General features: G+C 73.1%; 49 protein-coding genes, 1 tRNA gene and 1 pseudogene (1 of these 51 cut by a window edge). 16 read left to right on the top strand and 35 right to left on the bottom strand.

Annotated features, from left to right (window positions below; all coding sequences use genetic code 11):
• The 4 genes from ABD223_RS37765 to ABD223_RS37750 form a co-directional block, all read right to left on the bottom strand.
• A partial coding sequence (locus ABD223_RS37765) for a MerR family transcriptional regulator (RefSeq protein WP_344042046.1) occupies nucleotides 1–328 on the bottom strand: 328 nt, incomplete at its 3' end.
• An 81-nt stretch (nucleotides 329–409) separates the two neighbouring features.
• Nucleotides 410–697, bottom strand: coding sequence for a WhiB family transcriptional regulator (locus ABD223_RS37760; RefSeq protein ID WP_344042044.1), 288 nt, complete (start codon nucleotides 695–697; stop codon nucleotides 410–412).
• Between the two features lie 138 nt (nucleotides 698–835).
• Nucleotides 836–1,729 carry a pyridoxamine 5'-phosphate oxidase family protein gene (locus ABD223_RS37755; RefSeq protein WP_344042042.1) on the bottom strand — a complete coding sequence of 298 codons (894 nt, stop codon included), beginning with the start codon at nucleotides 1,727–1,729 and terminating at the stop codon, nucleotides 836–838.
• Between the two features lie 12 nt (nucleotides 1,730–1,741).
• Nucleotides 1,742–2,191, bottom strand: coding sequence for a VOC family protein (locus ABD223_RS37750; protein WP_344042040.1), 450 nt, complete (start codon nucleotides 2,189–2,191; stop codon nucleotides 1,742–1,744).
• 133 nt (nucleotides 2,192–2,324) lie between these two features.
• On the opposite strand from ABD223_RS37750, the gene ABD223_RS37745 reads away from it, so the two are divergent.
• Nucleotides 2,325–2,885 (top strand): CGNR zinc finger domain-containing protein, encoded by a 561-nt coding sequence (locus ABD223_RS37745; RefSeq protein WP_344042038.1) that lies wholly within the window; start codon nucleotides 2,325–2,327, stop codon nucleotides 2,883–2,885.
• Between the two features lie 173 nt (nucleotides 2,886–3,058).
• Here ABD223_RS37745 and ABD223_RS37740 read toward each other — a convergent pair whose 3' ends face one another.
• Together ABD223_RS37740 and ABD223_RS37735 are read right to left on the bottom strand one after the other, a co-directional pair.
• The gene (locus ABD223_RS37740; RefSeq protein ID WP_344042036.1) at nucleotides 3,059–4,237 is read right to left on the bottom strand and encodes a PucR family transcriptional regulator; all 1,179 of its coding nucleotides are present in this window, start codon (nucleotides 4,235–4,237) and stop codon (nucleotides 3,059–3,061) included.
• A gap of 9 nt (nucleotides 4,238–4,246) precedes the next feature.
• The gene (locus tag ABD223_RS37735) at nucleotides 4,247–5,479 is read right to left on the bottom strand and encodes a helix-turn-helix domain-containing protein (RefSeq protein WP_344042034.1); all 1,233 of its coding nucleotides are present in this window, start codon (nucleotides 5,477–5,479) and stop codon (nucleotides 4,247–4,249) included.
• Between the two features lie 411 nt (nucleotides 5,480–5,890).
• On the opposite strand from ABD223_RS37735, the gene ABD223_RS37730 reads away from it, so the two are divergent.
• The 3 genes from ABD223_RS37730 (at nucleotide 5,891) to ABD223_RS37720 (ending at nucleotide 8,167) form a co-directional block, all read left to right on the top strand.
• Nucleotides 5,891–6,679, top strand: a complete 789-nt coding sequence (locus tag ABD223_RS37730; RefSeq protein WP_344042032.1) for an MOSC domain-containing protein — start codon at nucleotides 5,891–5,893, stop codon at nucleotides 6,677–6,679.
• 239 nt (nucleotides 6,680–6,918) lie between these two features.
• Nucleotides 6,919–7,632 (top strand): DUF6801 domain-containing protein, encoded by a 714-nt coding sequence (locus ABD223_RS37725; RefSeq protein ID WP_344042030.1) that lies wholly within the window; start codon nucleotides 6,919–6,921, stop codon nucleotides 7,630–7,632.
• Nucleotides 7,633–7,708: 76 nt separating this feature from the next.
• Nucleotides 7,709–8,167 carry a PaaI family thioesterase gene (locus ABD223_RS37720; protein WP_344042028.1) on the top strand — a complete coding sequence of 153 codons (459 nt, stop codon included), beginning with the start codon at nucleotides 7,709–7,711 and terminating at the stop codon, nucleotides 8,165–8,167.
• A gap of 26 nt (nucleotides 8,168–8,193) precedes the next feature.
• Here ABD223_RS37720 and ABD223_RS37715 read toward each other — a convergent pair.
• A tRNA-Arg gene (locus ABD223_RS37715) sits at nucleotides 8,194–8,277 on the bottom strand.
• A 97-nt stretch (nucleotides 8,278–8,374) separates the two neighbouring features.
• Nucleotides 8,375–9,913, bottom strand: coding sequence for a MocR-like pyridoxine biosynthesis transcription factor PdxR (gene pdxR / locus ABD223_RS37710; protein ID WP_344042026.1), 1,539 nt, complete (start codon nucleotides 9,911–9,913; stop codon nucleotides 8,375–8,377).
• A 28-nt stretch (nucleotides 9,914–9,941) separates the two neighbouring features.
• On the opposite strand from pdxR, the gene ABD223_RS37705 reads away from it, so the two are divergent.
• Together ABD223_RS37705 and ABD223_RS37700 are read left to right on the top strand one after the other, a co-directional pair.
• The gene (locus ABD223_RS37705; protein ID WP_344042024.1) at nucleotides 9,942–10,916 is read left to right on the top strand and encodes a DMT family transporter; all 975 of its coding nucleotides are present in this window, start codon (nucleotides 9,942–9,944) and stop codon (nucleotides 10,914–10,916) included.
• A complete protein-coding gene (locus ABD223_RS37700; protein ID WP_344042022.1) occupies nucleotides 10,913–11,083 on the top strand; it encodes a hypothetical protein in 171 nt (56 codons plus the stop codon). Before ABD223_RS37705 ends, ABD223_RS37700 begins: the two co-directional genes overlap by 4 nt.
• Here the strand turns inward: ABD223_RS37700 and ABD223_RS37695 are convergent, their stop codons facing one another.
• Together ABD223_RS37695 and ABD223_RS37690 are read right to left on the bottom strand one after the other, a co-directional pair.
• The gene (locus ABD223_RS37695; protein ID WP_344042020.1) at nucleotides 11,084–11,515 is read right to left on the bottom strand and encodes a hypothetical protein; all 432 of its coding nucleotides are present in this window, start codon (nucleotides 11,513–11,515) and stop codon (nucleotides 11,084–11,086) included.
• A 43-nt stretch (nucleotides 11,516–11,558) separates the two neighbouring features.
• On the bottom strand, nucleotides 11,559–14,369 hold the full coding sequence (locus ABD223_RS37690; RefSeq protein ID WP_344042018.1) for an AfsR/SARP family transcriptional regulator: 2,811 nt from the start codon (nucleotides 14,367–14,369) through the stop codon (nucleotides 11,559–11,561).
• Nucleotides 14,370–15,174: 805 nt separating this feature from the next.
• Between ABD223_RS37690 and ABD223_RS37685 the strand changes: the two genes are divergently transcribed.
• Genes ABD223_RS37685 through ABD223_RS37675 form a run of 3 tightly spaced genes read left to right on the top strand, consistent with a single transcriptional unit; the run spans nucleotide 15,175 to nucleotide 17,092 of the window.
• Entirely contained in the window at nucleotides 15,175–16,137 is a 963-nt protein-coding gene (locus ABD223_RS37685) for a phosphotransferase (protein WP_344042016.1), read from the top strand.
• 56 nt (nucleotides 16,138–16,193) lie between these two features.
• Nucleotides 16,194–16,457, top strand: coding sequence for a LysE family translocator (locus tag ABD223_RS37680; RefSeq protein WP_344042014.1), 264 nt, complete (start codon nucleotides 16,194–16,196; stop codon nucleotides 16,455–16,457).
• A 44-nt stretch (nucleotides 16,458–16,501) separates the two neighbouring features.
• The gene (locus ABD223_RS37675; protein ID WP_425564078.1) at nucleotides 16,502–17,092 is read left to right on the top strand and encodes a nitroreductase family protein; all 591 of its coding nucleotides are present in this window, start codon (nucleotides 16,502–16,504) and stop codon (nucleotides 17,090–17,092) included.
• Nucleotides 17,093–17,170: 78 nt separating this feature from the next.
• Here the strand turns inward: ABD223_RS37675 and ABD223_RS37670 are convergent, their stop codons facing one another.
• The 10 genes and pseudogenes from ABD223_RS37670 to ABD223_RS37625 form a co-directional block, all read right to left on the bottom strand.
• A complete protein-coding gene (locus tag ABD223_RS37670; protein WP_344042050.1) occupies nucleotides 17,171–18,259 on the bottom strand; it encodes a M20 family metallopeptidase in 1,089 nt (362 codons plus the stop codon).
• Between the two features lie 31 nt (nucleotides 18,260–18,290).
• Entirely contained in the window at nucleotides 18,291–18,443 is a 153-nt protein-coding gene (locus ABD223_RS37665) for a hypothetical protein (RefSeq protein ID WP_344042012.1), read from the bottom strand.
• Nucleotides 18,444–18,691: 248 nt separating this feature from the next.
• A pseudogene (locus tag ABD223_RS43755) lies at nucleotides 18,692–18,955 on the bottom strand (Dph6-related ATP pyrophosphatase); the annotation flags it as partial.
• A gap of 55 nt (nucleotides 18,956–19,010) precedes the next feature.
• Nucleotides 19,011–20,294, bottom strand: coding sequence for a hypothetical protein (locus ABD223_RS37655; protein ID WP_344042008.1), 1,284 nt, complete (start codon nucleotides 20,292–20,294; stop codon nucleotides 19,011–19,013).
• Nucleotides 20,295–21,295: 1,001 nt separating this feature from the next.
• Nucleotides 21,296–22,513 carry a cytochrome P450 gene (locus tag ABD223_RS37650; protein ID WP_344042006.1) on the bottom strand — a complete coding sequence of 406 codons (1,218 nt, stop codon included), beginning with the start codon at nucleotides 22,511–22,513 and terminating at the stop codon, nucleotides 21,296–21,298.
• Nucleotides 22,510–23,706 (bottom strand): NAD(P)/FAD-dependent oxidoreductase, encoded by a 1,197-nt coding sequence (locus ABD223_RS37645; protein WP_344042004.1) that lies wholly within the window; start codon nucleotides 23,704–23,706, stop codon nucleotides 22,510–22,512. The genes ABD223_RS37650 and ABD223_RS37645 overlap by 4 nt, the downstream gene beginning before the upstream one ends.
• Nucleotides 23,703–23,903, bottom strand: a complete 201-nt coding sequence (locus tag ABD223_RS37640) for a ferredoxin (RefSeq protein WP_344042002.1) — start codon at nucleotides 23,901–23,903, stop codon at nucleotides 23,703–23,705. Before ABD223_RS37640 ends, ABD223_RS37645 begins: the two co-directional genes overlap by 4 nt.
• Nucleotides 23,904–23,922: 19 nt before the next feature.
• Nucleotides 23,923–24,576 (bottom strand): TetR/AcrR family transcriptional regulator, encoded by a 654-nt coding sequence (locus ABD223_RS37635; RefSeq protein WP_344042000.1) that lies wholly within the window; start codon nucleotides 24,574–24,576, stop codon nucleotides 23,923–23,925.
• A 126-nt stretch (nucleotides 24,577–24,702) separates the two neighbouring features.
• On the bottom strand, nucleotides 24,703–25,371 hold the full coding sequence (locus ABD223_RS37630; protein ID WP_380648937.1) for a TetR/AcrR family transcriptional regulator: 669 nt from the start codon (nucleotides 25,369–25,371) through the stop codon (nucleotides 24,703–24,705).
• Nucleotides 25,365–26,561, bottom strand: coding sequence for a cytochrome P450 (locus tag ABD223_RS37625; protein ID WP_344041996.1), 1,197 nt, complete (start codon nucleotides 26,559–26,561; stop codon nucleotides 25,365–25,367). Before ABD223_RS37625 ends, ABD223_RS37630 begins: the two co-directional genes overlap by 7 nt.
• A 139-nt stretch (nucleotides 26,562–26,700) precedes the next feature.
• Here ABD223_RS37625 and ABD223_RS37620 point away from each other — a divergent pair, with 139 nt between their 5' ends.
• A complete protein-coding gene (locus ABD223_RS37620) occupies nucleotides 26,701–28,122 on the top strand; it encodes an MFS transporter (protein ID WP_344041994.1) in 1,422 nt (473 codons plus the stop codon).
• Nucleotides 28,123–28,187: 65 nt separating this feature from the next.
• Here the strand turns inward: ABD223_RS37620 and ABD223_RS37615 are convergent, their stop codons facing one another.
• A complete protein-coding gene (locus ABD223_RS37615) occupies nucleotides 28,188–28,952 on the bottom strand; it encodes an SDR family NAD(P)-dependent oxidoreductase (protein WP_344041992.1) in 765 nt (254 codons plus the stop codon).
• Between the two features lie 89 nt (nucleotides 28,953–29,041).
• On the opposite strand from ABD223_RS37615, the gene ABD223_RS37610 reads away from it, so the two are divergent.
• Nucleotides 29,042–29,704 (top strand): TetR/AcrR family transcriptional regulator, encoded by a 663-nt coding sequence (locus ABD223_RS37610; protein WP_344041990.1) that lies wholly within the window; start codon nucleotides 29,042–29,044, stop codon nucleotides 29,702–29,704.
• A gap of 48 nt (nucleotides 29,705–29,752) precedes the next feature.
• Here ABD223_RS37610 and ABD223_RS37605 read toward each other — a convergent pair whose 3' ends face one another.
• Entirely contained in the window at nucleotides 29,753–30,406 is a 654-nt protein-coding gene (locus ABD223_RS37605; protein ID WP_344041988.1) for a TetR/AcrR family transcriptional regulator, read from the bottom strand.
• Nucleotides 30,407–30,538: 132 nt separating this feature from the next.
• Here ABD223_RS37605 and ABD223_RS37600 point away from each other — a divergent pair, with 132 nt between their 5' ends.
• Nucleotides 30,539–31,309: an SGNH/GDSL hydrolase family protein gene (locus ABD223_RS37600; RefSeq protein ID WP_344041986.1), complete on the top strand. Its 771-nt coding sequence runs from the start codon at nucleotides 30,539–30,541 to the stop codon at nucleotides 31,307–31,309.
• A gap of 44 nt (nucleotides 31,310–31,353) precedes the next feature.
• On the opposite strand, the gene ABD223_RS37595 is transcribed toward ABD223_RS37600, so the two are convergent.
• On the bottom strand, nucleotides 31,354–31,773 hold the full coding sequence (locus ABD223_RS37595; protein ID WP_344041984.1) for a TIGR03618 family F420-dependent PPOX class oxidoreductase: 420 nt from the start codon (nucleotides 31,771–31,773) through the stop codon (nucleotides 31,354–31,356).
• Between the two features lie 82 nt (nucleotides 31,774–31,855).
• Between ABD223_RS37595 and ABD223_RS37590 the strand changes: the two genes are divergently transcribed.
• Nucleotides 31,856–32,326, top strand: a complete 471-nt coding sequence (locus ABD223_RS37590; RefSeq protein WP_344041982.1) for a winged helix-turn-helix transcriptional regulator — start codon at nucleotides 31,856–31,858, stop codon at nucleotides 32,324–32,326.
• An 86-nt stretch (nucleotides 32,327–32,412) separates the two neighbouring features.
• Entirely contained in the window at nucleotides 32,413–33,048 is a 636-nt protein-coding gene (locus tag ABD223_RS37585) for an HD domain-containing protein (protein ID WP_344041980.1), read from the top strand.
• 201 nt (nucleotides 33,049–33,249) lie between these two features.
• Here ABD223_RS37585 and ABD223_RS37580 read toward each other — a convergent pair whose 3' ends face one another.
• The 11 genes from ABD223_RS37580 to ABD223_RS37530 all read right to left on the bottom strand — a co-directional run bounded on the left by ABD223_RS37580 (nucleotide 33,250) and on the right by ABD223_RS37530 (nucleotide 44,602).
• A complete protein-coding gene (locus tag ABD223_RS37580; RefSeq protein ID WP_344041978.1) occupies nucleotides 33,250–33,459 on the bottom strand; it encodes a hypothetical protein in 210 nt (69 codons plus the stop codon).
• 3 nt (nucleotides 33,460–33,462) lie between these two features.
• Entirely contained in the window at nucleotides 33,463–34,239 is a 777-nt protein-coding gene (locus tag ABD223_RS37575) for a 2OG-Fe(II)-dependent halogenase WelO5 family protein (RefSeq protein ID WP_344041976.1), read from the bottom strand.
• A gap of 170 nt (nucleotides 34,240–34,409) precedes the next feature.
• Complete coding sequence (gene metK, locus ABD223_RS37570; RefSeq protein WP_344041974.1) at nucleotides 34,410–35,615, bottom strand: methionine adenosyltransferase; 1,206 nt, start codon at nucleotides 35,613–35,615, stop codon at nucleotides 34,410–34,412.
• A 25-nt stretch (nucleotides 35,616–35,640) separates the two neighbouring features.
• Entirely contained in the window at nucleotides 35,641–36,636 is a 996-nt protein-coding gene (locus ABD223_RS37565; RefSeq protein ID WP_344041972.1) for a methyltransferase, read from the bottom strand.
• A complete protein-coding gene (locus tag ABD223_RS37560) occupies nucleotides 36,624–37,913 on the bottom strand; it encodes a tryptophan 2,3-dioxygenase (RefSeq protein WP_344041970.1) in 1,290 nt (429 codons plus the stop codon). Before ABD223_RS37560 ends, ABD223_RS37565 begins: the two co-directional genes overlap by 13 nt.
• Nucleotides 37,910–38,299, bottom strand: a complete 390-nt coding sequence (gene speD, locus ABD223_RS37555) for an adenosylmethionine decarboxylase (RefSeq protein ID WP_344041968.1) — start codon at nucleotides 38,297–38,299, stop codon at nucleotides 37,910–37,912. The genes ABD223_RS37560 and speD overlap by 4 nt, the downstream gene beginning before the upstream one ends.
• On the bottom strand, nucleotides 38,296–39,507 hold the full coding sequence (locus ABD223_RS37550) for an ATP-grasp domain-containing protein (RefSeq protein ID WP_344041966.1): 1,212 nt from the start codon (nucleotides 39,505–39,507) through the stop codon (nucleotides 38,296–38,298). The genes speD and ABD223_RS37550 overlap by 4 nt, the downstream gene beginning before the upstream one ends.
• Nucleotides 39,497–40,696: an MFS transporter gene (locus tag ABD223_RS37545; protein ID WP_344041964.1), complete on the bottom strand. Its 1,200-nt coding sequence runs from the start codon at nucleotides 40,694–40,696 to the stop codon at nucleotides 39,497–39,499. Before ABD223_RS37545 ends, ABD223_RS37550 begins: the two co-directional genes overlap by 11 nt.
• Before the next feature lie 20 nt (nucleotides 40,697–40,716).
• The gene (locus ABD223_RS37540; protein ID WP_344041962.1) at nucleotides 40,717–42,135 is read right to left on the bottom strand and encodes a coproporphyrinogen-III oxidase family protein; all 1,419 of its coding nucleotides are present in this window, start codon (nucleotides 42,133–42,135) and stop codon (nucleotides 40,717–40,719) included.
• Nucleotides 42,136–42,143: 8 nt separating this feature from the next.
• Complete coding sequence (locus ABD223_RS37535; RefSeq protein WP_344041960.1) at nucleotides 42,144–43,316, bottom strand: ATP-grasp domain-containing protein; 1,173 nt, start codon at nucleotides 43,314–43,316, stop codon at nucleotides 42,144–42,146.
• A 59-nt stretch (nucleotides 43,317–43,375) separates the two neighbouring features.
• Nucleotides 43,376–44,602, bottom strand: coding sequence for an ATP-grasp domain-containing protein (locus ABD223_RS37530; RefSeq protein ID WP_344041958.1), 1,227 nt, complete (start codon nucleotides 44,600–44,602; stop codon nucleotides 43,376–43,378).
• 432 nt (nucleotides 44,603–45,034) lie between these two features.
• Between ABD223_RS37530 and ABD223_RS37525 the strand changes: the two genes are divergently transcribed.
• Nucleotides 45,035–45,400 (top strand): PadR family transcriptional regulator, encoded by a 366-nt coding sequence (locus tag ABD223_RS37525; protein WP_344041956.1) that lies wholly within the window; start codon nucleotides 45,035–45,037, stop codon nucleotides 45,398–45,400.
• The gene (locus ABD223_RS37520; RefSeq protein ID WP_344041954.1) at nucleotides 45,397–46,764 is read left to right on the top strand and encodes a permease prefix domain 1-containing protein; all 1,368 of its coding nucleotides are present in this window, start codon (nucleotides 45,397–45,399) and stop codon (nucleotides 46,762–46,764) included. Before ABD223_RS37525 ends, ABD223_RS37520 begins: the two co-directional genes overlap by 4 nt.
• 24 nt (nucleotides 46,765–46,788) lie before the next feature.
• Here ABD223_RS37520 and ABD223_RS37515 read toward each other — a convergent pair whose 3' ends face one another.
• Nucleotides 46,789–47,472, bottom strand: partial view of an RICIN domain-containing protein gene (locus tag ABD223_RS37515; RefSeq protein ID WP_344041951.1) — the 3' portion only. 789 nt of this gene lie beyond the right edge of the window; the window shows 684 of its 1,473 coding nt (coding positions 790–1,473); its start codon lies beyond the right edge, outside the window; its stop codon occupies nucleotides 46,789–46,791.

Below are 47,472 nucleotides of genomic sequence, written 5' to 3'. Positions count from 1 at the left end.
CGAGCGGGGCGCCCGCCGCCAGGAGGCCGCGGCGCGCGGCGCGGGCCGCTCGGGCGTCGAGCGCCGGGCGGTCGTCCGCGGCGGGGCTCGGCGGCGGTCCGCCCAGCGCGGCCCGCGCCGCGGCGGCCGGCGCCAGGCCCTGGGCGGTGAGGGCGACCATGCGGCGCAGCCGCTCGACGTCCCGCGGTCCGTAGCGGCGGTGGTTGCCGCTGGTGCGGGCGGTGGGCCCGAGGCCGTACCGGCGGTGCCACGTGCGCAGCGTCGTGGGCGAGATGCCGAGCATCCCGGCCAGCGCCCCGGGCGTCAGCCCGCTGCCCTGCTCGACCATCACCCTCCGACCGCGGCGCCACCGGGCGCCGTCTGGACGCGAATACCCGGGACCGTCCTCAGTGGACCACCGGCCGGCCGGTCACGCCCGCTTGTGCTGCCGCGCGATGAGCGTGCGCAGCTCGCTCTCGCCGAGGCCGCCCCAGATGCCGTAGGTCTCCTCCACGGTCAGCGCGTGGTCGCGGCACTGCCGCATCACCGGGCAGCGGTGGCAGACCTCCTTGGCGCGGGCCTCCCGGCTCCGCCGCGCCGACCCGCGCTCGTTGGGCGTGTGGAAGAACAGAGTGCTGTCCATGCCGCGGCACAGACCTCTGAGCTGCCAGTCCCAGGACTCGGCGACCGGTTCGGGCAGTCGTGACAGTTCGGGCATGCGACCACGTCCTCATCCAGGCGACTACGCGACCAGCCCACTCTAAATTCGATTCAAAAGCGTTGCAACTCTATGTCCTGTGACGTGGACTCGACCGGCGGGGTCCGGGGAGGGCGCCCGCCGGCCGAGGGGAACCGGTCACGCCACCGGCGGGTTGGACCGGGAGTACCCGGGCGCGCTCCAGCGCAAGGGGCTCGGCCCCGCGATCTCCACCACGTCGGTGACGGTGAACAGGACCACGCGCTCGGCTCCCGGGTGCTCCGCGACCCGCTCGGGGGACGTCTCGACCCGGGCCCGGCCCGAGACGTGCAGCGCCGTGCCCGTCCCCCAGTCGGGGAACAGCAGGCCCGCGACGGGGCGCAGGGCGAGGTTGCCGAGGGTCAGGAACATCGCGTTGCCCGCGTAGTCGGGCCACTCCAGTTCCGTCGGCGACGTCACCCGCGCGAAACCGGGGTTGCCGCCGCGGTGGGAGGTCTCGACGCCGCCCTCGTCCGAGGCGGTGGTGACGAAGAACGTGTCCGCCGCGCGGACCCGCTCCCGCTGCCCGGGGGTGAGCGCCGCGCCGCGGTCGGCGACCCGGGGCGCGCCGGCGGGCCCCGGTTCGGGCAGGCGCCGCTGGATGTGCCTGGGGCAGTTGGCGAAGACCCGGTCGACGTGGACCACCAGGCCGCCGCCCTCGGGGCGCGCGACGCCGTTGACCCGCACCCGGCGGCGCGTGACCGGGTCGACGGCGATCATGCCGACCGGGGTCGGACCCGCCAGCGCCGCCGCGAGCGGGTCGACGGCGGCGGGCCCCGCCCCGACCACGACGGTGCGGGGGTCGACGACCCGGAGGAACCCCGGCTCGCCCGTGAGGGAGGTCGCCCACAGCCGCCCGCCGCCGTCGTCCGCGCCGAGGAACAGGACCGGCCGCTCGGCGAGGAAGCGCGCCGCCACGTCGGGGATCGACGTGCGGATCGCCCGGCCCGCGTGGTCGGCGCGGTCCAGCACGCCCGCCTCGCGCTGCACCGCGCGGTGCCCGCGGTGGTACACGGCGCCCACCCCCTAGAAGAAGCCGCAGGTGGGCGCGCCCGCGATCGGCGCGACGCCACCCGCACCGGTCGGCGCGAAGATCTCCAGCCGGATGCCGTCCGGGTCGGTGAAGAAGATGCCGCCGGAGTCGGCGCCCTCGCCGTGCGGCACCACGCCGTCGTGGGCGAAGTCGACCGCCAGCCCGCGCAGGACCGCCTCGGCCTCGCGGACCTCGTCGATCGAGTCGACCTGGAACGACAGGTGGTGCAGGCCGGGTCGCCCGGTGTCGAACGCGCCCTCGCTCTGCTGCCACAGGGTCAGCCGCAGCTCGCCCCGACTGCCGAGGAAGACGAAGCGGCGGTCGTCCCCTTGACCCTCGCCGAGCACCTCGAAACCGAAGACCTGCTGGTAGAAGCCGCGTGAGCGGTCGATGTCCGTGACGTTCAGGCCGATGTGCCCGGTGCGCGGGTCGGCGATCGCCATGCCACTCCTCCGTCGAGTTGATCTAACTACTCAACGAACGTTAGAAGGTTAGAAGAGCGGCGTCAACCCGGCTAAGCTTTTTTGACCGGTTAGAAGTAGGTTGATCAGGGCCATCGCTGCGCAGGAGGTGCGGGTGCCCGCCGAGCAAGACCGACCCACGTCCGCCGACCCCAGGCCCCTGACCGGCGAGCCGCTCTCGCTGGACCTGCTGAACACCCGCTGGGTCGTCGACGGGCCCCACGACCTGCTCGACGGGCTCGACGGCCTGACCACCTGGCTGCGCGGCGCGGGCCTGGCCGACCGCTGCCCCGCCGACGAGGCGACCCTCGCGGCCGTCCTGCGCGCCCGCGAGGCGCTGGCCGCCGCGGTCACCCCGCCCGCCGACGCCACGGCGCTCAACGACGTGCTCGACCGCGGCCGGGTCCACCTCGCGCTGGTCGACGGCGCGCCGGTCGAGCGGGTCGAGGTGGACGAGCCAGCCTGGCTGCCCGCCTGGCTCGCCGCCCGCGACTACCTCGACCTGCTGCGACGCGCCCCCGACCGCGTCCGGCCGTGCGCCAACCCGGCGTGCGTCCTGCACTTCTTCGACGTGTCCAAGAACGGCAGCCGCCGGTGGTGCTCGATGGCGGGGTGCGGCAACCGGTCCAAGGCCGGCCGCCACTACGCGCGCGTCCGGGAGAACCGGGCGGGCTGATCCCGGTCGCCACCACCCGGGTCGACCCCCAGGACGTCGGCCCGACTGGCGGCCCGGTCACCCCCTCCGCCGGTGCTCCGGCCCCACGTCCGGTGACACGTCCAGCCTGGCGGGATCCCGGCGGTCCGCGCCTCGTGCCGGTGCGAGAACGCGGCGGCGCGGTTCACCCCTCCTCACGAGTCCCTCACCCGGCCGGCGGGGCGGTCGGCCAGGAACCGGGACACCGCCGTGCCGAGGACGCGGATGCCCGCGGTCGAGTGCGGGTCGACGCCCACCAGCTCGTGGACCCGCCGCAGCCGGTAGTCCAGCGTGCGCGGGTGGACGTTGAGCGAGGCGGCCGTGCGCGAGCGGCTCATGTCGTTGCGGTAGTAGCACTCCAGCGTCTCGACCAGCTCCGGCCCGCCGGCCAGGCGCGCCGCGATCCCGCGCAGCCAGTGGTCCAATTCGGGCAGTTCGGCCACCCCGACCTCGATCGCCACGTCGGCCAGCGTGGGCACGTGGTCGGGCGCGGCCAGGGGGCGCGCCACCCGGCTGATCCGGCGCGCCAGCCCCACCGCCTCGCCGATCCCGCTCGCCGGGCCGACCGCGGCGCCCGCCGCGCACGCCCGCCCGGTGATCTCCGCGACCGCCCGGGACAGCGCGGTGGCCTGCTCGTCGCGGCCCGCGGCCGGGAAGGCGACCAGCTCGGTCTCCCCCGACCAGGTCGCGGGCACGCGGTGGTGCCGCCACAGGGCGTCGAGGACCTCGTCGCGCCGCTCGGCGGCCCGCCGGCCGTCCGGGTCGGGCAGCACCCGCACGACGACCACCAGGTACCGCTCGGGCACCGCGAGGTCGATCGCCCGCGCGTGGTCGAGGGCGACCGGGTCGCCGGCCACCAGCAGGTCGGCGAACCGCCGCACCCGGCCGACCGCCGAGATCCGGTCCTGCTGCCCGGCGAGCAGCCCCGAGGTGTACGCGCGCTGGGCGGCCGGGGAGTGCGCGGCGAGCCACGACAGCATGCGCATGGCGTCGTCGAGGTCGCGCGGGCCGCACGCCTCGTGGATCTCCCGCAACGTCGCCGTGGCGTGCATCGCCAGCACCTTGTCGTGGACGGCGCGGGACAGGCCGCGGCGACCGCGTTCCTCGCCCATGTCGGTCACGACCGCGAGGTCGCCCGCGGTCAGCGGCTCGTCGGCGGTGACGCAGTCGAGCGTGCGGCGCCGGAGGTGGACGGCGAACTCCACCATGCGGTCGCGGTCGGCCGGCGTGGTCGAGGTGGCCCGGTACTCGGGCAGCGCGTCGGCGCACAGGGCGACGACGAGCTCGCCGTTCTCGCCGGCGCGCCTGCGCAGGGCGTCGAACAGGTCTCCCATGGCGCTCCGTCAGCTGTAGGCGCCGGAGAGGGCGCGGGTCACTGTCGTGCTGAGGACCAGGACGCCGCGCGCCGAGGCGGGGTCGAGGCCGGTGAGGTGGCGCACCCGGTCGAGGCGGTAGTCCAGGGTCCGCGGGTGCACGGACAGCGCCGCCGCGGACCGGGTGCGGTGCATGTCGTTGCGGTAGAACGCGTCGAGGGTGGCGATCAGGTCGGGACCCTCCGCCAGCCGGCGCGCCGTCTCGCCCAGCCACGCGTCGACCGACGGCACCGCCACCGCGCCCAGTTCGGCGAACAGGTCGTCGCGGTAGCGCACCTCGCCGGCGCGCCTGCCGAGCGGCGCGACCCGGCACACCTGCCGCGCCTCGTCCAGCGCACCGCCCAACGCGCCGGCAGACCCACCCGCCAACGCCCCTGCCGACCCCCGCGCCGCGCCGGTCGACCCACCCGCCGACCCACCCGCGGGCCCCCGCGCCGCACCGACCGCGCACGGCACGTCGACCCGGTCGACGAAGTCCCGCACCACCTCCCGGGTCCGCTCCTCGGCCGCCGCCGGGTCGTCCGCGCCGACCAGGGCGACGAACTCGCCCGGCTCCTCCCAGCGCACCGGGAGCCAGTGGTGCGCCAGCAGGTCGGTCAGCAGGTCGGCGCGCTCGGCGGGCCCCGGCGCCGGTCCGGGCATCCGCACCACCGCCACCACGGCGTGCTCGTGCCGGGTCATCGCCAGCCCGGCGGCCACGTCGTCGGCGAAGGCGTCGCCGGCCAGCAGCAGCGACACCAGCGACCGCACGCGGTCCACCACGGGCCGCAGGGCCTCCTGGCCGCGCAGGTACCCCTGCGTGTACGCGGCCTGCGCCACCGCGCCCTGGTCGGGCAACCAGCGCAGGGCGTGCATCACGTCGGTCACGTCCACCGGCGTGGCCGCCTCGTGGACCTCCCGGAGGGTGAGCGAGGTGTGCAGCGCCAGGACGCGGCGCTGCGCGACCGGCGACACCCCCGCCGCGCCGCGCTCCCGGCCGACCGCGACCATGACGGCGAGGTCGTCCTCGCCGAACGGCCTGCCCTCGGCGGCGAGCGCGACCGTCCGCTCGCGGAGGAAGAACGCGAAATCCAACATTCCGGTCCGCGACCGGGCGTCAGTCGACATCAGGTGGAAATCGGGCAGTTCCCGGACGTAGGCGTCCACGGCGCGTCTGCTGTGCCGGGCCACCATGCCCTGCCACCGGGCGAACAAATCCCCCATGCTCCCCCAACCCCTTCGTCTTCCCCAGCCGAAGCAGGGTCGCGCCGGAGCGCTCCGAGCGGGTACCGCCTAACGGCTCAAAACCCGGTCGGCACAAAGGAAGGAAAACCCGAATAAATCTTCGGACCGCAGAGCGCGAACGGCTGACGGCAGACCGCCCGGCGACCGGCGGCCGGCCGCAGCCCTCGACCCCTGACCACCGACCGACTGCCGCCCTTGGCCACCGCCCCCTGTCCACCGCCCCTGCCTACTGGCCGCCGCCCTCTGTCCACCGCCGCCGCCCTCTGGCCGCCCCCTGACCGCCGAACGCGGGCACGGGTGCCCGCCGGCCGGCGGAGCCCCGGCGTGCACGTCCCGCAACTCCCGCTTCCACCGGGGCGGATCGCGGCGCCCGGCCGGTACTTTGGCCGCATGGCAACCGTTCACGCGCTGATGTCGTACCCGATCAAGGGGTGCGCCGGGGTCGTCGTGGACCGGGCCGAGGCCACCCCGACCGGGTTGGCCCACGACCGGTTGTTCGCGGTGGTCGGGCCGGCCGGGGAGGTCGTCTGGCAGGGCGAGGCCCCGCTGCTGGCCACGATCCGGTGCCGGGTGCTGCGCGGGGGCGCGGCGCTGGAGCTGGGCGCGCCCGGCGCGGGCGGGCTGGTGCTGGACGTGGTGGCGGACGGCGCGGCCCGGCCGGTGGAGGTCGAGAAGTGGCCGGGGTCCGGGATCGACCAGGGCGACGAGGCGGCCGAGTGGCTGTCCGGGGTGCTCGGCAGGCCGGTCCGCCTGGTGCGCGAGCCCGCCTGGTCGAGCCGGGGTCGCGGCGAGGTCGACCCGACCGCGCTGCTGGTCCTCTCCCTGTCCACACTGGACGGTTTGAACGCGCGGATCGCGGCGCGGGGCGCGGACCCGGTCCCGATGGACCGGTTCCGGCCGAACGTCGTGATCAGCGGCTGGCCCGAGCCGCACACCGAGGACCGGGTGAGCCGGATGGCGGTCGGCGGCGCCGAGGTCGGCTTCGGCGAACTCGCCATCCGCTGCGCGGTCACCCTCGTCGACCAGTCGGCCGGGTTCCGCGCCGGCCCCGAGCCGCTGCGCACCCTGGCCGACTACCGCCGCGAACCCGACGGCGTCAGCTTCGGCATGAAGGCGGCCGTGCTCACCCCCGGTGACATCGCCGTCGGCGACGCCGTGACCGTCACCGAATGGCGCTGACCCGCGTCCCGGCCGTGCGCCGTTGCGCCTGATCCCCCGGCTCCCGAGGACGCGGACCGGCTGACGACGTCAGCGGGGTCCCTCCGCGCACGCGGGTCCTCGCGCGGGCCCGACCCCCGCGACCAACCCGGGAAGGTCCGCCGCCGAACGCGGCGGGCGGATAATTTCACTCCCGTGATAAAAACGAACAATCATTTTGTAGGCCGGTTGAAGAAATCTGCCTCAACCACGATCCATCCTTGCCCGATCGGTTCGCGGAAACGTACATTACTGACGGGTACACCAGCGATGCCGCCGCCGTGGCCACCATTTTTCCGCACAATCTCGACGAGGAGATTCGCATGCTGAAACTCAATGCTGCTTCGCGCAGGGTCCTCGGGGGTTTCGCGACGGCCGCGGCGGTCGCCGGCACCATCCTGACCGCCGGAGCGGGCGTGGGCCAGGCGGCGACCGCGTCGCTGACGCTCGTCTACAACTGCCCCTTCCCGCTGATCGGGGCGCAGGACATGAGCGTCAAGATCGACGTGGCCAACCTGCCCGCCTCCGCGACGGTCGGCACGCCGATCCCGGGCACCACCGTGATCGCCACGGCGACCGTGCCCGCGGCCGCGACCCTGGGCCTGGCGCTGGTCGGCGCCAAGACCGTGGAGGGCACGGCGAAGGCGCAGACCACCGTGAACAACGCGGGCACCGCCGTGCCGGTCACCGCGAACCTGAACGTGGCCAAGACGAACGTGCCCGGTTCCGGGGCGTTCAACACGATCGCGTCCGGCGGCACCGCGCCCCTCACCCTCACCAAGGCCGGCCGGACGACCATCACGGTCGGCAACTTCAGCACCACCCTGACCCCGCGCAAGGCCGACGGCTCGACCACCGGCCTGGGCACCTTCACCTCCAACTGCACCCTCAAGGCCAACCAGGTGACCAAGCTCTACGAGTTCACCGTCTCGTAGTTCCCGCTCCCCCGGTGGGCCGCCCCTGGCACGGGGCGGCCCACCGCCGTTCCCGGGGCCCACCTACCTTGGGCGGGTGACCAGCATCCAGGAACGCCTCTACCCCGAACTGCCGTGCTTCGGCTGCGGCCACGCCAACCCCGACGGGTTGCGGCTGCGCAGCTACCCCGGCGAGGACGGGGTGGTGACCGCCGCCTTCACGCCGCGGCCCGAGCACGACAACGGGCTCGGCTTCCTCAACGGCGGCATCATCTGCACCGTGCTCGACTGCCACAGCGCGGCGGCGGTGATGCTGGAGGCCGAGGCGAAGGGGTGGGAGGCCCTCGGTGACGCCGCCCTGTCCTACGTGACCGCCGGGCTGGACGTGCGCTACCTGCGGCCGTCGCCGCTGCGCGAGCCGGTGGAGCTGCGGGCCGTGGTGCGGGAGGCGTCGGAGGCGGAGATCACCGTGGACGTCTCGCTGGTGTGGGACGGCAAGACCCGCGCCGAGGCGGGCGCGCTGTGGAAGCGCTGGCGCCCGCGACCCGCGAAGTGACCGTCCGAAGAGGACTGGGCGCGGCGTGGAGACCCACCCGGGGGTCGAGCCCGGGACCTCGACGTTCGTGGCGTCGCGCCCTGCTCCGACTGAGCCACGGGGGTTGGATCGCCGACCCCGGGCCGGGGTCGGCGTGGAGCGGTCGGCGGGCATCGAACCCGCTGCTCCGGTGTGTCCGCCGAGTCGCGGTGCGCGACGGTGTGTTCGTCACCGCCGCGGCGGCACAACTCCTTTCCCCCGCACCGGTTCCGGGCGCCGGACCAGTCCTCGCAGGACTTCGCCGAGCACGGCGACGCCCTCCTCGATCCCGCTCGCCGAGCCGGCCGCGTAGCCGAGCACGAGCCCCGGCTCGCCGTCGCGGTGGCGGTGCCAGGACAGCGGGTGCGCCTTCACGCCCCGGGCCAGCGCCGCGGCGGCCACCTCCACGTCGCCGACCCCGGCGTCGAAGGTGACCATCAGGTGCAGGCCGGCGGCCGCGCCGTGCACGCGGGCGCCCGGCAGGTGGCGGCGGAGCGCGGTGATCATGGCGTCGCGCCGGGCGCGGTGGCGGCGGCGCAGCAGGCGCAGCCGGCGCTCCAGGTCGCCCGACTCCATCAGCCGGGCCAGCACGAGCTGCGGCAGCACGGCGTTGCCCAGGTCGGTGTCGCGCTTGGCCGCGACGACGGCCTCGTGGTGGCGGCGGGGCACCAGGAGCCACCCGGTGCGCAGGGCGGGCGCCAGCAACTTGGACACGCTGCCCGCGTAGCAGACCCGGTCGGCGCGCAGCGACCGCAGCGCGGGCACCGGCGGCCGGTCGTAGCGGTGCTCGGCGTCGTAGTCGTCCTCGATCACCAGCCCGCCCTCGTCGGCCCACCGGACCAGCTCGCGCCGCCGCGGACCGTCCAGGACGACGCCGGTCGGGAACTGGTGCGCCGGCGTGAGCAGCACTGCGGCCGCGCCGGACGACCGCAGCTCGTCGACCCGGATGCCGTGCGCGTCCACGGGCACCGGGTCGACGTCCACGTACCAGTTGCGCAGCTGCTGCCTGGCGCCCAGCGAGCCGGGGTCCTCCACCGCGACCCGGTCGACGCCGTCGCCGCGCAGCACCCTGGCGAGCAGGGCCAGCGCCTGCGCCACGCCCGCGACGACCACCACCTCGTCCGGGTCGGCGCGGACACCCCGGTTGCGGGCCAGCCAGTTGGCCACCGCCAGCCGGAACGCGGGCGCGCCGCGCGGGTCGCCGTAACCGAAGTCGCTTGCCGACAGGGTGCCCAGCACCGCGCGTTCGGCGCGCAGCCACGCGGCGCGCGGGAACGCGGCCAGGTCCGGCACGCCCGGCGACAGGTCGATCCGCGCCGGGGCCGACCGCAGCGCCTCGAACACCTCGGTCCCCGGTGGCGCGGTGAACACGTCGCCGGCCGGCGGGGCCGGCGCGGTCGGCGGCGGGGCGGGCCTCGCGGGCGGCGGCGCGACCGGGGCCGCGAGGACGACCGTCCCGGCACGGCCGCGCCCGGCGACCTGGCCGTCCTCGGTGAGCCGCTGGTAGGCCTCGGTGACCACGCCCCGGGACACGCGCAGCTCGGCGGCCAGCGCGCGGGTGGCCGGGAGCCTGCTGCCCACCGGCAGCCTGCCGTCGGAGATGGCCTGCCGGAGGCGGCCGGTCAGCCATTCCGACAGGCCACCGACCGGGGCGTCCGCCGGGTTGAGCTGGAGGAAGTCGGCGCCCGTTGTGGACCTGTCGACCGGAGGGGTTTTGGACCTGCTCACCGGACCATTGTGGCGACAGGGTGGGGCCATGGACACAGCCACCACACCTGCCGGCGCCTCGCCTGCCTGCACCGCGCCTGCCTGCACCGCCCCGGCGGACACCGCCGCGCCCGGCGCCCTCCCGTCCCGGCCGCCCCTGCGCAACCTCGCGGCGGGCATCACCGGCATGGCCCTCGTCGGCGGCAGCATCGGCGTGTCGCACACCCTGGTCTCCGCGCCGCTGTTCACCGCCCAGGCGGTCCGCTACCTCGCCGCGATCGTCGTCCTGGCCCTGCTGGCGAGGGTGCTGCGGGTGACCGTGGTGCGCCCGAGGGGCCGCGAGTGGCTGTGGTTGACGGGCATCGCGGCCACCGGGCTGGTGCTGTTCAACGTCGCCGTCGTGCGCGGGGTGGCCCACGCCGAACCCGCCGTGATCGCGGTCGCCCTGGCGTGCGTGCCGGTCCTGATCGGGGTGGTCGGACCGCTGCTGGAGCGCCGGGCGCCGCAGGCCCGGGTCCTGTCGGCGGCGGCCGTGGTCACCGCCGGGAGCGTGCTGGTGGAGGGTGCGGGCCGGGCGGACGCGGAGGGCGTGGCCTGGGCCGCGGTGGCGATGGGGTGCGAGGCGGCGTTCACGCTGCTGGCCGTCCCGGTGCTCGCCAGGCACGGCGCGTGGGGCGTGTCGCTGCACTCGGTGTGGCTGGGCGCGGTGATGTGCGCCGGGCTCGCGGCGGCGACCGAGGGCGTGGGCGCGGTGACCGCGCTGACCGCCGACGACTGGGCCGCGATCGCCTACCTGGCGGTCATGGTGACCGCGGTGGCGTTCGTGCTGTGGTACTCCACCGTGGCGGCGCTCGGGTCCGGCCAGGTGGGTCTGCTGACCGGGGTGGCCCCGGTGTCGGCGGCCGTGGTGGGTGTCGCGCTGGGCGCGCGGGTGCCGGGTCCGCTGGTGTGGGTCGGGATGTCCGTGGTGGTGGCCGGCCTGGCGTTCGGCCTGTGGCGCCGGCGGGGCGGGGAGGGTGCGTGACGTGGTCCCGGCACTCGGCCGCGACCTGGCGGGACTTCCCCGAGCCGGCCGCGGGCGTGGTCTTCGCCGACGGGATCACCCCGGACCACGCCGTGCCGGCCGCGACCGCGCCCCGGTTCGACTTCAGTACACGAACGGGTGAAGGAGCGGGGCTCGGCGGGGCCTGATCACCCCGCCGACGGCGAGGCGATCGGGTCGACCAGCCAGCGCCCGTCGTCCTCCTCGGCCCGCCAGCGGGCTCGCAGACCGGTCGCGTCGGCGATCACCAGCACCGCCCCGTTCGCGCCCGGGTCCGGCTCGACGGTCCACCGCCCCCGCGGCGAGCCGGCCCTGGCCACCACCGATTCCGCCACCGCGGCGCCGTCCTCGGACAGCGGCCGCCCGAACAGGCGCGCCAGCGACTCGGCGTCGCCGTCGTTGAGCGCGACCTCGCACGCCCGCGCCAGCTCGGCCGGCGACGCCGCGCCGCGCTCCGGCTCCCGCGCGATCACCACGGCGACCAGGGCGCTCCAGGCCAGCACCACACCCACCACGACGAACCGCAGCACGTGCGTCGTCGCGGATCCCGGTGGGCGGCCCTGCGCCGGGGGAGAACTCACCGCTCCATCCTCCCACCCCCGCCCCGGGGCGGCAGGGGAGCCATCAGCCCCCGGCGCCCAGGGCGTCGAGCTCCCGCCGCACCCGGTCGGCTTCGTCGGCGCGCTCCTGCGCCCGGAACAGGTCCAGGGCCTCCTCCCACGCCGCGCGGGCCTCCTCGTGCTGCCCGAGGGCCGCGTGCGGGTGACCCAGGTGCTCCAGGGTGTCCCCGACCTGCACGGTGTTGCCGATGTCGCGGAACAGCGCCAGCGCCTGCCGGTAGTGCCCCACGGCCTGCTCGTGCCGCCCGGTCCGGTGGTCGATGTAGGCGAGGCTGTCGAGGGTGTCCGCCTCGCCCTCGGGGTTGCCGTGGCGGCGGTGCAGCTCCAGGGCGGCCCGGCAGTGCTCGCGGGCCCGGTCGTGCTCGCCGTTCTGCGCGGCGTACCAGCCGACCATGTTCAGGGCGTTGGCCTCCCACGCCGGGTTGCCGAGGGTGCGGTAGAACTCCAGGGACCTGGTGGCGTGCTCCAGCGCCCGCGCGTCGTCCCCCTGCCGCGCCCACGTCCAGGCCAGCACCTGGTGGATGTGCGCCCGGGTGCCCGGCTCGTGCCGCTCCGCCAGCGCGAGCGCCCGGTCCAGGTGCCCGACCGCCTCGTCGTGCTGCCTCAGCGCGGCGTGGGTGCGGCCCAGGAGGCGGTGCACGCGGAGGCGCGCGGAGGGGTCGCCGAGCCGCTCGGCGGCGGCCAGCCCGGCCCGGCAGACCACGAGCTGCTCGGCCAGGTGCCCCCTCCGGTTGTGGAAGGTGGTGAGCACCCAGGCCAGGTGCCACGCGGCCCGGTCCCACCCGTGCGCGGCGGCGGTCTGCTGGGCGGCGAGCAGGCAGGGCTGTTCGAGGTCGAACCAGGCCAGGGCCTCGGCGGTGCCCGCCGGCGAGTGCGGGGTGACGTCCGCCGAGTCGAGCGGGACGACCTCGCGGTGCGGGTCCAGGCACAGGTCTGCGGCGTGGGCGGTGCGCAGGTAGAAGTCGACCACCCGCCGCAGCGCCGCGATCCGCTCGTCCTCCGGCCGTTCCCGGGCGGTGTCGGCGGCGTAGGCGCGGATGAGGTCGTGCGCCGAGTACCGGCCGCGGGCGTCCCGGGTGAGCAGCGAGGCCTGCTCCAGGCCCCGCAGCGCCCTCCCGACCCGGACCGCCGACAACCCGGTGAGGGCGGCCGCGGCGGGCAGGCCGATGTCGGGGCCGGGCGCGGTGGCGAGCAGGCCGAGCACCACCTGCTGCTCGGCGGTCAGCGCCCGGTGCGACCAGGACAGCACGGCGGGCAGGCTCGCGGCCGGGTCGCTGTCGGCCAGCGCGTCCAGGCCGAGGTCGCGCAGCTCGGCGGCGAAGGTGGCCAGCGGCAGGTCGGCGTGGGTGTGCGCGCGGGCGGCGATGACGCCCAGCGCCAGCGGGAACCCCTTGCAGAAGCCGACCAGCTCGTCCACGGCGCTCGCCTCGGCCGCCACCCGCGCGGCGCCCAGCCGGCGGGCCAGCAGCACGCGCGCCTCCTCGTCGGTGAGCACGTCGAGGTTGAGGTGGCGGGCCCCGTGCGCGGTCATCAGGCCCGGCAGCCTGCTGCGGCTGGTGACCAGCACGGTGCAGGAGTCCCCGCCGGGCAGCAGCGGCACGACCTGGTTGGTGTCGGCGGCGTTGTCCAGCACCATGAGGATCCGCTTGTCCACGACCGTGCCGCGCAGCAGGGCGGACTGGGCGTCCGGGTCGGTCGGGACGCGGCCGGGGTCGACCCCGAGCGCGTCGAGGAACCCGCGCACCGCGACGGACGCCGGCATCGGCTCGCCGTCCGGGCTGAACCCGCGCAGGTCGACGAACAACTGGCCGTCGGGGAACCGGTCCGCGTGCCGGTGCGCCCAGTGCAACGCCAACCACGTCTTGCCGATCCCGCCCGAGCCGCCGATCGCGGAGATCACCACCGCGCCGGCGGGCACGTCGTCGAGGGCGGCGGTCAGCGCGTCCAGCTCGTCGGCGCGGCCGATGAACGACCGGGGTGGGGCGGGCAGTTGCCGCGGCGCGCCGGAGGTGCCGGTGGTGGTGCCTGCGGTGGTGCCTGCTGTGCCTGCGGCGGGCTTGGCGGGCTTGGCGGGCTTGGCGGACCTCCCCGCCGGCACGGCCGGGTCGGCGGCGAGGAGCCGCTGGTGCAGGTCCCGCAGCGGCAGACCGGGATCGGCGCCCAACTCGTCCGCCAACCGCGCCCGGACCTGCTGGTAGTGGCTCAACGCGGCGGCCTGGCGACCGCTGCGGGCCAGGGCGAGCACGTACTGGGCGGCCAGGCGCTCGTCCAGCGGGTGTTGGCGGGTGCGGGCGGCCAGCTCGGGCAGCAGGGCGTCGTGGCGGTCGAGCGCCAGCGCCAGGTCGGTGCGCTCCAACTCGGCGGTCCACCGCTCGGCCGCCAGGGTTTCCCGCGCCGCCTCGGCCCAGGGGGTGGACAGCCCGGTGAACGCCTCACCCCGCCACAGCGCCAACGCCCCCTCGACGGCGGCCAGCCCGTCGCCCGGGTCGGGGTTCGAGCGGGCCAGGGCGAGCAGCCCGCGGAACCGGTGCAGGTCGACGCGGTCCGGGTCGACCTCCACCACCCAACCACCCGAGCGGTGCACGATCACCACGTCGCGCAGCCCGGCCAGCGCGGTGCGCAGCCGCGACATGTACGAGTGAAGATTCCCCTTACCGCGCGACGGGACGTCCTGCCCCCACACGCGGTCCAGCAACTGGTCGACCGACACCACCCGGTTGACGTCCACCAGCAACGCGGCCAGCACGCACTGCTGCCGGGCGTGCCCCACGTCCACCCGGCGGTCCCCGTCCCACGCCTCGACGGGTCCCAGCACCCTCAACTCCACGACGCCCTCAACTCCACGACACCGACCTCATCCTCGACAACCACCCGCGCGTCCCGCGCGTCAGGAATACCAGCAGGAGCAAGCGGGCCGTGCTCGGTGGCTGTTGCCCTGAGGGTTGCCCTGGGCGCATGCGGAGGGCCTTGGCAGTTGTGGTGATGGCGGGGAAGGCGGAGGTAGCAGCGGTGTGGCTGTGGTGACTGTGGTGGCGGACCTCGTTGGTAGGTGGTAATTCTTGGGTTGCAGGAACCCGGATCACGACCGTGACCTGGTTACATGAACCGGAAAATGCCGGAAAGACGACACGTACGTGTTAGGCATGCCAAGTTCGGGATCAATGTCAACGGCTCGAACGTTGCCGGAAATATGGAGGCGGCGCGGCGGAGGTGTCATGCGGTGAGATCACGGTGTAAGGGGCCCCTGATGGTGCGGCGGGCCTCTGGTGCGGCGGGCCTCTGGTGCAGCGAGGTCCTGGTGCAGTGAGGTCCTGGTGCAGTGAGATCCTGGTGCAGTGAGATCCCGATGCAGTGAGATCCCCATGCGGTAGCGGCACAACGGCGGTGGTACAGGTGGCGGTGGTACAGGTCTTGAAAGGCTGGGATTGATGATGCGTAGCGCAGCGTGTCCTCCTCGCTCGCACCGGGCTCGACCTGGAGCCTCCGCAACGCCGGTTCTCAACCTCCCCAGCTGATCTTGACGCTCCTAGCTGATCTTGACGCTGTGGTGGCGGAACTGACGCGAGGTCGTCCCGCCGTCTCAACTGCGGGACACCACCAGCGCATGTGAGGATGCTCCGATGTCATCTCGCGCGCGTGCCGTCGATCCAGGCCTCCTTGCCCGGTGGTGCACGGAGCACTTGGGCAGCCCGCCGGCGGATGAGTTGTTCAGGTCCGGGTTCCTGTCCGCCGTCATCGGGCTGCGGCTGACTGACGGCCGTGAGGTCGTGGTCAAGGTTCGTCCGGACTCGCCGCGGATGGCGGCGTGTGTGGAGGTCCAGCGCCGCATGTTCCAGGCCGGTTATCCGTGTCCACGGCCGCTCACCGGCGCCGCGCCGTTGGGTGTCGATGTCGCCACCGCGGAGGTCTACGTGCCCGGCGGTGCGGTGCTCCCGAGCGCGGAGCGCGCGGCCGTGGCTTTCGCTGAGGCGTTCGCGTGGCTGATCCGGTTGGCTCCGCGGCCGGGCGAGGTGTCCGCGCTCGACCCGGCGCCGTCGTGGGCGGACTGGAACCACGGCGGGGGCGGGTTGTGGCCGTGTCCGGAGGGCTCTGATGTCAACCTCGACGAGGTGTCCGGCGCGGAGTGGATCGACGCGGCCGGGCGCCGTGCTCGTGACCTGCTGCGCGCCGGCGGGTCCGACGCCGTGATCGGCCACTGCGACTGGCTTGCCGGCAACCTGCGCTGGAGCGGCGACGCGCTGCTGGTGGTGCACGACTGGGACAGCGTGATCGCGGAGAGCGAATCCGTCCTGGTCGGTTTCGCCGCTGCGCTGCATTCGACCGTCAGCGCGGACGAGCTGGCCACCGTCGAGGACACGCAGCGGTTCCTCGACGCGTACGGCCGTGCGCGTGGCAGGGAGCTCAGCGCCGACGAACTCCGACTGTCGTGGGCGGCAGGCGTCTGGACCAGGGCCTATGACGCCAAGTACCAGCACGCGGTCGGGCAGCCCATCACCTCGCTGTCGGAGGATGAGGCCCGCGAGCGCCTCCGTCGTGCCGGCGCCGGCTCGCGGGGAGCAGGCACCGGCTCGCAGAGGCCGTAGACGGCCCGCGGAGGCCTTGAGACGAGCCGGGGAACGACCTGCCCACCGCCACGGGGATGTCGGGGCGACGGGCTTTCCTCACCGGGCTGACGACGAACCTGGTGAACCCGAAGATGGTCACCTTCGCCATCGCGTTCCTGCCCCGGTTCGTGGACCCGGGTCTGGGCCGGGTGTGGCTCCGGTTCGTCGTCCTGGGCGCGGTCCCGGTCGTGCTGGAGATCGTCGTCGACGGGACCGTGGAGTTGCCGGCCGGGCGGATCGACACCGCCACCGGGGGCGTCTTCCTCGGTCTGGGCGTCCGCTCGGCCCTCGACCGCTGACGGCCGCCCCTACCATCGGGATCAGGGGGTCGACAGGTCCGGAGGTGACCGTGGAGTTCCAGGACGTGGTGCGGCGCAGGCGGATGGTGCGCCGGTTCACCGGCGAGCCCGTGGCCGACGAGAGCGTGCTGCGGATCATGCGCAACGCGGTGCGCGGGCCGTCCGCCGGGTTCTCGCAGGGCCAGGCTTTCCTGGTGCTGCGGGACGCCGAGTTGGCCCGGTTCCACGAGGTCGTCGACGTCATGGCGACGGACTCGGTGAGGACCGCTCCAATGGTCGTGGTCCCCTTCTCGGTGAAGGACGTCTACCTCGACCGGTACGCCCTGCCCGACAAGGGGTGGACCGACCGCGACGAGGACCGCTGGCCGGTGCCGTTCTGGCACATCGACACCGGCATGGCGGTGCTGCTGATCCTCCAGACCGCGGTTGACGAGGGGTTGGGCGCGGTGTACTTCGGCATCCGCGCCGACGGCTCCGACCGGTTGCGCGCCGAGTTCGGCGTGCCCGACGACCACGTGCCGATCGGGGCGGTCGCCATCGGGCACCCGGCCGAGGGGAGCACGTCCGAGGGCGCCTCACCGCTGACCCGCGCGCGCAGGCCGTTCGACGAGGTGGTGCGCTTCGGGCGCTGGTAGCCGCCCAGCGCCCCGGTCAACCCCCAGCGGTCAACCCCCAGCGGTCAACTCCAGCGATCAGCCCCCGTCACCCGCCGATCACCCGCCTGCTCGCCCGAGCAAGTCCTCGACCAGCGCCGCCACCAGCGCCGTGCGCGGCACCAGGTGCTCGATCAGCACGTGCTCGTCGTCGGCGTGCGCGCCACCGCCGACGGCACCCAACCCGTCAAGGGTCGGCGTCCCCACCCCGGCCGTGAAGTTGCCGTCCGAGCCACCGCCCACGGCCACGCCCTCCAGCGGCGGCAGGCCCAGCGACGCGGCCACCTCCCGGGCGCGGGCGAACAGCTCGGTCGACGCCGAGGCGGGCATCGGCGGGCGGTTGGGGCGGCCGACGACCTCCAGCTCCGCCCCGTCGAGCACCGGGCTCAGCGCGCGCATCGCCGCGTCCACCCGCTGCTGCTCGCCCGTGTCCCGGGCGCGCACGTCGACCGCGAACGCGCCCGCGGCGGGCACCGTGTTCGCGGACGCGCCGGCGGACGCCAGGGTCGGGGTGACGGTGGTGCCGCGCCCGGCGTCGCCCAGCCCGGCCACGGCGAGCACCTGGTGCGCCAGTTCGACGGCCGCGTTGACGCCGCGTTCGGGTTCCAGGCCGGCGTGCGCGGCCAGGCCCCGGACCCGCACCTCGTACCGCGACACGCCCTTGCGCTCCAGCTTGAGCGCGCCACCGGGCGCGGAGGCCTCCAGCACCAGGGCGGCCGCGCAGCCCGCGGCCTCGGCCTGGACCAGTTCGCGCGAGGACGGCGACCCGATCTCCTCGTCGCCGGTGACCAGCAGCGTCACCCCGGTGCGGTCGGGCAGCGCGGCGAGGGCGTGCAGGGCGATGACCAACCCGGCTTTCATGTCGAAGCAGCCGGGACCGCGCAGCACTCCCCCGGCGGTGGTGAACGGGTGCGTCGTGAGCGAGCCGAGCGGCCACACCGTGTCGTGGTGGCCCAGCAGCAGCACGCGCGCGGGTCCGTCGCCGAACCGCCAGCGCAGGTGCGTCCGGCCGTCCACCACGAGCCGGTCGGGCGTCGTGCCGAGGCGTCGCGCGCCAACCCTCGCGACGACGTCCGCGCTCGCGGCGACGGCCGCCAGGTCGGTGGACGGCGACTCGCACGTCACCAGCTCCTCGACGTCCGCCAGCATCTCGGGCAACGCGGCCCTCAGGTGTTCCACGTCAGCTCACCTCCGGGGTCGCGCGCACGGGGAAGCGGGCGAACCGCGGCCCGTCCGGCAGCGCGGAGGACGTCACCAGGGGGTCGAACTGCGACTGCGGCTCCCACACCACGAACACGTCCTCCTCCAGCGGCACCAGCTCGTACTCCCGCACCAGGCGGGCCGGTCGCGATCGCGCGCAGCCCGGGACCGGACACCTCCAGGCGGGCGCCCGCGTGATCGTAGACGCCCACGTGCTCGCGCACGTCCACGATCACCGGTTCGGCCGGGGCCGCCCGGCGTGACGTCGTGGTCAGGGTCCGCGGGAGGGCTGCCGTCCGGCGGCAGGCACGCGGTGGCGGTGGCCGACGCGCACACCGACTCGACCCACTCGCGGTGGCCGTCGACGTCGCCGAAGACGCCGGTGGACGCGCCTGCCGCGACGGCCGCGTCGACCGGGGTCCGGAACTCGGCTTCGTAGCCGGCCCAGGTGGCGCTGCCGAAGCGGATGGGCAGGCCGATGGCGTCGGCCTGCTCCTCCAGCAGCGCGCGCCGCAGCCCGTGTGAGCGCGACCGGGCGCCTGCCTCGGTCATCATCGTGACCAGCAGGCGCGGCGCGGCTCCGGCCCGGGCTGATTCGTGCAGCGCCGGCGCGGAGTCCTTGCCCCCGCTCCACGAGCAGAACACGGGCACACCGGCCAGGTCTTCGGTCTCGTGCACGGTGTCGTGGGCCTGCTGCGCCCTACGGGGCGGCGGTGCTGTACTGGTAGAGGTCGTAGGCGACCATCGCCAGCCGTCCCGGCCCGTCCTTGTAGGCCAGGGTGGAGCCCAACGGGCTGGTGACCTCCTGGTAGCCGAGCGTGCTCAGGCCGGGGCCGGCCGTGCCCATCCACAGCGCGCCTTCCTCGGTCGAGGCGAACCAGCACTGGTTGCCGCCGTAGGAGCCCCAGACCGTCTCGAAGTTGAACGCCTGCGGCCGCTGGGTGTCGATCAGCAGGTTCGCCTGGTCCCGCAGCGTGACCGCCCAGGTCTGGCGGTCGATGGAGAAGTACCACAGGTTGTGGTCGGCGCTGCCGACCGAGCAGTTGGCCACCAGCAGCGACTCGCCGGCGACCGAGACGCTGTTGATGCCCCGCTGCGCGCTCGGGTTGAAGACGGTTTGCGAGAGGATCGCGCCCGAGGGCACGTCCAGGATCGAGACGTACCCGTCCTCGGAACCGGTCACGGCCCTGGGGACGCCGTCCGTGCCGACCACCACGTCGACGCCGCGGATGTCGTGCAGCCCCCACGGGTTGACCGGGACGGGGTTGCGCAGGTCGACCGCGCGCCGGAACACCAGGTTCCGGGTGGCGGGGTGGTAGCGCCACAGGGAGGCGAAGCCGCTCGTGTGGCCGACCACCAGGAAGCTGCGGTCCCCCACGACGAGCCCCCGGCCCGAGGTCGCGACGCCCAGGGCGGCGTCGAACGGCAGCGTCCCGACCAGCGCCAGGTCCTTCCACGTGCCGCTCGGCGACCGCCACAACGCGATCGACGCGTCGTCGTTGGTGGTGGCGATCGCGTTGCCCGGCAGGGCCGCGACCATCTGCACCCCGGCGAACGACGGGCTGTTGACCGCCTCCCTGATCAGCGGCCCGCCGAAGGGCGCGGCGCCGTACTCGAAGATGCTCATCGACCCGTCCCAGCGGCCGACGGCGAAGTGCTCCGCGTCGAGCCACGCCATGTCCTGCGCCATCTCGTAGGTGACGCCGTCGAGCGTGATGGGGAGTGCCGACGCCCCGGCCTGGAGGAGCGGGACGCGCGCGCCCTTGGCGATCAGGTCGTCGCGCGAGCGGATGACCGGGGGAACGGGCAGCGCCCGGTCGCCGCGCACGGGTGCGGCGCGGCCTGCCGGTGCGGCTCGCGCCGTTTCGCCGAACACCGCCGACGGCGCCGCGACGGCCGCCGCGGCGGCCACCAGGCCGCCCTTGAGGATCGGTCGACGTCCGAACCGGCGCTGCGCGGGCTCGTTCGGTCCCTGCGAATCCACCACAAGACTCCTGTTCCTCGCGAGAAGCGCATGAGAATGAGATTCGAATGCCGTTGCGCCATCACGGGGAATATCCACGGCGACGCGATTGTCGGGTATTGCCGCGGACCGCGGGACCAACGGCGTGAATGCAATGACTCGAAGTATCCTGATCCGACCGGAAGTCGGTGTCAATACGCCGTGCGGTTCACCGCGCGAACGCGCGACCATCGTGGAAGATGAGCTTTTCTCGGCAACTCCCCGTCCACGGGAGCGGGTGGCGGATCCGGGCGGAGTTCCCGCCGGTTCGGGGCCGGTCCGTGGAGGAGGTGGGTCGAAGCGGCGGGAAGAGGGGTCCCGTTCACCCGTGCGGGTGCCGATGGCGGCGGGACGGGGTGCCGGGGGTCGATCACCTCGTGGCGCGGCGCCGGCGGCTCGGAGGCAGGTGGGAGGGCGCCGATCATGACCGGTGACGACCAGGGCGCTCACGTCGGCGGTGGCGGACGCCGGTGCCGGGGCGGCGAACCGCTGAGATCCCGGGGGGTGGTCCCCGCACCCGCACCACCTCCGGGGAAAGCCCGCCACACAGGGTGTGCCACCAATCACACCGAGCACGCGTGGGCATCCTTTCGCGACGGCGGTCGTCTCCCGAATCGTAAGGAACACAACGTCTTCCGGGAGATCACCATGAAGATGTCACGCAGTGGGCGGGCACTCGCGGCAGTGGCGTTGGCCGGTGCCGCGGCACTGACCTCCGCCGGGACGGCCGGCGCCGACGAACCGCCGACGCCACCGCGCACCGGTCGGACCGGGCGTCCGCTGGCGGCATTCTTCGATTCGCCGGCGGGTTCCGGCGGCACAGGCCGGGTCCAGCGCTCGTCGAGCGACGGGGCCCGCAATCGGCGATGCGGAGATCGGAGAGGCTGCCAGGCATTTCCTCGACAATGACCCGGAATGGCGGCGCGTGGATGGCATCCGGGCGGACGCGTGGTGGGCCGGAGAACACCGGCCCACCACCCGCGTCACCAGGTCACGGGCAGCTCGTAAACCCCGTAGACGAACCCGTCGTGCTTGAAGGGGACCTCGGCGAACTCCGCGGCCAACCGGAGACCGGGCACGCGCCGGTACAGGGTGTGGTAGACGATCTCCAGTTCCAGCCTCGCCAGCGGCTGCCCCAGGCACTGGTGGACGCCGAACCCGAAGGCCACGTGGTGGCGCGCCTCGCGGGTCAGGTCGAGGCGGTCGGGGTCGGGGAACGCCGCCGGGTCGCGGTTGGCGATCTCGTTGGGCAGCACGAAGCCCTCGCCGGCTCGGACCGGGCAGCCCGCGACCTCCATGTCCTCCAGCGCGAAGCGCCTCCGGCCGCCGTGGGTGATGTTGAGGTAGCGCAGCAGTTCCTCGACCGCGCGCCGGGCCACCGAGGGGTCGTCGGAGTCGCGCAACAACGCCAGCTGGTCGGGGTGCCGGAGCAGCACCAGGGTGCTCAGGGCGATCATGTTGGCGGTCGTCTCGTGACCGGCGATGAGCAGCAGCACGCCCATCTGGGTGGCCTGCTGGACGGTCAGCTCGCCGGCCTTGATCTTCTCGCCCAGCCTGGACAGCAGGTCGTCGCCCGGGTTCTCCAGCTTCGCCGCGACCAGTCGGCCCAGGTACTCGCCGAGGTTGCCCATGGCCTCGCCGCGCTGCGCCGGGGTGGAGTCGCGGTTGATGAGGGTGCTGCTGTTGCGCTGGAAGAACTCGTGGTCCTCGTAGGGCACGTCGAGCAGCTCGCAGATCACCAGGGACGGCACCGGCAGCGCGAACGCCTCCACCAGGTCGACCGGCTTGGGGCCGGCCAGCAGGGCGTCGACCGCCTCGTCGACGATGCGCCGCACCATGGGCCGCAGGGCCTCGACCTTCTTCACCGCGAACGCCGCGCCGACCATGCGCCGCAGCCGGGCGTGCTCGGGGTCGTCCATGCCGATGAAGCTCAGCGTCCCGCCGTTGCGCTCCGCCTGGCTCGGGTAGTCCGGGTGCGTCATGTCCGCGCTGACCCGGCGGTCGGTGAGCACGGCGCGCTGGTCGGCGTACCGGGTGACCAGCCACGGGGTGCTGCCGTCCCAGATCCGGACCCTGGTCAGGGGCGCGCCGGCCTGGAGTTCGCGCAGCTCCGGTGGCGGGTCGAACGGGCAGCCCTCCGCGCGGGCCATGGGGTACTCGGGGATCTCGGCGGTCTCGGGGATCTCGGCGGTGCCGGTCATCGCGCTCCTCCCATCAGGAGCCGTGGCCCCAGGAGTTCTTGACGGTGTTGGCGGGCCTGCTTGGGCATGTTCCAGCCGAGGACGCCGACGGTCTCGCCGGCGCGCCGGTGGGTGACGACGAAGCGGCGCGCGGCCGGCTCGCCGGCCACCACGTCGGCCTCGTCGGTCGGCGTGCCGTGGACCTGGAGCCTGGCGTCGAACTGGTCGGTCCAGAAGTAGGGCACGGGCGCGTACGCGCGGTTCGCGCCCAGCACGTTGTCGGCCACGGCGGCGGCCTGCTCGGTGGCGTTGGTGCGGTTCTCCAGCCGCACCGACGCGCCCAGCGGCTCGTGGCGCCACCGCGCGACGTCGCCCGCGGCGTAGACCCCGTCGGCGGCGCGGCACCGGGCGTCGCACACCACGCCGTTGTCCAGGGTCAGCCCGCTGCCCTCCAACCACTCGGTGTTCGGCGTCGCGCCGAGGGCCACCAGGACCACGTCCGCGGGCAGCTCCTCGCCGCCCTCCAGCCGCACGCCGGTCACCCGGCCGGCCGCGGAGGTCAGGCCGAGCACGGCCGCGCCGAGCCGCAGCCGCACGCCGCGCTCGGCGTGCAGGTCGGCGAGCAGGCCCGCGACGAGCGGGCCGAGCTGGGCCGCCAGGGGCGCGGCCTGGGGACCCGCCAGGGTGACGTCGAGCCCGAGGGTGCGCGCGGTCGCGGCCACCTCGGCGCCGAGGACGCCGTCGCCGACCACCACGAACCGCGTCCCGCCGGCCGGGCGGGGCCGCAGCAGGTCGGCGCGCAGGGCGAGGGCGTCGTCGAGGGTGCGCAGCACGTGCACGCCCGCGAGCCCGTGCTGGTCCGGCAGGGTCCTGGGTCGCACGCCGGTCGCGAGCACGACCGCGTCCGCCCGCAGGGTGAGCCCGCTCGCGGTGGTCACCGCGCGGTCGCCGAGGTCCAGGGCCACCGCCCGGTCGCCCAGGACGAACCGCGCGCCCAGGGCCTCCAGCACCTCGTCGCCGCGCAGCCGGGCCCGCTCGGGCCCCCACGCGCCGGCCAGGACCTGCTTGGACAGCGGCGGCCGGTCGTACGGCGGGTGCGGCTCGTCGCCGAGCAGGGTCAACCCGCCGGTGTAGCCCTTGCGGCGCAACGCCTCCGCGGTGGCCAGGCCGGCGGCCGAGGCCCCGACGACCAGCACCTCCCCCGGTGACGTCACGCCCGCTCGCCGAGCGTGATCGCCGCCGCCGGGCACACGTCGGCGGCCTCGCGCACGGCGGCGCGCAGGTGCTCGGCGGGCTCCGGGTCGAGCAGCACCACGACGCCGTCCTCGTCGCGCTGGTCGAACACGTCCGGTGCGGCCAGCACGCAGGAGCCCGCGCCGCAGCACTTGTCCTCGTCCACGAAAACCTTCATCACCCGTAACTCCTCCTCCTCACGCGCCGGTCGTGGTGACCGGCGCCAACCACAGGCCGACCACCGCGGCGACCAGGCCGGTCGCGGCGTCGTCCCAGGACGGCCTCGCCGTCGGGAGCCCCGCGGCCAGCGCCCGCTCCCGCTCGGCGCAGGTGTGCATCACCAGGTGGCGGGTCATGGCGCTGCGCTCCAGGTACACCGGCAGCGGCAGGGCGGGCAGGCGCCGGTTGAGGCCGTCGAGGATCCGCCGCACCGAGGCCGCGCCCAGCGCGTCGTCGACCACGACCCGCCGCAGCGCCGGGTCGGTCATCACCTGCGCGCCGAACCGCGCGTACCAGGACGGGCTGCCGAGCGCGGCCAGGTGCTCGGTGAACGGGCGCACCAGGCACGCCACCCAGTCCCGCACCTGGCCGCCGCCCGCGATCCCGGCGAGCATCCGCACCCGCGCCCGCTCCACCGGCTCGGCGTGGCGGCGGATGATCGCGCGCACCAGCTCGGCCCTGGAGCCGAAGTGGTAGCCCACCGCGAAGTTGTTGCCCTGGCCCGCCGCCTCGCCGACCTGCCGGTTGGACACGGCGTGGACGCCGCGCTCGGCGAACAGCCTCTCGGCCGTCGCCAGGATCAGCTCCCGCGTGTCCGAGGACCGCTCGGCCCCCGCTGCCCTGCCGCTCATCACCACCCAGCCAAGCAAGTCGGCTTAATTCAGTCAAGCGACTGACTTAAAACTGCTGGTGACCGGCCTGTGACGGTGCGTCGCGAGCGGGCGACGCGACCCGGCACTTCACCCGAACCGGTCACATCAGGCGCGATGCGAGATCGGCGCCAGCAACAGCCCCGTGATGGCGTCGACCAGACCCGTCGCCGCCTCGTCCCACGTGGACCGCACGGTGACGGTGCCCTCCGCGACCGCGCGCTCCCGCTCGGCGCACACGTGCACCACGAGGTCGCGGATCATGTCGCCGCGCTCCGCCCGCACCACCGCGGGCAGGTCGGGCAGGGACCGGTCCAGCCCGTCGAGCACGTCCCGCAGCGAGGGCGTGGCCAGGGCCTCGTCGACCATGATCGCCCGGAACGCCGGGTCGGTCATGGCCTGCGCGCCGAACCTGGCGAACCACGTGGGGTCGCCCAGCGAGGCGAGGTGCGCGGTGAACGGCCGCACCAGGCAGTCGACCCAGTCCCGCACGTCCGCCGACCCCCCGGCGGCGGTCACCATCTCCAGGCGCAGCGGCTCGATCCGCTCCACGTGCCTGCGCACGATCGCCCGCACGAGGTCGGCCTTGGTGCCGAAGTGGTAACCGACGGCGGCGTTGTTCCCCTGCCCGGCGGCCGCGCTGATCTGGCGGTTCGAGACCGCGTAGAGCCCCTCTTCCGCGAACAGCCGCTCCGCCGTGGCGAGGATGTGCAGGCGGGTGGCGCCGACCTGCTCGGCCCTGGGGGTCCTGCCGACGTCGGTCACCACGGTCACCACCGTACCGGCACGTCTCGCAAACCCCCGACCACCAGCCCCTCGACCCGGTTCAGCTCCTCGGGCGCCACCGCCAGCTCCAGGCCGGGCAGCCGGCGCACCAGCACCTCCAGCACCACCTGGAGCTCGGTGCGCGCCAGCGCCTGCCCGAGGCACGAGTGCGCGCCCGCGCCGAACGCCAGGTGCGGGTTGGGGCTGCGCGACAGGTCCATCTCGGACGCCCGGTCGAAGGCGGTCTCGTCGCGGTTGGCCGCGCCCATGCTGCACATGACGGTGCTGCCGGCAGGCAGGCGCTCGCCGCCGACCTCGGCGTCCTCGGTGATGTAGCGCGGCATGCCCAGGCCCGGGTTGGCGTCGAAGCGCAGCACCTCCTCCACCGCGGTGCGCACCAGCGACGGGTCGGCGACCAGCCGCTCCCACCGGCCGCGGTCGGCCAGCAGCATCCCGACCATCTTGCCGATCATGTTCGCGGTGGTCTCGTGCCCGGCGACGAGCAGCCCCTGACCGGTGGCGACCAGTTGCGCGTCCGACAGCTCGCCGCCCGCGATCAGCGTGCCGAGCAGGTCGTCCTTGGGCTCCGCGCGCTTGGCCGCGACGTGCTCGCGCATGTAGGCGACGAACTCCGCCTGGGCCGCGCCGATCTCGGCCTCGGTGTAGCGGGTCAGGTTGAGCAGGGTGTCCGACCAGTGGGCGAACCGGTCCCGGTCGGCGTCCGGCACGCCGAGCAGGTCGCAGATCACCCACACCGGCAGCGGGAAGCCCAGCGCCGCCTTGAGGTCCGCGGGCTGGCCGCCCGCCACCAGCTCGTCGACCAGCCGTTCGGCCATGGCCTCGATCGCGGGGCGCAGGGCGTTGAGGCGCTTGACCGTGAACCACCGGCCGACCTGCTGCCGCCACCGCTGGTGCTCGGGCCCGGAGTCGGGCAGCACCGCCGCCATCTCGGTGTTGAACACGCCGCCGGACTCGCTGTCGGTGATCCGGGCCGCGTCGGGCGCGTCGAGCCGGCGGGTGAACCGCGGGTCGGACAGCACCTGCTTCACGTCGGCGTAGCGGGTGAGCACCACGGCCCGGTCGCCGCTGGGCAGGCGCACCGGCGCGACCGGGCAGCCCCGCCGCAGCTCGGCCCACTCGGCGGGCGGCTCCAGCGCCGTCGGGTTGGGGATCGGGTAGTTCGGCAACGCCTCGTGCGCCACGTGACGCCCTCCTCGTTGATCGGCGTTCGGTGCCCCACAGTGAAGCGAGGCCGATATGGTAAGTCAAGCGACTGCTTTAAATGAGTTCCCCGGCGAACCCGGCCGACCGGACCCGTCCCCGAGGTGGAGGCACCCCGCCATGTCGATCGCGCGCGCACGCACCACCGGCACGCCGCCGGCCGCACCGCCGGAGCCGAAGGCGTTCGTGGCGGTGCTGGCGTTCGGCGGCATCGTCGTCTCGCTGGTGCACACCGCGGTGATCCCGCTGGTGCCGCTGCTGCCGGGCCTGCTGGGCGCGTCGCCGGCGGACACCGCGTGGGCGCTCACCGCCACGCTGCTCGCCGCCGCCGTGGCCACGCCGACGGTCGGCCGCCTCGGCGACATGTACGGCAAGCGCCGGATGCTGCTGGTCAGCCTCGCGCTGCTGGTCGCCGGGTCGGTGGTCGGCGCGCTCAGCGACGCCCTGGTGCCGCTGATCGCCGCCCGGGTCCTCCAGGGCCTGGCCGCGGGCGTCATCCCGCTGGGCATCAGCATCATGCGCGACGAGCTGCCCGCCGAGCGGCTGGGTTCGGCGACCGCGCTGATGAGCGCGTCGCTGGGGGTCGGCGGCGCGCTGGGGCTGCCCGCCGCCGCCCTGCTGGCCGAGCGGCTGCACTGGCACGTGCTGTTCTGGGCCGCCGCCGGCCTCGGCGCGATCGCCGCCGCGCTGGTCGCGGCACTGGTGCCGGAGTCCGAGGTGCGCACCGGCGGCCGCTTCGACCTGCTCGGCGCGATCGGCCTGTCGATCGCGCTGTCCTGCCTGCTGCTGGGCATCTCCAAGGGCGCGGACTGGGGCTGGACCAGCGGCGTGACCTCGGGCCTGTTCGGCACGGCGGCGGTGGTCCTGGCGGTGTGGGGCTGGTGGGAGCTGCGCACCACCGGGCCGCTGGTGGACCTGCGCACCGCGGCGCGGCGGCAGGTGCTGCTGACCAACCTGGCCTCGGCCGTGTTCGGCTTCGCGATGTTCGCGATGTCGATCGTGCTGCCCCAGCTGCTGCAACTGCCCGCCGCGACCGGCTACGGCCTGGGCCGGTCGCTGCTCGTCGTCGGCCTGGTGCTCGCCCCGTCCGGGCTGGTGATGATGGCGATGGCCCCGGTGTCCGCCCGCCTCTCCCGGGCCAGGGGCCCCAAGGCGACGCTGGTCACCGGCGCGCTCGTGGTCGCCGCCGGGTACGCGCTGGACATCGCGCTGATGACCGAGCTCTGGCACCTCGTGCTGGCGTCCAGCGTCATCGGGGCGGGCATCGGCCTGGCGTACGGCGCGATGCCCGGCCTGATCATGGCCGCCGTGCCGGTGTCCGAGACCGCCGCCGCCAACAGCCTCAACACCCTGATGCGCTCCATCGGCACGTCGGTGTCCAGCGCGGTGGCGGGCGCGGTCCTGGCCCGATCGACCACCCCGTTCGGCGGCGTCGACCTGCCCTCGCAGCAGGCGTTCCGGGTGATCCTGGCGATCGGCGCGGGCGCGGCCCTGACCGCCGCCGCGGTGGCCGCCTTCCTGCCGGGGCGCGACCGGGCCTAGGCGGTGGCAGAGGTCTGGGCGGCGGCCTGGTCTGGGCGGCGGCCTGGTCTGGGCGGCGGCCCGACCTAGACGGCCGACCAGCCGTTGTCCACGGGGACGACGACGCCGTTGACGTTGCTCGCCGCGTCCGAGGCCAGGAACACGATCACGGCGGCCTGCTCCTCGGCCTCCGCGACCCGGCCGAAGTTGCCCGCGTAGGCCCCGAGGGCGGCGGGGCCGCGGGCGCCGGGGTCGACGTCGAGCGCGATGGCCGTCCTGGTCGCGCCGGGCGCGATGGCGTTGGCGCGGATGCCCGCGTCCCGGTAGGTGATCGCGAGCGACCTGGTGAGCCCGACGACGCCGTGCTTGGCCGCGGTGTACGCGGCGCCCGCCGCGCTGCCCCGGAAGGCGGCCTCGGACGCGGTGTTGACGATCGCGCCCCGGCCCTTCGCCAGCATGTGCGGCAGGACCGCGCGGGTGAGCTTGAACGGCGCGGTGAGGTTGACCTGGAGCACCCGGTCCCACTCGGCGTCGGCCACGTCCGCGGCGGCGTTCATCCGGTCCATGATCCCGGCGTTGTTGACCAGCACGTCGACCCCGCCGAAGGCGTCGACGGCGGTGGCCACGACGCGGTCGACCACCTCCTGGTCGGCGAGGTCGCCGGTCACCGCCACCGCGACGCCGCCCCGCGCGCCGACCTCCGCGACGACGGCCTCGGCCGCCTCGGCGTCCAGGTCGGCGACCACCACCCGCGCGCCCGCCTCGGCGAACTCCAGGGCCACCGCCCGCCCGATGCCCGCGCCCGCCCCGGTGACGACCGCGCTGCGACCGGCCAGTCCGAAATCCCTCATCCCGCTCTCCCTTTTTATGGCACGTCGTGCCACTTAGTCTTACCACGCCGGGCGGTAAGATCGCCGCGAGTCGTTCGCGGGAGGTCGAGGTGCCGGGTGACCGTGCCGATGGGTCCCGGGGCCGGACCGGGCGCCCGCCGCTGACCGAGCGGCGCAAGGCGGAGACCAGGCTGGAGATCGCCCGCGAGGCCGTGCGGCTGTTCGCCGCCCGCGGCGTCGCCGCGACCTCGGCCGAGGACGTCGCCGAGGCCGCGGGCATCTCCGTGCGCACGCTGTGGCGCTACTTCCCCGCCAAGGAGGACTGCGTCCGGCCGCTGTTCACCGCGGGCATCGAGGCGGTGGCGGGCCTGCTGCGGGGGTGGCGGGCCGGCGACGAGGTCGCCGACCTGCTCGACGAGGCGGCCCGGGACACCGGCGCGGGCCGGGCGGACGTGCCCGCGCTGCTGGCCCTGATCCGGCTGGTCCCCGCCGAACCCGCCCTGCGCGCGGTGTGGCTCCGGGCGCACGACAACGCCGAACCGGTGTTCGCCGCGGCCCTCGCGGAGTCCTCCGGCGACGGCCTGCGCGCCAGGGTGCGGGCCGCGATGCTCAACGCCGCGCTGCGGGCGGCGGTGGAGCACTACGCCTGGCACACCGCGCCCGCGGGTCGACCGGAGGACGACGAGGACGGCCTGCTCGACGCGGTGCGCGAGGCGTTCCGGATCGCGGCGGACGGCGTGTCACCCCACCCGGGCTGCCCCCCGGCGCGATGACGCCCGACCCGGACCCAGGCCCGGCCCGGCCCGGAGCCGAGCTCGGGCTCAATCCCGAACCCGGGTCCCGGTCCCCGCTCCACCCTCGGTCCCGAGTCCGGTCCCAGCCCCGAGTCCGACCCCGGCCTCAGCTCCATCTCCGACCCCGGCCCCAGGCCCGGCCCCGGCGCGGAACAGCCCGTCGAGCAGCACCGGTATCACCCGCCGGGCAGCCTCCGGGGTGGGCGTGGCCTCGACCGCGCCCTGGAGCATGGCCAGCACGACCGCCACGTCGTCGAGCACGACGTTCCGCCTGAGGTGACCCGCCGCCCGGGAGCGGGCGAACGGCACGCGCAGCGCGTCGAGCAGCCGGCGGGCGCACCCGCGCTGGTCCGCCGCCGGGAACCCGCGCAGCTCCTCGACCAGCGGCCGCATCAGCACCTGGTGCACCATCACCTCGCGCAGCAGCCCGTGGAACGCGGCGGGGTCGTCGGCGTCGCGCCTGGCCGCCTGCCGCAGCAGGCCGAGCTGCTCGTGGGTCACCGCGAGCAGGAGGCTGCGGCGGTCCGGGAAGTGCCGGTAGACCGTCGCCTGGCCCAGGCCGGTGAGGTGCGCGATCCGCGTGGCGGACGGCATCCGCAGGCCGTGGCGCACCGAGTCGCCCACCACCGCCATGATGGCCGCCCGGTTGCGCCGGGCGTCGCTGCGTCGCGGACCTGTCATGCCGCCACCCCGGCAAAAGACCGATGTTACCCGTAGGTAATGAGAGTAGCACCGGGTGTGATCCCTCGGTACCCGACCGTAACCTGCCGGACCTGACGCCTTCACACGGGCGACGACCAGGAAGGAGCGGGCGTGCGCAAACGTCTTCTCGGGGCTCTGTGCGCGGTGCTGGCGGCCGTGGTCACGGCCCCGGCCGCACGGGCCGAGGCACCCGTCGACTACGTCGCCCTCGGCGACTCGTACTCCTCCGGCACCGGGGCGCCGCCCTACACCGGCGGCACCTGCTTCCGCAGCCCGCGCGGGTACGCCCAGCTGTGGGCCGACAGCCACGACGTGTCCTCGTTCCGGTACGCGGCCTGCGGCGGCGCGACCACCGCGAGCATGACCGACCAGTTCGCCTCGCTCGACGCGGGCACCGACCTGGTCTCCATCACCATCGGCGGCAACGACGTCGGTTTCGCGAGCACCATGATCACCTGCGTCACCGGGAGCGACACCACCTGCGTGAACGCGGTGAACACGGGCATCGAGAACGCGCGCACCGCGCTGCCGCCCAAGCTCGACGCCACCTACGCGACCATCCGGGGCCGAGCCCCGAACGCGACCGTGGTCGTGCTGGGCTACCCGCGCCTGGTCGAGCCGAACGGCTCCTGCCTCAGCGCGACCAAGCGCGCCGCGCTCAACCGGGGCGCCGACGCCCTGCACGAGGCCATCGCCGCCCGCGCCGCGTCCGCCGGCTTCCGCTACGTCGACGCCCGGGCCCACTTCGCGGGCCACGGCGCGTGCGGCCCGTCGCCGTGGATCAACCAGTTCTCCCTGCTGCGGCTCGTGGAGTCGTTCCACCCCAACGCGAACGGGTACCGGCTGGGCTACCTGGCGCTGCTCACCAGCGCGACCGGCTGACCGGGCGAGCCCCGCGTCCCCGGACGGGACGCGGGGCGGGCCGGTCAGCCGATGATCTGCCGGTGGGGTTCGATGAGCGCGACGACCCGCCGCTCGTCGCGCCCGCAGGGGCGGCCGGTGCACTTGGTCGAGATCCGGTCGACGATCTCCCACGAGGCGTCGCCCTCGACCCACTCGACGACGCGGCCCCGGACGGCGATCGGCTGGAACGGGTTGTCGACCGGCGTCAGGGAGAGCGCGACCCGCGGGTCGCGGCGCGGGTTGCGGGCCTTGCGGGACCCCGGGCCGGTGAAGATCACGACGTGGTCGCCGTGCGTGCCGATCCACACGGGGACCGCGTGGGGCGCGCCGTCGGGCAGGACGCCGGCGAGGTGGGCGATCGGGGTGCCGTCGAGCACGCGGCGCACAGCGGGGTCGAGCATCGTGGTGGGCTCCAGTCGCGGGTGGCCGGGGGGCACTGTCACGCCCTCCGGGGTTCCCTCAAGAGACCCCGAGACCGTAGCAGTTGACGTTCCTCCAGGGAACCCCGATTGCTAGGCTGGTCCCATGCAGCGCACGGACTTCGGCAGGATGGCGTGCTCGATCGCGCGCACGCTGGACGTCATCGGAGAGCCCTGGTCGCCGCTGATCCTGCGGGACGTGTGGGCCGGCATCACCCGGTTCGAGCAGCTCCAGGCCGACCTGGGGATCTCGCGCAAGGTCCTGACCGAGCGGCTCAACCACCTCGTCGACCACGGCGTGCTCGACCGCCGCCCCTACGACCGGCGACCGCGCCACGAGTACGTCCTCACCGAGAAGGGCGCCGAACTGGTCGACCTGCTCGTGGTCATGGCCGGCTGGGGCGACCGGTGGCTCGCCGGCGAAGCCGGTCCGCCGGTGCTCTACCGGCACCACGCCTGCGGCGAGATCAGCGGCGTCGACCTGCGCTGCGCGCACTGCGGCGAACCGGTGCACGCCGGGAACGTCGACCTGCTGCCCGGCCCCGGCGCGGCCGTGGCACCGGAGCCGGGCGCGTGACGAGTCCCGGGCGTTGGCCAGAACCCGGTGGGAGTTGGCGTTCCAGCCACTGGTGAGGGGTGCGCGCCGCCGCCAGGATCGACATCGTGATCACCACTCCCCCGCTGCTCGCGGAACCTTTCGCCCGCACCACCCTGGACTTCCTGCGCGCCTCGGTGTCCCCGGCCGTGGCCAACCACAGCATCCGCGCCTACTTCTACGCGGAGCACCTGGCCGACCGGTGGAACGCCCGGCAGCACGAGGAGTACGACCCGCGGGCCCTGTTCTTCGCCGCGATCCTGCACGACCTCGGCCTCGGCGACGCCGGCGCCCGACGACCGGACCGGTTCGAGGTCGCCGGCGCCGACCTCGCCACCGAGCACCTGCGCGACCACGGCGTCGACGCCGCCACGGCGGACCGCGTGTGGGAGGCCATCGCCCTGCACACCTCCACCGGCATCGCGGAGCGCCGCGGCCTGCTGTGCCGCCTGGTCGCCGCCGGGACCGCGCTGGACTTCGGCGTGGACCCCGACCCGGGCGCCGAGCACGTCACCGACGAGGTGGCGGCCGACCTCCACGCCCGCCACCCCCGCCTGAACACCTCCTCGGCGCTGCACGCCGCGATCGTCGGTCAGGCGCGGGCCGTGCCCACCAAGGCCCCGGTCGGCTCCGTGGCCCGGTACCTGGTCAAGACCGACGACCTGGGCGCGCCCTCGGACATCCCGATGCGGTGGGGCGACTGAGCAAGGCCGCAGCGCGCCTCACGCGTATGCCATCAGGCCGTCGATGCCCGAACTCACTTCACGGGTCACGTCACGTGCGGCTCGCGGGATCGTTGCACCGCGACGTGAACGGCTGCCCATTGCGCTGCCCGACGCCGCTCAACAGGCCGACCGGCCGGCCAGGACCGGCCCGCGCCCCTGTCGGGACGCGGGCCGGTCGGATCAGATCAAGCGATCCTCGGCCTCCCGGTACAACACGAGCGCAGTTCTCGACAGGGAGCGCAGCCCGTCTTCGTCCAACTCGTCGAGCACGCGCCGCAGCGCCGCCGTGTCGGCGACGATCCCGGCCAACAGGCCGATCAGGTCATCTCCACCGCGCGGGCGCGCTTGGGTGGACTCCATGCCGCGGTGTTCCCCCTTCTCCTCCGTCATGCGTCACGACCAGACGGTGATCTCGCCCGATGCCGTCAGGCCCATGAAGAACGACATGGTGACCCGGCGGTCGTCGGACGTGTTGGGACGGACGATGTGGTAGTTGCGGGAGTCGAAGAACGTCGCGTCACCGACCTCGGCCCGCACGACCGCGCGGGCATCGCCAAGGACGATCTTCTCGTCGTACCCGTAGGTGTCGCGGTTCTCCGGCAGCTCGTCGGTGACGCGCCAGCGGCGCTGGTAGACGTTGGCCTCGCCGCCCGACCGCGGGGCGGCGAGATGGACGTTGAACGCCAGCTGACACATCGGCATCTCGTCGAGCAGCCCGGGAACCTCGCGGATGACGTCGTCGAAGTGCAGCTTCATGCCGAGGTTGATCTCGCGGATCATCCCGGCGAACAGCGTGCGTCCCGCCACCGCGGCGCGGCGGACGGGGTTGCCCCAGATCCGCTCGATGCGGCTCAGCGCGATGGGCAGGGGGTCCTCGCCCCCGAGGAGCCCGGATCTGGTTTCCTCCGACTGGGTCGCGTGCTCCCAGTACGACACCGGCAGCTCGCCGGACGCCGACTCACCGTAGTAGTCGTAGATGGCGGGTCCCAGCTTCGGCACCCGGGGCTGCACCCGTTGCTCGTCGTAGCTGCCCATCGGGCAGGTGGCGAGCGTGGTCATGATCCGCTCGCACTCCTCGTGCGTGAAGAGCTCCGGGACTCGAATCGCGGCCAAGGCCCCGGACGCGACCTGGGCGAGGTGATCCCGGCCGGGCTCCGCCACGTCGGCCACTCCGAACAGCTGATAAACCGGAGACGCCTGCGAGGCGAGGTTCTGCTCGTGTGAAATCGATGTCGTGGACATGGTCCTGATTCCCCCTGGTTTCAGTGCAAAGTGTTGTGTCGGACCCGGTCGCGGCCCAGGTCGCCTTTAGCGGGCCTGCGGAGCGGATGGTCAGGCGATCACCCTTCCGCGGCCCGGAGGAGGTCCCCGACGCGGTCGGTGCGCTCCCAGGTGAAGTCCGGCAGCTCACGGCCGAAGTGGCCGTAGACGGCGGTCTGCCCGTAGATGGGGCGGAGCAGGTCGAGGTCGCGGATGATCGCGGCCGGGCGGAGGTCGAAGACCTCGGCGACCGCCTTCTCGACCAGGTGCGGGGAGGTCGTCGCGGTGCCGAAGGTCTCGACGAACAAGCCGACGGGTTCGGCTTTCCCGATGGCATAGGCCACCTGGACCTCGCAGCGACTGGCGAGGCCTGCTGCCACGACGTTCTTCGCGACCCACCTCAGGGCGTAAGCAGCCGATCTGTCCACCTTGGACGGATCTTTGCCGGACAGCGATCCACCCCCGTGCCGGGCCATCCCGCCGTACGTGTCCGCGATGATCTTCCGACCCGTCAGCCCGGCGTCGGTGATCGGCCCGCCTACCTCGAACGAGCCGGCGGGGTTGACCAGCAGGCGGTAACCCCCCACGTCGAGCTCCACGCCGCTGTTCGCCAGCGCCGCCAGGACCGGTTCCACCACCGACTCCCGCAACTCGCCCGCCAGGACACCTGCGTCGACGCCCCGTTCGTGGTGAGCGGACACCAGCACGGTGTCCAGGCTCACCGGGCGGTCGCCGTCGTACCCGATCGTGACCTGTGTCTTGCCGTCCGGCCGCAGGCCGCCGACCGTCCCGTCCCGGCGCACCTCGGCCAGTTTCCGGGACAGCCGGTGCGCCAGGTGGATCGGAAGGGGCATCAGTTCCCGGGTGTCGTCGCAGGCGTAGCCGAACATCAGCCCCTGATCCCCCGCACCCTGACCGGACAGCTCGTCCCGGTCGCCGTCGACCCGCGCCTCGTAGGCGACGTCGACGCCCCGGGCTATCTCGTCGGACTGCTGGCCGAAGGACAGCAGGACCTCGCACGTCTCGCCGTCGAAGCCGGTGTCCGCCGAGTCGTACCCGATGGCGAGCAACTTGTCGCGCACGAGCTGCTCGTAGGACGGTGACGCGGTTGTGGTGATCTCGCCGGCGACGTGCACCAGCTTGCCGGTGACCAGGGTTTCGACGCATGCCCTAGACCTCGGGTCGGCGGTCAGGAGCACGTCCAGGACGGTGTCGCTGATCTGGTCGGCGATCTTGTCCGGATGGCCCTCGGTGACAGATTCAGAGGTGAAGAGGCGTATCGACATGGTTTTCCTCGCGAAGTTCGCTGGGTCAGGTGGGAACCGCTTCGATGAGGGACGACCGCGGACCGGTTCGGATCTCGTCGATGGTGAAACCGTTGGCTCCGAGGAGCGCCGCCCAGTCGGACCGGGTGCGTTCCCGCCCCCCGAGCAGCACCAGCATGTGGAGGTCGAGCAGTGCGGTCGGCCCGGCGTCGCAACCGTCACCGAGGACCTGTTCGACCACGAGGAGCCGGCCGTGCCCCGGCACCGCCGTCCGGCAGCGGCGAAGAATTCGGCCGGCGTCCTCGTCGTCCCAGTCGTGCAGGACCTGCGACAGCACGTAAACGTCGGCGCCGCGGGGCACGTCGGTGAAGAAGTCGCCGGGCACGACGTCGGCGCGTCCGTCGAGGCCGGCCGCGGCCAAGACCTTCCGAGCCTCCTCGACCACGTCCGGGAGGTCGAAGACCGCCGCCCGCAGGGTCGTGTGGCGGGCGAGCAGCGCCGCGACCAGCGCGCCGTTCCCGCCACCGACGTCGACCACGGTGCGCGTGCCGGCCCAGTCACGTTCCAGCAACGGCACCGACCGGAGCCGGACCAGCTCGGACTGGGCGCGGTTGAACCGGTGCGCGGCGTCCGGGTCAGTCGCCAGCCAGTCGAAGTAGCGGGCGCCGTGGAGGTGGTCGAACGCGGGCTCGCCCGTGCGCAGTGAGTGGGCAGCGGCCGCCCATGAGGCATAGGCCTCCCCACCCATCAGCTCGGCGAAGTTCCCCGGGGAGGCCGGGGTGCGGGTGCACAGCAGCGCGCCCATGTCGGTGAGGCCGAACGTGTCCGGGTCGGCGAAGGTGAAGAGCCCTTCCCCGACCAGGACGCGGAGAAAGCGCCTTAGGGCGTCGCGGTCGCAGCCCGCCTCGGAGGCGAGCCGGTCCACCTGCACGGGCCCGTCGTCGAGGCGGTCGGGGATCCGCAGTTCATTGACCGCCATGATGGCCTGGGAGACGATGTAGCCCATGATCTTCCGGCGCAGTTCGGCGTTCAGGTCCGCCACGGTTCACCGCCCCTGTTGACGAGCCAGGGGAACAGCGGCTGATCCAGCGCCTGCCGCAGGTAGTCCGCCCCCGACGTGCCTCCGGTTCCCGGCACCCTGCCGATGATCTTCAACGTGAGTCCCCAGTGCGTACGCTTCATCCTGTTCCAGGCGTCGTCCAGGCACGCCATCGAGTGGGCCACTCCCGATGGCCGGTCGAGCGCGAGGTAAGCCTCCTGCAACGACGGCTCGTCCCCGTCGGAAGCGGGCGCACCCGCGGCCCCGACCCGGGCACTGGACGCGGCCAAGCGCTCGACCGCGCGGTAAGCGGTCGATTGGACGGCGCTGCGCCCTGCGGTGTAGCCGCGGATGACGGCGAAGACGTCGACCGGCATCGTGGTGAGGACCCGGAACACCGCCGGGGTCGTCCTCACCCGCGCCGTCGCCGAGTCGAGTTCGTCCCGGGCGCTCTCGGCATCACCGGACACGAGCGCGACCCGTGCCCGGCGCAGCGACGTGACCACCTGCTCGTAGACGCCCTCGAAAATCTGGATGCACCGAATGAACATCTGTTCGTCGTGCAGGCGGGTCATCGGCAGGAGGGTGACCTCGACCGCCTCGCGAAGCGGGCCGGGGACCCGGTCGAGCACCGTGCCCGCCAGGCTGCGGGCCGTGCGCTGGATCGAGCCGGACCGCTCGTCGACGGCTTTCGCGGACGCGGACGCGGCCATCTGTTCCGACATCAGGGCGGGCATCATCACACCGCACGCGGCGAGCACGCGAACAGCGGCGCGGGTCCGAACCTCGTGCGCCCGATCAGGTGTCGCCGCCAGGGCCTCGGCTTCGATCCGCAGAAGGTCGGCCGCTGTCGCCACCACCAACTCGTCGAGCACCCGGCGGCGCCCGTCGGGCGCGGCGCGCCCGACCACCCAGGCCAAAACGCCCGTGCAGACGTAGGAGTGGTAGTCGCCGTCGTCCTGGTCGAAGGTCGAAGGCAGCCACGCCCGCAGCAGCGAGGGCTTCACGGGAAGGCTGTCGTAACTCGCGCGCAGCAGGGCGACCAGCGCGCCGTCGGCCGCCGCCCGGCCGGTGACGCGAAAGTGCGCGACGGTCTCGGCGTAGGGGAACGCTTCAGCGGTGGCGCCCCGCTCGTGCCAGCGGCTCATCGCCCGGCGGGCGGTTTCGCCGGAGCGCCCACTGTCCTGGGTCCGGCACGCCCGGAGGCCCGCGCCGCCCGGACCGGTGCGTCCCACCTCGACGAGCGCCCGCTCGGCCCGGAGCGCCTCGGGTGTGATCACGTCGACCTCCTGGCGGGCGTCCCGGAGGTGACCGGGTCACCGCGGCCCACCACGCTGACCCGGTACTCGCACGGGCCGAGGGCCCGCAGCAGCGCGTCCAGGATGCGTTCCGGGACGCAGTGGTCGCCGCAGGTGAACACGTCGAAGAACAGCGCCCCGAGCTCCGGGTACGTATGCACGGAGACGTGCGACTCGGACAAGATGTAGACAGCCGCGAGACCTATCGGCTCGAACTCCTTGAGCTGGACGCCGCACAGCGTCGCGCCCGAGTCCGTGATGCCGAGGGCTATCGAATCGAGGATTCGGGTGTTGTCGAGGACGACGTCTTCCGCCACGCCCGTGATGTCGCACATGATGTGCTTGCCCGAGAAGTCGTACTGGCTCATGATTCCCTCCATCTCATCGCCCGGGTGGCCCACTCGAGGCAGGAGGACAGGTTCGCCCGCAGCAGCCGGCTGTTCGCACCGCGCACCACGAACGACATGACCGCGTCGGTGCTCACGGTGGCCTCGCCGAAGGCCCGCGGCAGGTCCGCGCTGACGTGGAATCGCTCGACGAAACCCGGTAGCGGTGGACCGTCCACGGCCTCCAGCACGCCCGGTCGGGGCGGCACCAGCAGCCAGCCGAACCGGTCGGCGGACGGGGTGAAGCCCACGGGCTCGTCCAGTCCGGCCTGCCGCCGGTACCAGGTCCGGACGGGATTGATCCCCGCTGCCGCACCGAGCGTCTCGAACACGTGCGCCCCGCCCAGTCGGGCGGCCACCTCGCAGAAGTGGATCTCGTCGGTGCCGGCCCGGCGGAACACCTCCAAGTGGAACGGCGTGAACCCGGTGGCGGGGAACAACCCGACCACTCGGACGGCGAACGCCGAGAGCCGCTCTGCGAACGAGTCGCCGGGGTCGAGCTGCCAGCTGCCCAGAGGTCGGCCGTCCGCGAAGGCGAGGCAGTCGTTGAAGTAAGCCGACGGACAGCTGAAGAGCACCTCGCCGTGTTGCATGAAGCCGTCGACGTGGTACACCGAACCCTCGATGAACTCTTCGACCAGCACGTCGTCATCGGGACGCGAGGCGATGTCGCGCAGCAGGGCGTCGGGCGAGCGGACCACCGCCACGCCTCGAGACCCGTAGCCGAACCGGGGCTTGACCACCAGGGGCCACCCGACGCGGTCGGCGAAGGCGACCGCGTCGGCGGGACCAGCCGGCCGGTGGAACCGCGGGGTCGGCAGCAGGTCCGCGACTCGTTCCTTCATCGACAGCTTGTCCCGGTAGGGCAGCGCGTCCGCACCGCTCAACCCGGGGATGCCGTACCGGTCGCGGACCCGCGCCAGCCGTAGCACGTCCTCCTCCGTGCCGTAGACGATCCGCGACACGTCGTGGTCTCGGCACAGCCGGTGGAGCTGCTCCACAACGGCGTCGCCGGTCGAGTAGGAGGCCACGGCGACAACCCGGTCGAACGCGTCGGCATAACCCGGGGCGGCCTCGTCGCTGGTGACGAGCACGACGCGGTGGGCGATGTCCCGCAACCACTCGCCCAGCGGGGTGATCGCGGCAGGGATGCGGTGCGCGATGAGGATCAAGCCGTCGTCAGTCCGCACCGGTCGTCCCCCTCTCGGGAACGGCACCGCTCGGCGCGGTGAACCTGCCGAGCAGCAGCGGGACGCAGGCGAAGATCACCAAGGCCATCGCGGTGAAGTAGAGCGGGGCAGCGCTGTCGAGGAGCAGTCCGCCGGTGAGCGGACCGAGGAAGAACCCGAGGTAGCGGAGTTCGGCTATGCCGAAGTACACGCCCTTGCGGTCGCCCTCGGCTATCTCGTGGACCGCGATGTCCGGCATCGGCAACAGCACTCCCTCGCCCAGGGTCCACAGCGCGATCCCGGCGAAGTACCACACGAGACCGTGCTGCCCCGCCCAGAAGCAGGCGAACGACAGGGCAAACGCGGCACACCCGGCGATGACGAACGGCCCGCGCGGCACTTTCCGCGAGGCCCGGTAGATCAGCGGCTGGAGCGCCAGAGCGAGCACGGCGTTGGCGATGAAGAGCGCCGCGAAGTAGGAGCCGGCGGCGTCCCCGTACTTGTCGCGCACGATCAACGGCAGCATCGACTCCAACTGCGAGAACACGAAGAAGATGGTCAGCCCGGCCCCGACCGCGGCCAGAAGGCGCCGGTCACGGGCCGCGTCGCGCAACGCGTAGGAGGAGGACGGCCGGTCCGCGTCCCGGTCCAGGGCGGACAGCTCACGGCCGCAGGTGACGAGGAGGACGAGGTACCCCGCGTAGAAGGCCGCCGGAACGAGGAAGAACGCCACCACGTTCGTGGTGTAGAGCACGCCACCGACAGCCGGTCCGACGATGCCGCCCATGCAGAACGCCATGTACCGCAGGCGGAACAAGCGGCCGTCGTCGTCCACCTGCGACAGCAGTTTCTTGCCGCCCGGTTCGAGGAGGAGGCGGAACACGCCCAGGCTGAGCAGGAGCACGATGGCGAACGTGCCTCGGACCGATGTCAACGAGGTGTAGACGACGACGTAACCGGCGAGACCGGCCGTCATCAGGCGCACCGCGCCGAACCGGTCGACCAGCGCTCCGCCCAGCACCCCGCCGACCGACGCGGTGAACGCGATGCCGCCCACGACGAGCCCGATCGCGGAGGCGCTCAGCGAGGTGCGGTCCGCGAGGTACAGCGGGGCGAACGGCAGCACCGCGAAGAACGCCACCGCGTTGAGCAGCGCGCCCAGTACGAGGATGGCCTGGGTGCGACCCAACCGCCACAACGATCCCGACACCGTCCCTTGTCGTTCCTCGTTCACCCGACGCGTCCTGTGAGCAGGGGCAACATCCTGGTGTCACCGTCGGTGAGGCCCTTGACGCGTCGCTTCAGGGCGACGAACTCGTCGAGCACCCTCTGGTCCGAGGTGGGCGACAGGTAATACATCATGTTGACGTACCAGATCCACCCGAGCTTGGTGACGCGGAACTCCTCGTCATCCTCGACGAGCATCCCCTCCTGGGTCAGCAGGCCGAGCTTGTCCACGATCTCGGGCGGCACGTGGTCCCACGGCACCCGCTTCTTGTCGAGGTGACCGAAGTAGGGCAGCGCCAGGACGATCCCCCGTTCGTAGGGGATGTCGTCACCGACGGTAATGTTGATCTTGACGTCGCCGTCGTCGAGCAGGCGCTTGGCATAGCTCGCCCGGTTCTCGTCGTTCATCACGGTGTACTTGCCGACCTGGCTGATCGCGCTGTTGCCGAGGCCGATGAGTTCATCGTCGTAGTGGGACCACGTGTGGGTGTTGTAGAGGTTGAGGTAGTCACGGGAGATGAAGTGGGGTCCCGGCTCCGCGTTCTCCGGCAGCCTGAGGAAACCGTGGCCATTGTGCTGCTGGAACCCGGACGCCCTCAAGTACTGGTCCAGGTAGATGGTCATCGCCATCTTGTGCATGAAGCTCAACGGGGCCAGGCCCCGGTCGGCGTACCCGCGGTGAAGGGAGACCTGGGTGACGACGTTGCTGATCGGGTAGAGCTCCACGGTGCGGGTGCCCATCCCGGTGGCGTACTCGATGTCCCGCGAGAACTGCTCGAACGTCTGCCCGTGCATCCCGTAGATCATGTCGAAGCTCACGTGCTCGAAGTACCTGCTGAACAGCTCGACCGCGGCGTACTCCTGGTCGATGGTGGCGGTCACGTTGAACAGCTCGCGGTACAGGGGGTCGAAGCTCTGCAGACCGAAGCGGATCTTGTTGACGCCGATGTCGCGCATCGCCGCGCACTTCTCGTCGTCGACGCTCTTCACCTCCGCCTCGAAGGTGAACTCCTCCAGCGCCGTGAGGTCGAAGCTCTCGTGCAGCGCCCGACCAATACGGCGGATCTGGTCGGCGCTCAAGGTCGTGGGCGTGCCGCCGCCGAAGAAGATGGCCCGGATCGGGATGCCCGTCACCGCCGCGTACCGACCCTTGAGCCGGATCTCCAGCAGTAGCGCCCGGACGTACAGCTCGATCTGCTCGTCACCCGTGCTGCCGAGGCCGCGGTTGAGCGTGCAAAAGGTGCAGATCGTGTCGCAGAAGGGGATGTGCACGTAGAGCGCCCGGCTGCGCACCCCCTCGGTGCGGACGCCCACGTGGAAGTCGTGGTGCGTGACGGTGTCGAGTTCCTGGCCCTTCATCGGGTAGAGCCAGTTGTAGAACGGAAGTTGGCGGTCGAACTTCATCAGTGTACGACCGGGCATGAAATTGATCATTTCAACTCCAGCGCTGCAGCGGATCGGACCTCGACCAGCACCCGGTCAAGGAGGTTGTGGTCAGGAGCGGACACCAGGGCGAACGCGACGACGCTCCCGAGGTCGGCGGTGACCGGGACGTGGTCACCGGGTCGCAGGTCCGTGAAGACCGCGTCGACCCCGTCAACGGACCGGACGTCCTCCAACCAGGTCGTCGACACCAGCTCACCCGGTCGGTCGTCGTTGCGGAGGCAGCAGATCCCCAGCGCGGCGTCGAAACCGAGGTCCCGGGTGAGCAGTCCCGTTGACGCGCCGAGGTACACCGAGAGGGTGTCGTCGTAGGGCCTGATGCTGCTGTGCGCGGTCCACTGGTCGACGATGTGCGCCCCCGGAAGGCGGGTGCCCAATTCGATCAGGCACGGACCCCGGTCGTCCACTTTGATCTCGGTGTGGCTCGGACCGAGCCGGACGTCGTAGGCGTCCAACACGGCGTGGACGAACTCGACGGCCCGCTCCCGGTCAGGGTCGTCCTCCGGCAGCTGCACGACGTCCCAGTAAGGCTGGTCGTAGTCGTCACCGTTCGGTTGGCGGTACTCCCAGATGTCCAGGACGCGGTGCCGCCCGTGCTCCGTGAACGCGTTGACGGCCAGTTCCCGACCGCGCACGTACTCCTCGACGATCCACTCGCGCATCGGGTGGCCGAACAGGTCGTCCGTCACGAGATCTGGCACCTCGCCGGCGCCGCGCAGCACTGTGACGCCATGCGCGCCGGCACCCTTGGCGGGCTTGGCGATCGCAGGGTATCCGAGGGCGTCGGCCGCAGCTGGGATGTCCACGCGGGACACGACCGCGAACGCGGGCACTCGCACGCCCCGCGTTACGGCGTGGCGCCGCATCACCGTCTTGTCCCGTCGGGCGAGGGCGGTGGACACCGGGTTGGAGGGCAGTCCGAGCGCCGTGCCCAAGCCGTCCGCCAGGACGATCGACGGTTCGGTGGTGGGAACTACCGCCAGCACCGGACCGCGCAACGCGGCTCGCGCCGAGGACACATCGGCGACGTGGAACCAGGACGTGTCACCCAACGCGTAGTCCTGGTCGTACGAGGTGAGCAAGTCGACGGGAAGGGTGTACAGCGAGGTGTAGGGGAGACCGCGGCGACGGCAGGCGTCCTTGTACCCCCGGCCCGTCATAGCCGGGTCGACGAGGACAACAGCACCGCGCGGGTTCCCCGTCCGGAGAACCACGGCCCCTAGCTCTGCGTCGCCAGCACCAGCGTGCGGCGGATGCGCTCGCGCCGGACGAGCAGTTCCGCGCGCTCTTGCGCCTTGTACACGACCATCCCCAGCCGGTCCATCGATGACCGGAGTGGCGTGACCACCGAACCGGGGGTGACGTCGATCTCGGCTCGGACCACCCCGTCGAGGTCGTGCAGGCTCTCGTGCCCGTTGAGCGTCACGACCACACCAGGGGGCGCCGTCGGGAACCACACCGCCGCCACGTCGGACGCGACGGGGTCGACGGCGCACGGCAGCCCGCACGCCACGGCGATGACCGCGTCGAAGAGGTCCACGCCGGTCGCTGCTTCGATGACCTCCATGAGGTAATCGCCAGGGGTCCGGACTGCGATCTCCACGACGTGTGGAACACGGTTGCGGAGGATCACCTCGAGGTGCGCTATTCCGCTGCCCATGTCCAGCGCGCCGAGCACCTCGTCGAGACATTGTCGAATCGCGGAGCGCTCGTCTTCGTCGATGTCGGCCGGTGCCTGGTGTTCAAGTTCCACGCAGAACGGTGGAGCGGAAATGGTTTTTGCGGTGATGTTCCAGAACAGGACGTCACCGCGGTCGACAACGGCCTCGACGCTCAACTCGACACCAGTGAGGTGTTGTTCCACCAGAAACGGGTCGTCCGAGTCCAACGCAACGAGCCAGTCGTGGAGTTCAGTGGCGTCGGCGCAGATCCGAACCCCTTCGCTGCCCATCTTCGACAACGGCTTCGCCACGACCGGGTACCGATTCGCGGACCACACCCCGGCGCTCCCCGACGCGCGCACAGCCGCGTGAAAATCGGGCTGGGCGATGCCGCGCCGGGCGAAGAGTTCTCGCTGCGCGAGCTTGTTCCGAGAGGTCAACGCGGCTCGCATACCTGGACCCGGCAAGCCCAGCTCGTCGGCGAGCAGGGCGGCCGGACGCACGTGCGCCTCGGAGAACGCGACGATCCCGTCCACCGGCCCGTCCCGCAGAGCCGCCGCCGCGGCGGCGAGCCACCCCTCTTCACCGGGGAACGGCACCGCGTAACCCTTGTCGCCCGGACCGAACGCCGCCCTGGTCTCGTCCCACGACAGGGCCGCCTCGGAATCGAGCACCGCGACGTGAATTCCCCGTCTGTGGGCACGGCTCAGGTAAGGCCGTCCCATCCATCCGCAGCCGACCATCATGATTCTCACCGCACAGCCCCCCAGCTCATCGACGACCACGGCACCTGCACCCCCGTGAGCACCGGTCGTCATCCCGAGTGTGACACGACCCCTCGGATGCCGTCAACGATCCCGACTGGCCGACCAAATATTGATCATGCCATATTCCACATTGATCCACTCAGCTCGGAAATTTATTCACGTCGTGCACCAAGAATGATCGACCGGCCCGGCCAGGACGATTCCACGCGATATTGGACGAGGGAGCGGCCACGCGGGAGCGGCCACGCGGGTGCGCGGCGACGGCCTCGCCCGACTCGCCGAAGGTGCGCCGGTGCTCCGGCAGGCCAATGCCCACCGGACGCGGCACCGCCTCCATCACGTCGTCGCGCGCCCACGTCGGCGAAGATCACGTGACGCGCGTCGAGCCGGCTTGTCCGCCGACGACACCTAGAACTACTATGCCTCGCAGTTCTAGGTACGGAGGTCGACGTGAAAGTCGCCAAGGATCTCGTGGCCGCCTCGGCGACCCCGATGGTGCTGGGCATCCTCGCCGAGGCGGACAGCTATGGCTACGCCATCCTCAAGCGGATCAACGAGTTGTCCGGCGGTGAGCTGGACTGGACCGAGGGCCTGCTCTACCCGCTGCTGCACCGGCTCGAACGGCTCGGGCACGTGGAGTCCAGCTGGCAGTCGGTCGCCGGGGAGCGGCGGCGCAAGTACTACCGCATCACCGACGGCGGCCGGGCCGAGCTCGCGGAGCAGCGCCGCCAGTGGGACGCGGTCGTCGGCACGCTCAAGGAGGTCTGGCGCGACACCAGGCCGTTCACCACCATCCCGCTGGAGGGCCTCGCATGACGGACGGTCGGGACGAGCTGGAGGCCCAGTTCGCCCAGTGGCGCCACTACGTGCGGCGGCGGCGGGAGCTGCGGTCGACCGACGTCGAGGAGCTGGAGGACCACCTCCGGGGTTCCGTGGACGAGCTGGTCGCCGCGGGGCTGCACGCCGACGAGGCGTTCCTGGTCGCGGTCAAGCGCATGGGCAGCCTGGACGACCTGTCCCGCGAGTTCGCCCGGGAGCACTCGGAGCGGCTGTGGAAGCAGCTGGTGCTGACCGGCGGCGGCGACGGCCCGGCGACGGGCGGGCGGTCCCGGCGGGACCTGCTCACGATGGTGCTCTGCGCGGCGGGCGCGGCGGCGTCGATCAAGGCGCCGGGGCTGTTCGGGCTGCACCTCGACCAGGACGAGGCGTTCTACGTGCCCAACGCCGCCCTGTTCGCGCTGCCCTGGCTCGCGGCGTTCCTGGCCCTGCGCCGCCGCGCCTCGAAGCCGGTGGTCGGCGTGCTGGTCGCGATGTTCGCGCTCGGCGCCGTGGCGGCCAACGCCTACCCGCTGTCGACCGAGTCCCAGTCGCTCGTCTTGACCAGCATCCACCTGCCCATCGCCCTGTGGTTCGCGGTCGGCCTGGCCTACGTGTCCGACGACCCGCGCTCGGCGCGGCGCCGCATGGACTTCATCCGCTTCACCGGCGAGTGGTTCGTCTACTACGTCCTCATCGCCCTCGGCGGCGGCGTGCTCATCGCCTTCACGTTCGGGACGTTCGAGGCCATCGGGGTGTCGCCGGAGGGCTTCGTCTCCGAGTGGCTGCTCCCCTGCGGCGCGGTGGCCGCGGTGGTGGTCGCCGGGTGGCTCGTCGAGGCCAAGCAGAGCGTCGTCGAGAACATCGCACCGGTGTTGACCAGGCTGTTCACCCCGCTGTTCACCGCGGCGCTGCTGGCGTTCCTGGTCACCCTGGTCCTGACCGGCGACGGCATCGACGTGGAGCGGGAGGTGCTGATCCTGTTCGACCTCCTGCTGGTCGTCGTGCTGGGCCTGCTGCTCTACTCGACCTCGGCCCGCGACCCGCTGGCGCCGCCCGGGCTGTTCGACCGGCTGCAACTCGCGCTCGTGGCCGCCGCGCTGGCCATCGACGTGGTGGTGCTGGTGGAGATCACCGGCCGCATCACCGAGTACGGCACCACGCCGAACAAGGCGGCGGCGCTCGGGGAGAACGTCGTGCTGCTGGTCAACCTCGCCTGGTCGGCGTGGCTGGTGCTGGGCCTGGTCCGGCGGCGCGCGCCGTTCGCGGCGCTCGAACGCTGGCAGACCAGCTACCTGCCGGTGTTCGCGGTGTGGGCGTGGGTCGTGGTGCTGGTCTTCCCACCGGTGTTCGGCCACCTCTGAGCGGGGCCGCGCCCCGGGGCGGGCTCAGTGGCGGCCGGCGCAGTGCACGACCGGGTCTCGGGGCGCGAGTTCGGGCGCGTAGGTGAGGCAGATCCGGAAGGAGACGTCGACGCCGTCGACGTCGCGGGGCAGGGCGGCGGTGGCGGTGTCCCGGTGCTCGCCGGCGAAGGTCCGGGTGCAGCTGTGCCAGCCCGCCCCGCCGGGATCGGTGGTCCACTGGAGGGCCATCGTGAACCGATCGGGGCTGAACGCCACCCGTCCCCTGGCCCAGTAGTAGGTCCGCCCGGCGACCGTGTCGGCGCGCACCAGCTCGACCTCGCCGAACTTCCCCGGGCCGAGGGACACCCGGCCGCGGTTCGCCGCGCCGGGTTCCCCGTGGACCGGCCACGGATCGCCGCTCCAGGCCGTGGCGTCGGGGTCGAGCCCGTCGCCGAGCCCCGGGCAGGGCCGGTCCTCGCCGCCGCCGGGGCGCTCGGCCGGGTCCTGGTCCGGAACGCCCTCGGGCCCCGGGGTCGTGCTCGACGGGAGGGCCGCCGGTTCATTCAGGACGGTCGCCGGTTCGCCCGGGGCGGCCTGTTCCTCCAAGGCGGACGTCCGCCACCGCTGCGCCTCCGCGCGGGCGGGATCGCACGGCCGCTGCACCATCGTCGCCCCGGCCCGGGGTCGCGTGTCGACGGTGAGGCACTGGTCGCTGTGGAGGTTGACCCA

Origin of the sequence: Saccharothrix xinjiangensis, assembly GCF_039527585.1 — a bacterium.
In the GTDB taxonomy this organism is placed as follows: domain Bacteria; phylum Actinomycetota; class Actinomycetes; order Mycobacteriales; family Pseudonocardiaceae; genus Actinosynnema; species Actinosynnema xinjiangensis.
The sequence above is the reverse complement of the archived record's forward strand: the minus strand, read 5'-3'. Positions and strand labels throughout refer to the sequence as shown.

Bases quoted from the DNA above. Each gene is read 5' to 3' on its own strand.
- ABD223_RS37760 (WP_344042044.1), bottom strand. From the start codon at position 697: ATGCCCGAACTGTCACGACTGCCCGAACCGGTCGCCGAGTCCTGGGAC.
- ABD223_RS37750 (WP_344042040.1), bottom strand. From the start codon at position 2,191: ATGGCGATCGCCGACCCGCGCACCGGGCACATCGGCCTGAACGTCACG.
- ABD223_RS37740 (WP_344042036.1), bottom strand. From the start codon at position 4,237: ATGGGAGACCTGTTCGACGCCCTGCGCAGGCGCGCCGGCGAGAACGGC.
- ABD223_RS37735 (WP_344042034.1), bottom strand. From the start codon at position 5,479: ATGGGGGATTTGTTCGCCCGGTGGCAGGGCATGGTGGCCCGGCACAGC.
- ABD223_RS37730 (WP_344042032.1), top strand. From the start codon at position 5,891: ATGGCAACCGTTCACGCGCTGATGTCGTACCCGATCAAGGGGTGCGCC.
- ABD223_RS37705 (WP_344042024.1), top strand. From the start codon at position 9,942: ATGGACACAGCCACCACACCTGCCGGCGCCTCGCCTGCCTGCACCGCG.
- ABD223_RS37685 (WP_344042016.1), top strand. From the start codon at position 15,175: ATGTCATCTCGCGCGCGTGCCGTCGATCCAGGCCTCCTTGCCCGGTGG.
- ABD223_RS37680 (WP_344042014.1), top strand. From the start codon at position 16,194: ATGTCGGGGCGACGGGCTTTCCTCACCGGGCTGACGACGAACCTGGTG.
- ABD223_RS37670 (WP_344042050.1), bottom strand. From the start codon at position 18,259: ATGCTGGCGGACGTCGAGGAGCTGGTGACGTGCGAGTCGCCGTCCACC.
- ABD223_RS37650 (WP_344042006.1), bottom strand. From the start codon at position 22,513: ATGACCGGCACCGCCGAGATCCCCGAGACCGCCGAGATCCCCGAGTAC.
- ABD223_RS37640 (WP_344042002.1), bottom strand. From the start codon at position 23,903: ATGAAGGTTTTCGTGGACGAGGACAAGTGCTGCGGCGCGGGCTCCTGC.
- ABD223_RS37635 (WP_344042000.1), bottom strand. From the start codon at position 24,576: ATGAGCGGCAGGGCAGCGGGGGCCGAGCGGTCCTCGGACACGCGGGAG.
- ABD223_RS37620 (WP_344041994.1), top strand. From the start codon at position 26,701: ATGTCGATCGCGCGCGCACGCACCACCGGCACGCCGCCGGCCGCACCG.
- ABD223_RS37615 (WP_344041992.1), bottom strand. From the start codon at position 28,952: ATGAGGGATTTCGGACTGGCCGGTCGCAGCGCGGTCGTCACCGGGGCG.
- ABD223_RS37605 (WP_344041988.1), bottom strand. From the start codon at position 30,406: ATGACAGGTCCGCGACGCAGCGACGCCCGGCGCAACCGGGCGGCCATC.
- ABD223_RS37590 (WP_344041982.1), top strand. From the start codon at position 31,856: ATGCAGCGCACGGACTTCGGCAGGATGGCGTGCTCGATCGCGCGCACG.
- ABD223_RS37580 (WP_344041978.1), bottom strand. From the start codon at position 33,459: ATGACGGAGGAGAAGGGGGAACACCGCGGCATGGAGTCCACCCAAGCG.
- metK (WP_344041974.1), bottom strand. From the start codon at position 35,615: ATGTCGATACGCCTCTTCACCTCTGAATCTGTCACCGAGGGCCATCCG.
- speD (WP_344041968.1), bottom strand. From the start codon at position 38,299: ATGAGCCAGTACGACTTCTCGGGCAAGCACATCATGTGCGACATCACG.
- ABD223_RS37540 (WP_344041962.1), bottom strand. From the start codon at position 42,135: ATGCCCGGTCGTACACTGATGAAGTTCGACCGCCAACTTCCGTTCTAC.
- ABD223_RS37535 (WP_344041960.1), bottom strand. From the start codon at position 43,316: ATGACGGGCCGGGGGTACAAGGACGCCTGCCGTCGCCGCGGTCTCCCC.
- ABD223_RS37520 (WP_344041954.1), top strand. From the start codon at position 45,397: ATGACGGACGGTCGGGACGAGCTGGAGGCCCAGTTCGCCCAGTGGCGC.